Consider the following 57671-nt stretch of genomic DNA (forward strand, 5'->3'; position numbering starts at 1 on the left):
TCCTGATTAGCACCTTTAATCTGTATTTGATTTATAAATTACACCAAAAACTAGTGGCTGATGTTTTGGTAAGAAACTTAGCTTTTTTGATAGCAGCCTTCAATCCTACCTTTTTGGCTTATTCGCTTTATGTCTCCAACGACACCATGGCATTTTTGATGGGAACGGGCATTTTGTACTTGATTTATCTTTATGTCAACAATCCCACTAGCCAAACTGAGATTTTTCTGGCCATAGTGACAGGACTTGCATTGCTTACCAAAACCACTTTTTTGCCTTTTATTCCGTTGGTGGTATTAGTAGTGCTGCTTATGCGTTGGAAATCAAGCCCCGCCAAAGCCGACGTCGTGATTAGTTTAGTAGCCTTTGTCTCCATTGTTTTCTTTTTGGGGAGCTACAAATTCATCGAAAACAAACACTATGAGCACAAGTTTTTTCTTCATAATCTTGACTTTTTTCCGCTCAATCACCAAGCTACTTATAAAGGCATCGAAAATTTCATCAATTTCAATCTCTGGGATTTAATTACATTTCCGGGCGAATTCAACGACGACCATGCCACTCGATACGCCTATTTTCTGACGTTTTATGCTACTTTTTGGTATAAGCATATCGACTTCGAAAACAACCTCAACCTCGGCAACTACACGAGTTTCAAATACATAGGAAGTCTTATTTATATTTTTGGGTTATTGCCTACCCTCACTTTTTTTGGAGGTTTTTTCATCAAAATCAAAGATAGCATCCTCACCGTTTGGGATATGTTGTGGGGAAAGGGCTTTTCATCGACCGGTTTATATCAAGTTTTTTTGAACGCCGTTTTTACGCTCAGTTTCTTAGCTGTTTTCGGGGCAGGTATCAAGTACGATGGCTGGTCCTTTTTTCATGGGCGCTTTTTAGGGCACGTTATGGTCGCTTTGTTGTTTATCATGGCGGTTGGTTTTAGTTATCTCAAAAAACTCAGTACGCCTCTGTTCAATATTTCCGCTTATAGTTTAATCATTGCCTCGTCTTTACACGTCATTTACTTTGTGGTAGAGGCGGTATGGGAGGTGATTGGAGGTTAAAAAGATGATTACATTCCCTAATGCCAAAATCAATATTGGCTTACACATCACCGAAAAACGAGCCGACGGGTTCCACAATCTAGAGTCGTGTTTTTATCCCGTAGGATGGGCTGATGTATTGGAGGCGATTCCAGCAGCTGATTTTAGCTTTAGTTCTTCGGGAATTGCCATCCCTGGCGACCCTACCAAAAACCTATGTGTGAAGGCTTATCATCTTCTAAAACAAGATTTTGAGTTGCCTCCTTTGGCTACTCACTTGCTCAAAATCGTACCCATAGGAGCCGGCATGGGAGGAGGCTCTTCGGATGCGGCGTTTATGCTCAACATGCTTAACGAAATTGGCAACTGTAGCTTGTCAACAGCTCAATTAGAGCAATATGCCCGCCAACTCGGAAGTGATTGCGCTTTTTTTATTCAAAATCGGCCACAATATTGCTACGAAAAAGGCGACCAATTTGTAGATATTTCATTGAATCTGAAAGGCAAATCCATCGTACTGGTTTACCCCAATTTCGCTATTTCTACCGCTGAAGCTTATGCCGGTGTAAAGCCTCAATCGCCCGAAGTAAATTTGTTAGAAACATTGCAACGCCCAATGCAAGAATGGCGTCATAGTATAAAGAATGATTTTGAGGCTGGGCTTTTTCCAAAATATCCTATTTTAGCCCAAATCAAAGAAAAAATGTACGAATACGGAGCAATTTATGCAAGCATGACTGGTTCGGGTTCAACAATTTATGGTATTTTTGACAAACCAATACATTTACAGAACAATTTCCCTTCTTCCACTGTTTGGCAAGGAGAATGCCTGTAAATCAGTACACTTGAGAGGGCGATTACCTACCCAATTTGCTCATTCATCAACAAGCATATTTCATCAAGTGAATTAATTGTTTGCGTTCGCCCATTGAAAAGTAAGCGTAAGAAAAACTTCGATGAACACCGTAAAAAAACAAAATCCGCTCACAAAAAGGCGCGAACCTTTCAATTTTATGCTTTGGATAGGCATAGGCAGCAGTGTTTTGGTATTTACTATCCTTTTGGCAGCATATGTGGTTCGAAAAGCCAACGGAGCTTATTGGACTGATGTACCTTTGCCAAGGCTTTTTTGGGTGAGTACATTGGCTATCATGGTCAGTAGTTTTACTTTGCACTTGGCCAATCGAAGTTTCCACTCCGACCGCTATCCACAATTTCGATTATACCTAGGAGCTACTTTATCGCTTGGGTTATTATTTGTAATTCTACAGTTTTGGGGCTGGTACCAGCTCATTGAAGCAGGAATTTCGACTCTGCGTAATCCTTCTGTGGGTTTTATTTATTTGCTCTCAGGTCTTCATATTCTACACATTGCGCTAGGTATCACGACATTATGCTGGCTGGTATTTCACTCCCTCAAAAATATCACCTATGTAGACGCCTTTGTGTTTAGTGTAAATCCTCCCAATCAGCTCAAGTTTAAGCTCATCTCCATTTACTGGCATTTTGTGGATATTCTGTGGTTGTACTTGTTCGCCTTTTTGCTTTATCACCACGGATTTTAGCTGCTCATTTTACAAAGAAGCCCGTAACTTTAAGTAGAATGGCACGTGTACTTGCTCCTTCAAATTTTCTTGGATAAGTTGTGCTGTTTTTTGTCCCATAAGTTCAAAATCAGCCGATATAGTCGTAATCCCCTCCAAAATTATCTTCTTTAAGGGAGTTTCGTTGTATGAAATAATCCCGACGTCTTTACCTACCTTCAGAGAAGTAGCCAACAGTTTTTCTACCAAACCAATCAAATCATTTTCGGTGATACTGATATAGACTTCGCCTTCGCAGATAGGTTCATTGAGAATGTTGGGAATCACTTGCATTTCAAACGAATATTGCTGGCAAAAAAGCCGCAAGCCTTCCACTATCTCTTTGGGATGGTGCGAATCTTTAGGAAAAACAATTTTGATCGTATGATAATTGGAAAGGCGAGGAAGTGCTTCCTCTAACGCCTTATAAATATCCATTTTAAAATTCTGATACACAGCACCATATTGTCCTTTGAGGCCTACGATAGGCTTATCGACGATGATAAGCTTTTCGGCTGGAATACTGGCATTGATTACTTCGTGTGCCTTCTCTCCTCCTTCCATAAAATGAGGAATAATGACATAATGCGAATAATCGTGGCTATTGGTCTGAACGAGCTTTTTGAAGTAATTATAGTCGTTGTTGTAAACATAAAAATCAATCATCACTCGTTCGCCTAAGGAGGCTACCAACGAATCATAAATGATTTTTTTGTGAGCATTAATTTTGTTGACCAACAAAAAAATTTTTAGTTGAGAAGGGGTAGCAGTACTTTTTACAAAATACCCTTTCCCTGGCACGGAATCTAATATCCCGATTTTTTTGAGGTATTTATAGCCTTTTTCGGCAGTATCTCTGGATATATCCGACTCAAAACTCAGCTCATTGATAGAAGGGAGGATTTCATCTTTTTCCAATTCGCCCCGCCCAATAATCTCCATAATCGAATTGGCGATTTGGAGGTACTTAGGAGTTGCCGAATAGCAGTCAATTGAGATAAGCTGAACCAAGGATTTATTTTTCATAATAATGAACCGTTTCTTGCCATCCTTCATAATAAGACATCACTGCTCTATTATCTACGCATGGCACTATGGTTTCTACTTCTTTTTTTAGACTTTGGAGATGTGCAATGTTAGTAAATAGTCCACACGCCAATCCTGCCAAATACGCTGCCCCCAAGGCCGATACATCGGGCATATTTATCTTCACGACGGGTTTTCCCAGCAAATCGGCCAAAAATTGTAGCACAAAACCATTGGAAGTCATACCGCCATCTACCATCAATTCTTTCAATTCTAAGCCCGCGTCGGCCTCCATAGCCCCAATAATATCTTTGATTTGATAAGGGATGGATTCTAAAGCGGCTCTTACCAGATGATTTTTGGTAGCACCAAACGTAAGCCCCGTAATAGAAGCCTTTCGCTTCATGTCCCAATGTGGCGCACCTAAACCACTGAAAGCTGGCACTAGATAGACGCCATTGTTGTGCTCTACACTCCTTGCCATTGCTTCGGTATCTTTGCTGTCTTCAAAGATTCCCCATTCATTTTTGAGCCATTCGATCGTAGCTCCGCACGTCACAATCACCCCTTCTAAGGCATAATCGACGCGCTCGGCCGTACTCCAACAAATCGTAGAAACCATGCCATTGGCCGATGGTTTCCGCTTATTTCCTACATTCATCAAAATCGAACAGCCTGTACCTAAAGTAGCCTTAGCGGTTCCTTCTGCAAAACATCCCTCTCCAAAAGCGGCTGCGTGCGAATCGCCAATCATACCCATGATAGGGACGGGTTTTGGAAAAAGTCCTTCAAAATTTGACTCCCCAAAAGCATAGGAAGAAGGCTGAGGTTGAGGCAATTGGATACCCCTCAATCCAAACTCTCTCAGCAAATCGGCATCCCAATCCAAAGTAGAAAGATTGAAAAACAAGGTACGAGAAGCATTGGTGTAATCGGTCAAGTATTTTTCACCTTTTGTCAATCTATACAAAAGCCAAGTATCCACCGTCCCAAAATACGCCTTACCTGCTTGAATAGCCTCACGGATTTCGGGCTGATTTTGTTGAAGCCAAATGAGCTTAGAACCCGAAAAATAAGGGTCAATGAGCAAGCCCGTTTTTTCGTTGATGATAGCCCCTAAGCCTCTTTCACGGAGTTGGTCACATATCTTTACCGAGCGCTTACATTGCCAAATGACGGCGTTGTGCAAAGACTTGCCTTGCTCATCCCACAAGATGAAGGTTTCGCGTTGGTTAGAGATTCCTACGGCGGCGATGGAGGTCAACGAGTGCCCTTTGGCTTGAAAGTCAGCCAAACATTTTTTGACCGACGATATTACATTTTGGAAAATACCTTCGGGGTCTTGCTCAGCGAAGCCCTCTCCAAAATAGTGGGTTTTTAAGGGTTCAGAAGCCCGTGATACCACTTGCCCTTGTGCATCAAAAACGAGGGTTTTGGTACTACTTGTACCTTGGTCGATGGCTAAAATAAAAGACATTTAGAAATTTATGTGCGGTTGAGTGTAAGTACATTGTTAAGTAAAAAGTTTTGTTTTTACCCGCAGAAATCCGCTGAACAATACAAACGCAGATTTTCGCTAAAAAAGGGCTTTATACCGTCTCCTATCTGCGTTTTTCTGCAACTTTAAATTTGCGCCAATCGACGGAAAAAACTTAAAAAACTTAGCTAACAATGCAGTAAGTGCTTACGCACCGTTAATTTTTAATTACTGATAATCAGCAACTAACAAACAGTTATAAGCTAGTTTAACTTTGCGCATTTACTTTAAGTACTTGTGTTAAATAAGTCTTTTGCGTTAGAAAAAAACAGCCTAAAATCAGTGGTTTTTGGTATTGGCTTTGTCGATAACAACCGCTATCAAAATCACCAGTCCTTTGACTACTTGTTGCCAAAAAGGCGATACATTAAGCAATACCAAGCCATTGTTTAGCACTCCAATGATGATAGCCCCCAAGACGGTCCCGCCGATACTGCCCTTTCCTCCCGACAACGAAGTGCCACCAATCACCACTGCCGCAATAGAGTCAAGTTCGTAGCCTGTACCGGCGTTGGGCTGTGCAGAATCAAGACGCGAAGTTACCATCAAACCTCCTACTGCCGCCAACATACCCGCCAATGTGTACACAATCACTTTGACCCGATTGATATTAATTCCCGACAATCGCGCCGCATTTTCATTGCCTCCAATGGCATAGATATAACGCCCGATTTTGGTTTTGTTGGAAAGTAAAATCGCTAAACCCACCACTAAGGCACTTATCCAAACTGGCACAGGAACACCCAAAAACCAGCCTGTACCGAAAAAAGCAAAGTCTTTGCCCAATCCACTGATGGGAAATCCCTGTGTCCAGAGCATGGTCAGACCACGCGCCACGGTCAGCATGGCCAAAGTAGCTACAAAAGGAGGTACTTTGAAACGCGTAATAGCCATACCATTGAAAAATCCCAATAACCCACCTACTACGATGCCCGCTAAAATGCCTCCCAAAAGTGTGAAACCTACAAAAAGATTTTGGGTAGGAAACTCAATGCCTGATTTGTATAAACCAGCGGTGACCGCCCCACTCAATGCCAGTACTGACCCTACCGACAAATCAATCCCTGCCATAAGCACCACGAGGGTCATACCCGTTGAAATACAGATATTTACTGAAATCTGGCGTAGTACATTCCAGAAATTGGAAACGGTAAAAAATTTGTCAGATAGTAAGCCTATCACCAAACACAGCACAAAAAGGGCTATCAGAGGTTGAAGTTTAGACAAAAGTTTTTTTTGTGAATCAAGGGTTGTTTGCATTTCTTTTAAGTGCTAAAGCACAACGGGGCCACCCAGGGTTGTTTGTTTTCTCCGTTGTGGTTAAGTGTCCTGATTATGGTTCTTTCCGATTCAAATTATATAAATAATAGTCTCCTTCAATTCTATAAAACTTTGGGAATGGCGGCTTTCAATAATATATCTTCGGTGGCATTTTGGGTCAAAATCTCTAGTGTTAGCTTGCCTTCGGCCAATACCAGTACGCGGTCTGAAACCGCAAAAATTTCGGGTAATTCGGAAGAAACCATCATAATTCCCAAACCCGAGGCCGCCAATTTCAATATCAGTTTATAAATCTCACTTTTAGCATGAATATCTATTCCACGGGTAGGCTCGTCGAGCAGCAATACCTTGGGATGCGTGGCAAGCCATTTCCCCAAAATCACCTTTTGTTGATTTCCGCCGCTTAAATTTTTGATAAGTTGCTGCGCCGATGAGGTTTTTACGCCTAGTTCTTGAATGTATTTTTCGGCCAATTGGGATTCGGCTTGGTTACTCAAAAACCCATTTTTTTCGACCCGCTCCCCCAAAGAAGCCAAGCTTATATTTTGGCTCACGGTCATTCCAGGCACGATACCGTCCCTTTTTCTATCTTCGGGTACCAAGGCCAAACCTGCCTTCACTGCCTCTACGGATGATTTAAGATGAAGTGGCTCTCCGTTGAGATGTATCTGCCCCGTAGCCTGCGCGTGATGTAGCCCAAAAATCGTTTCGAGGAGTTCGGTACGGCCTGCCCCCATCAGCCCAAAGACTCCCAACACTTCGCCTTTTTTGAGATGAAAAGAAATATCTGATAAAATAAAACTCTCTTTATGATTAGGCTTTTTCAAAGATAAACCATTGATTTCCAGTACACTTTCTTGGTTATTCAAAATAATTTTTGGCGGTGGGATGAAGATTTCGCGACCTACCATTTTCTGAATCAATTGGTCATGAGTCATTCCCTGAATATTTCCTGATTCGATAGATTTACCATCGCGCAATACAATGTAGCGATCAGCAATGCGAAACAGTTCATCGAGTTTGTGGGAGATATACGCAATGGTCTTATTGTCAGCCCTTAGCTCTTCGATGATGCCAAAGAGGGTCTCGACCTCCTGGTCGGTAATGGCGGAGGTAGGCTCATCCATGATGATGACCTTTGGCTCTAATAGCAACGCTTTGGCAATCTCAACTAGCTGTTGCTGTCCTACTTTTAGTTCCTGAACAGGAGTAGCGGGGTCTATATCCAGCCTAAGTTTTTGGAGCAAAACCGTGGCTTGATCGCGCATTTTTTGTTTATGAAGCGTTCCCCATTTAGTCAGGATTTCTTGACCCAAAAAGATATTTTCCGTAATACTCAGGTAAGGTATCAGGTTGAGTTCTTGGTGAATGATAGCGATTCCAGCCTGTTGCGCCTCTTTGGGATTTTGAAAGCGGATAGGCTGAGCGTGCCACACAATCTGCCCTTCGTAATCATTATCTACTCCCGACAAGATTTTCATCAAGGTAGATTTGCCGGCCCCGTTTTCTCCCAAAATGGCATTTACTTTGCCTTCGTGGAGTTCGAGACACACACGGTCTAGCGCCGTAACACCCGAAAACTTTTTGGTTATGTTGTCTGCAACAAGCACAATGAGGTCGATTTTGGGAATAGAATACTACTGAATAGAAATAGGAATTACTTCGATATTATCAAGATTGAGGCGAGCGCTGTTTAGCTCCATCACTCCTGTAAAAGCCACCTTATCACCCACTTTGGCTTTTGCCCTGAAAGGAGGAATTACCTTGTTTTTTACAATTTTATTCAACTCAGCCGATACATTATTGATATCGGCAGTATTGGTAAAAGACGTAATGTCAAACAAACCTGTAACATCACGAATGGCATTGCCATAAATAAACTCCGTAGCCAAAGTCAGCGATTGATTGCCCATTTGAAGGCTTATTTCATCTTCGTTGATAGCGGTAATAATCCCCGTACCTTTCACTAAAAAGTATTTGATACTTCCTACTGCCGTAGCATAGGCATATTTTTCAAAAGCTTCGTCTTTAGAAATCGTCAATAGTTGAATCAACTCCTGAATCCCTGAGGCATTGGCAAGCTGTGGGGTGAGGGTTGAGGTAAAAAATTTCTGAGCATAGGCTGCCGCGTCAAACTTCTTATTGGCCGCACTTCTGACTTCATCCAATTTTTTGAAATAAACAGAATGATACCCCAAAAACAACACGGCACCCAGCCCTAGCAAATACTTTATGGTCAGATTATTCTTTTTTTCCGAATGCGGCATAATCTTCAATGTTTTCTTTGGTTACTAATTCGACGGCAACGGGCAGTTTTTGAGGAAAATCTTTTTTCCCTTTCAAATATTGGTCGGCATAAATAGCAGCTGTTTGAGCCATTACTTTGGGAAATTGCATACCGGTAGCGGCAATTTTTCCGTCTTTGATGGCATCTACCACGTCGGCAGCTCCGTCAAACCCAAAAACCTTGACCTTATCGGCCTTTCCTGCTGCTGCAAGTGCTTGGTAAGCACCCATAGCCATGGCATCGTTGCCACAAAAGACCGCATCAATATTGGGATGAGCTTGCATGATAGACTCCAAAACTTCCATGGCTTTGTTACGGTCAAAATCAGCACTTTGCTGTGCCACCATTTTTAGCCCCGTATAATTGTCCACCACACTATGAAATCCTTGTGAACGCGCCCAGGTGTTGTTGTCGCCCACCAATCCGAGGAGTTCTACATAATTGCCTTTTTTCTTCATTTGTTTCACAAAATACTTAGCCAACGACACACAGCCCGAATAGCTATCTGATAAGATTTGGGAAGTGGCGGCATCGACCGAATTGACTTCCCGATCCATACAAAATACGGGCACGCCCGCTGCTTTGGCTTTCTGAACATTTACTACCGAGCCTTCGGCGTCAGTTGGGTTAAAAAGAATAGCATTGTAACCCGATACCAACGCATTTTCAAAATGGTCAGATTCTAGAGCCGTGTTATTTTGTGAATCAAAAATTTTGGTTTCATAGCCAAGTTCTTTGGCTTTGGCGGCGGCATTATCGGCCAAAAACACGAACCAAGGGTTGTTGAGCGTCGAAATGATAATAGCCATTTTCTTCGGAGTCTCCGATGTATTTTTGTTTGAACAGCTCCCAAAAAACAAGAGACAAAAAGCAAGGCTAAAAACAATCCCGCTATTATTTTTCAATTGCCACAGATAATTAATCATTGTCGATACACTTTTAGGGAAAAACTGTCGCAATCACCCGCTGATAACGAGTCAAAGAAGGCGTACCATTGTCGGATACCGCCAACACTATGTGAATAGTCTCCGGCTGAGTTACTTTAGGCGCCACAAACCAAGCCTCAGCTTTGGTTTTATCATTGATTTGAATTCCGTTTTTATTGCCATAAGTACCAGGTTCGGCATAATATATCCAATCGTATTTGAGGATATTGCCGTCAGGGTCGGTGCTGCCTTTAGCACTCAGTTGTACTTTTTCGCCACTTTTTACTTTCAGAAGATGAGCATGAGAAAGTTTGGCAACGGGCGGGTGATTGGCCTCTTTGTAAGACTTTACACACCAATCCATCCTTGCGGCAAAATCGTGCTGAAATGCCTCACGCCAACGCCAAATCGTGGCTTTGTTGCTGGTTTGGTAGCTACCATCCATACCCATGACTTCATCTACGGCATCCGCCCAAAGAGGGCGGGTTTCGGGTTCATAAAACCACTTTTGAGTACGAGGTGTATAAAACTCATAACGCCCTCCCCAGCTTCCATAGTCAGGATGCTCAGAGTCGCCCAAGCCATTGGGAATGAGGTACAAAAAAGTAGGCGTATCTCCTTCCATCAAAAACTTCACGGCTGGATATTCTTCTCCCAACGGCCCGTGATTTTTGCGGATGTGTTGCTCTAGCCAAGGATTGTCAACGATACCGAAATTAGCACCCGAAAATCGTCCGTGAAACTTATCGCCACTGATCCCCGACCAAGTAGCATAATGATAGGCACCATTGGCATGAAAACCGGGACTTGCGATATAAAACAACTGTGGGAAATTTTTGCGAATCCAAGGGCCACTATCGTCTTGGTCTGAAATGGTATAAACCCGAAGTTTTGACACAAATCTTGCCACTTCATCAGGTGTACGGGTCATTTTGACTTTCCAAAGGGCTTGCGCCAAACAATTGGCCCCACCCCAAACTGGAATCCAAAGCGGTCGAGGGTCGTTTTTGTCGGCTTGTTTGATAATCCATTCGGAGCCTTCGGAATCTTTCCCTTCGCCTACGGCTTCCATACCGCATTTGGGATAACCCGATTTAATGATACCCAGCAAAAAAGCAGTTTCAGGAAAACCTTTTTCGTGTAATAATAAATTGCTCCGTACTTTGTCGTAGGCATTCACAATCTTCCGAATACTCTCTGGAGCAGTACGGTCGCGTTGGTGAATAGAAGTCGTAGCCACAATGCCCTCAATATCCCACTGATTGCTGTAAGTCAAAAACCGCACCATCGATTGGGTATCATCGGGTTCATTTTCGATGTCGGTCAGTATCAGTACCCGAAGTTTTTCGGAAGGTTGGGCGTATAAGTACCTAATGGAAAACAACAAAAAAACATAAACGAATAGCCTCATTGATTTTAGGAATAGTGGTTTAGGGAAAGGTATCTAATCATATTGAGGTGGATTAAACTCGCAATAATGCTAAAGCTCGATGAGCAATGCCTTCTTCGGAAATACCATAATGGTTAAAGATTTCGGTTTGGGAGCCCGTCACGGTGTATTCATCAGGAATACCCATAAGGTCAAAAGCTTTATGATATCTATTCTTTAAAAGCCATGCTGCACAAGCTTCTCCCAAGCCGCCATAGACGCTGTGTTCTTCTACGGTCAAAATGGCTTTACATTTTTGCGCCACTTGAGCCAGCAATTCCTCGTCCAAAGGTTTGATGGTGTGCATACTGATAACCGTCGCTTCCACATTGTATTCACTAGCCAACTTATGTGCTGCTTGCAGGGCTGGATAGACGGTCTCTCCCGTGGCAATAAGCGCTATATCATCGCCTTCTCTTACTACCCTACCCTTTCCGATTTCGAAAGGAATAGTATCCTCTATGTCGAGCAGAGGCATTGGTTTTTTACCAAAACGTAAATAAAAAGGTTGGGAAAGAGCCGCTACTTGTTTTACGGCTTGCGCTGTTTCGAAACCATCGGCTGGGGCAATGATTGTAATATTGTGAATGGCTCTTAGCACCGCAAAATCATGAAGACTATGGTGAGTCGAACCCAAAGCGCCATAACTTACTCCTGCGCTAATACCCACGAGTTTGACAGGGTTATTGGAATATGCCACATCATTTTTGATTTGTTCCAATGCCCTCGCCGTCAGAAAGCACGCAGGCGAAACCGCAAATACCTTTTTCCCGGTAGAAGCTAATCCTGCCGCCATTCCTACGAGGTTTTGCTCGGCTATTCCTACTTCTACTATTTGAGCAGGGTATTTTTTACCAAAGGGTACCAGTTTTCCCGAACCTCGCGAGTCGCTTGTTACTACTACGACCTGCTTGTCAAGCGCGGCCAAAGACTGAAGCGTTTCAGCAAATACCTCTTGATTGGCAATCGCCGTCCCTGCCAAGGGAACATCTATCATTTCGTTGCCCATTTTTATTTTAATTTCTTACTGAAAATCAAACATTTAACAAAATACTTGAACTAAAATTAAGTAGTAGATAATCATATCCCCCCTTCAGGGGCTAGAGGGCTTTCAAGCTCTGCCATTGCCAGTTTGTATTGCGCTTCGGTCGGGACGCCGTGGTGCCATTTCAATTCATTTTCCATAAAACTCACGCCTTTGCCTTTCACAGTATGTGCGATGATGACACTGGGCTTCTCCTTTTCAAAAGGCAAAGCCCCAAACGCCGCTCTCAATGCCTCAATATCATGACCATCTACGTGGCGTACGGCCCACCCAAAGCTTTCAAATTTTTTGTCGAGGGGTTCGGTATTACATACTTCGGTAGTAGGAGCGGTGATTTGGAGACCATTAAGGTCAACGATAGCACACAGATTATCTAACTTGTAATGCGCCGCCGACAACGCCGCCTCCCAATTGGAGCCTTCGGGCAGCTCACCATCGCCCAAAAGCGTAAAAACGCGATAAGACAAACTATCCATTTTGGCCGCCAAAGCCACGCCTGCACTGATAGGCAAGCCATGCCCCAATGCGCCGGTGTTTTGCTCCACGCCTTTGATTTTGCGCGTAGGGTGTCCGATATAATGCGACTGATATTGGCACAGTGTTTCTAAATCAGATTCAGGAAAAAAGCCTTTGTCGGCCAATACCACATATAACGCTTCCACACAGTGCCCCTTACTCTGGATATATCGGTCACGGTCGAAGGCATCCGCATTGGCAGGATTTACATTCAGTACTTCATTATAAAGCACATTTAGTATATCAATACACGACAACGACCCACCCGTATGCCCCGCCTTGGCCTTCAGAATATACTTCAGGATTTTGCGGCGGTATTCCCTAGATTTTAGTTCTAAATTCATCTTCTATATTTATTGGGCACTAATGGTGATATACTTCCCAACCCATGTAGTTTTCAAAGGCTTCTTTCAAAATATGGGCCGTTTTGGAAGCATTCATCACTACGTGGTGCTCAAAGCCATTGCGACACACATACTTCATTAATCCTTGTAAATCAGGAATTTTTGCCACCGCTCGATTTCCAAAAGTGCGAAGTTCGTCATCGGTCAACATTCCTTCACCTATGTAAGCTTTTATGATGCCTTTGGGGTCGTCGGTACTGATACGGCCATAGGTAAGCGGCATCGCAGGGGTACGCCCGGCCAATGCGCCGTAGGTATTTTCTTCTCCTACCGAAGTTCCTAAAATAGGCGCCGTACTGATTTCGATGTCGGGCAAAAACGACTTAGCCCAGTTACCACAGTGGAAGAGCACGCATTTTTCTTCGTCGTTGGCGTAGTTGTTGTTCCAATCGACCAAGGCACTCGGCGAACCCGATGCTAGCTGCATGGCATACATACTCAAGGTGCCCGTCACATCTACTTCACAAGCACTTGGTAGCATATTTTCGCTCATGATACTCATGCTAGTACATACATTACAGCCGTAGTTTTGCTGCAAACTAGTCCAGCACTGAATCGCCGTTGCATCCAAAGCAAACTCCTCCATAAAATCGGTGAGGGCAATGTCGAGTTTGGCCATCTGCAATAAGCGACTGTCGGGCGTGCGCCCTACTGAAGCATAACCACGGATTTTGTCGATACGCTGCTTGACCACCTCATCGGTATCTTTGAGGCGATTGGCATTTCCCAAAATCGCCGATAAATCGATAGTAGTAACCGAAATACCATTGCGTTGTAAAATTTTTTCGCTGTAACGCACCGTATTAAATGCCCCTGGACGCGCGCCCACAGCTCCGATACGTACATTGCGAAGACCACGCACTACCCTGCAAACAGCCACAAAATCTAGCAACTCTTTTTCAAAACTACTTTCGGTAAGACGAATGACGTGCTTTTCGGTAAGGGAGTATTTGATACCGTATTGGTAGAGATTATTACAAACCGAGATTTTGCCACACCACGCATCGCGGCGGCGCGCTACGTCGAGTTTGTCGAGGTCGTCGGGGTAGGCTTGAATCAAAACTGGCACATTAAGCCCCGACAATTTGAGGGTATCGGCTACGCCTTTTTCATCCCCAAAATTGGGTAACACCACCAAAACCCCCATGATTTCTTCGGCATGGGCTTTGAAGAGAGTGGCACATTTTTGAGCATCACCAAACGTCTCGACTCCCCCTAGCTTAGTGTCGGCATCGCTCAATAAAATAGGTTTGATGTTGAGCTTTTTACACAACTCAATGCAATCAATGCGAGCCTCTGCTACCAACTTATCTGGAAAGAAATCCCGGTTTCCGATAATAATTCCAATACTTGTCATATAGTCAAAAAATCAGGACTCAAGTCCCTTTATGTTCATGTTCTTTTGGTTGCGAGATTATTTAGCAATGATAACTTCGATGTCGTTTTGTTTAAACAATTGCAAGTGATTGTTTTCAATACCACTATCAGTAATCAAATAGCTGATAAGCGACAGTGCCCCCAAACTTGCGAAAGCACTTTTGCCGATTTTGGTAGAATCAGCCACGAGATAGGTAGTTTCGGCGGCATCAATCATTGCTTTTTTTACCACTAAGTCGCTGATACTCGGGTAAGTCAATCCTGCTTTGAGGGAAATACCTGCCGTCGCCAAAAACAATTTTTGTACGTGGATTCCTTTGAAAAAATCAGCTGCTTTTTGCCCTGTCAACGACAAGGTCGGTGGCTTAAACTCTCCACCCGTCAATATCACCTCAATGTTTTGTTCTGCTCCTAGCATCAACCCAATGTTCATGGCATTGGTGATGACCGTCAATCGACGATTACCTCTGATTTTTTTGGCAATTTCGGTGGTAGTACTACCCGAATCAAGGATGATAGTATCTCCGTTGTCGATGTAGTCCAAACACGTAGCGGCAATACTCTCTTTTTTGTCCATGTTTTCTTGATGTACCAACGAAAACGACTGTACTTGGTCTTTAACGCTTTTGAGATAGGCACCACCATGCTCGCGCACAAGTATTCCTTCTTTTTCTAATTTTTCTAAATCTTGCCGAATGGTTACTTCCGTAACTTTAAACAATAAGGCCAAGTCAGCTACTTTGGCCGACCCGTCTTCATGCAGCAGGTCTAGTATTTTTTCTCTTCTTTGATTAGGAAGCATTGGTTTTCTTTTTTGATATTTTAAAAGTCACATTCTCTTCAAAGAAAAGAAATAATAAGAAAACAAAAAAGGATGTTTTAGGCTCTTCAATCTATTTCTCCCTAATCTTTATTCTTAAGACTGATTCGTAATCCTCGACAGCTTTGTTGTTGATTCACAAGTTGCTATTGCAACTCTCTTTTGTTTAACCCTTTATTTATAACTGTTGTCTTTTTTGTAGGCTTTTACCAAAGCATCATTCAATTATGATTATCGAAACTAAATTTCAAACAAAAGAAACAAAAAGAAACAAAACAAAAAAATTTTACCTAAAATTATTCTTAAAAGCAAGGTAGCACCACAGAGTTCAAAATTAAACTATTTCAATATTTTGTATTATCATTTACTCACCCAAAAACGTCATAAGCGATATTTTTCAAAAAAAATAAAACTTTTACCTCAGATTATACAAATAACCAAAATTGAACATATCTAATATTTGGAATTTCGGAATTCGAAAATCATACTTTCGTTTACTTTCGTTTATCAGGACGGTTCAGGACAGCTATCAATAGGGCATTTTCTAGCTTTGCCTACCATAGTTCAGCATTTTTTAGCTAAAAACTTGTATTTTATCACGTCAAACTTACGCCCTATGAAACCCTTTCTACCACCCAAGTACTTGAAGTACTTTTGTTTTATTTTTCTTTCATTTTGTTTTGTTCAGGTTTTTGGTCAATCGAAAGTAATTTCTGTCAAAGGAAAAATACTAGATGAAGCAGGGAAACCTGTTCCGGGGGTATCAGTCGTACTCAAATCCACGACTACGGGTACTATTTCCAATCAAGATGGACTTTATAGCCTTCCTGCTCCAGAAGATGCCATTTTGGTATTTAGTTCGGTAAGCTACGAATCGCAAGAAATCGCAATCAATAAACGTTCGGTGATTGATGTGACCCTGATGCCCTCCAACAAAATTCTTAATGAAGTAGTGGTCGTAGGGTATGGTACTCAAAGCAAAAGAGCGGTGACGGGGGCAGTAGCGTCTATCAACAATAAGCAATTTCAAGACCGTTCTTTCAGCAATGTGGCACAGTCGCTAGCGGGGCAAGTAGCAGGTGTAAATATTTCGCAAGCGCAAGGTGCCCCAGGGTCTTCCCCTTTTATCAAGATTCGGGGTGTGAGCTCTATCACCGCTGGCACAAACCCTCTTCTGGTAGTAGATGGCGTTCCGTTGGAAAACTTCAACCTAAATATGATTAACCCTCAGGACATTGAGTCGGTAGAAGTATTAAAAGATGCTTCATCAGCGGCGATTTATGGGTCAAGAGGTTCGAGTGGGGTTATCATTGTTACTACCAAATTAGGAAAAGCAGGCAAAACCAACGTCAGCGCCAACTTTGAATATGGTTCACAAAAAGTGACTCGCCAAATCAAGATGATGGACGCGCAACAATTTATCCGAACCTACATCGACGCCAAAAACAACGCGTGGATTGATGCAGGTGGTAAAGCCACCGATGGCAACGCCCTTCGTCCTACGTTGCTCAAAATCCCCGAAGATTTTCTGACCAATCCTCAGCAGTTTGGCACAGGTACCAACTGGCAAGATGTAATGTTTAGAGGCGCACCTTCTTACAATGGTCAAATCTCTGTGTCAGGTGGTACCGAGAAAACCCAGTATATGTTTTCGGGGGCGTATTTAGACCAAACTGCCGTGCTAGACATGAATTACTACAAACGATTGGCGCTACGCTCAAATATCAAAACTGCCGTAACCGACCGCCTTACAGTAGGACTTAATTTGGGAGTAACGACGATTTTTGACCGCACTGAAGGAACCAAAGGAAAAAGTGACGTGATTAGCCTTGGCCTTCAAAGCAACCCTCATTTTCCAGTTTATAACGAAAATGGCAACCTCGGCTACCGTGACCCCAACTCTACTTGGTTTCGTTTTACGGCCTTTGGCGATATGAACCTTTGGCATCCGTACTCATTGACCCGCGAAGTAGACAAAGGCACCAAATCATTCAATACCTTAGGCTCGGCTTATTTGGAATACAATATTTTGAAGAATCTAAAATTCCGCACTAGTCTGAGTGCCAATCTCTTCAATACTCGCAATCATTTTTATTGGAATGATAAACAAAAATACGGCTACTCGGCAGTGCTCGCGGCTCAAGCCAACGCAGGCAACAGCTACATGCTCAATTGGCTGAGTGAAAACACTTTGACTTACGACAAACAAATCGGTGACCACTCCTTTACGGGACTTGTAGGCTATACTTCGCAAAAACAACGCGACGAAACGATGTACGTAGCCGCCAACAATTTCCCGAATGATTTGGTACATACCCTGAACGCCGGAACCGTCACAGCTGGTAACACCACCGCTAGCGAATGGTCTTTGCTATCTTATATTGCTCGTTTGCAATACAACTACAATAGCCGTTATTTTTTGACTGCAGCTATTCGTCGCGATGGTATGTCGCGCTTCGGCGACAACAACAAATGGGGGTATTTTCCTTCGGTATCAGCAGGTTGGCTCATTTCGGATGAAGCTTTTATGAGCAACATCAAGAGCATCAATAACTTGAAATTAAGAGTAAGCTACGGCGTAACAGGCAACAACCAAATCCCCAACTATGGTGCGATTAGCCTTTTGGCAGCCTCCAATTATGTGTACGGCAGCACCATGTCAAATGGCCTAAGAGTCAGCAACATTGCCAATCCTAACTTAAAATGGGAAAAAACCAATATGTTCAATATCGGTCTGGATTTGGGGGTACTCAACAACCGCCTTTCTGGTTCAATCGAGTACTACAACTCTCTGACCCGCGACATGCTATTGTTTGTGCCTGTACCCGACATCACCGGCTTTTCGTCGCAGTTGACCAATATCGGGCAAATGCGCAACCGTGGTATTGAACTTAATATTACTTCCAAAAACGTAGTTGGAAATTTCAACTGGACAACAGACTTCAACTTCTCTCGCAATAGCAACAAAGTATTGCAGTTGGGTCCCGGCAATGCCCCTATCCAATACGTGGATAATGTCGTGACCGTCAGAACCGAAGTAGGGCAACCCGTGTCTAATTTTTATGGCTATATCTTCGACGGTGTGTTTAAAAACCAAGCCGAAATCGATGCCTATCCTCACCACGCAAGCACTACCCCCGGCGACCCTAAAGTAAGAGATGTAAATGGCGATGGAAAAATCACCGACGCCGACCGTACCATCATCGGAAACAATCAGCCCGATTTCATCGCAGGTATGACCAACACCCTGTCTTACAAAGGTTTTGAGTTTTCGTTTATGCTACAAGGCTCTTACGGTGGCGAAATCGCCAACAACAATATTCGCTATTTAGGCACTTGGGACAATGGCCGTAATTTTTATGCGAGTATGTACAACTACTGGCGCTCAGAAAGTGACCCCGGCGATGGGATTCATTTCAAACCCAATGTCAGCTACAAAGGTTTGCAAAAGCAATTTTCGTCCTATTGGGTAGAAGATGCCTCTTTCTTACGTATGAAAAACATCCGCTTGTCGTACGCGATTCCGAGCAAATTATTAAACAAAATTGCTTGCAAATCGGCGCGGGTATATGTCAATGCCGAAAACGTATTTATCCTAACCAAATACAAAGACGGCTACGACCCCGAAAATACCACCTACGGCACCACTACTTACAGCAGCAGCATGGAGACTTCTGGCTCTTATACAAGTGGAAATGCTCCCGTGCCGGGTGCGTTTCAGGGGGTAGATTATGGTTCATATCCACTGCCTCGCGTGATTACGGTAGGTATCAAAGCTGATTTTTAATCAAATAAAACCAACAAAGCAATGAAGAAGTTTAAACATATACTGGCCGCCTGCCTCACTGGTGTAGTGATGAGCAGCTGTAGCGATTCTTTTCTCAAACTTGCCCCTGTTTCCAATCCAAATGCTGAGACATTTTTCAAAACCAAAGCTGATTTTGACTTGGCATCCAATGCCGCCTACGCTACGCTTTATACCATTTACAATCCCGAAGGACCTATCTCATACATGGGCGAACTCATGGGCGATAACGTGACGATTCTGAATATTTCGGGAAATATGGCCGATAAGTGGCAATTCAGGGATTATACCCTTGCGCCTGCCAATACCATGGTGTATCAGTTTTGGCAAGATTTTTATCGGTCACTTTACAATATCAACATCGTGATTAGTAAAGTAGAAACAAGCGAATTAGACGCGGCTAGCAAAGACAAAATCAAAGGAGAAATGATGTTTTTACGGGCACTTTATTACTTCAATATGGTGCAGATTTGGGGAGATTTGCCGCTCGTAACTACTCCTATTACCGCCGCCGAAAGTTACGGTGTATTGCGTTCACCAGCCTCTGAAGTATATGCTCAGATTGTCAAAGATTTACAGTTTGCAGCTGATAAACTCCCCCTAGCTTCCGCAGCTGGCGTAGGAAAAGCTTCCAAAGGAGCGGCTCAATCGCTGCTCGGAAAAGTCTATTTGACCATGGGCGATAAAACCAACGCCGCCAATACCCTCAAAGAAGTAGTCAATAGTGGGCAGTACCAATTGCTTCCCAACTATGCTTCGCTTTGGGATCCTAAAAACAAAAACACCAAAGAGTCTATCTTCGAAATTCAGTTTTTAGGCGGCTCTTCTACGGCTCCTTTCAGTGATTATTATTTGGGCTTTTTTCCCAACTCCAACGCGCTTGGCTTCTACGGAAGTGGTATGAATCAAGTAGTGGATGATGTTTGGACCGAATATGAGACAGGAGATAGCCGCCGCGTAGCCTCTATTGATACAGGCTTTACGGATGCAAAAGGCGTATTTACCAAAGTCAAATTTCCTAAAAAATGGCAAGACAAAACCGCCCCCATCATTGGGCAACGCATCGCCGCCAACAACAACTTTATGGTACTACGCTATGCCGATGTGTTGTTGATGTTGACCGAAGCAACTGGCGATGCTCAATACTTAAATCTAGTGCGCAAAAGGATAGGTTTGCCTGAATACGGTACCGCTGCCTACCCTTCCAAATACAATAGCATTGAGCTAGCCACCGAACACGAACGCCGCGTTGAATTGGCTTTTGAATTTCACCGTTGGTTTGACCTAAAAAGAACCAATCGCGCACTTACTGTATTGCCGAGCAAAGGTAAAGCCGTGACACAAGCTAAATTGCTGATTCCTATCCCCAATGTAGTAAGAGATCAAAATAGCAAAATCACTCAAAACGCAGGCTACTAGATGAAGACTATCCAAGTTTGATAACGAAATAAAAACAAACTTGGATAGTCTAAACCTAAAACAACGCGTCAAACTTTAGAGACTTTCCAAGTTGCTTAAATCGTTGATAACAAACTTGGAAAGTCTACCATGAAATAGTAGAATTAGCGCGAAATAAGATTATTAGAACAGTTTAGTGTTCGCACTTTAGTATTCAACCAAAATGAATCATCCCGACTGATTTTCAGCGAATGGAAAGAATTATTGCTACCTATTTTATAGAAACGCCATTTGATGTTGAAAAAGCGGCACAAGTGCTTGCGGGTGAACAATCCAGCGGCACTTTTGTGGCAATTCCGGGCGAAACTGAGGCTTTGAAAGCGCGTTTTGCCGCCAAAGTAGAGGCCATAAATTTACTTGAGCCTGCCTATCATCCTTCCTTGCCCGGTGCAGAAGGTTATCCTGTGTACCACCGTGCCGAAATCAAAGTCTCTTGGTCGGTCGAAAACTTTGGGTATAATCTGCCCGTTATGATTTCGACTTTACAAGGCAATTTATACGAGTTGACCCAATTTACAGGGCTCAAACTCATGGATATTGATATTCCTGACTCTTTTGCTCGGCATTTTGTAGGCCCACGTTTTGGCATAGAAGGTTGTCGGAATCTCACTCATGTGTATCAGCGACCTCTCATAGGCACCATTATCAAACCTAGCATTGGGCTTTCTCCCAACGATACCGCCGCACTTGTCAAAATCCTAGCAGAGGCGGGGATTGATTTTATCAAGGATGATGAACTCCAATCTGCATCGGCCAATTCTTCTTTTGAAGCCCGCGTAGATGCAGTTATGGAAATCATCAATCGCCATGCCGATGCCACGGGCAAAAAAGTAATGTATGCTTTCAACCTCAGCGAGGAAATAGATAGTATGCTTCGCCGCTACGAATATTTGATAGAAGCAGGAGCGACTTGTGCTATGGTGAGCATCAATAGCGTAGGTTTGGCGGGTACCAAGAAAATCTGCGACCAAGGCGTATTGCCTATTCATGCCCACCGCAATGGCTGGGGAATGATGACCCGTCATCCGCTTTTGGGAATAGACTTTAGGGCTTACCAAAAGCTATGGCGTTTGGTGGGAGTAGATCAGCTCCATGTCAATGGTATCCAAAACAAATTTTGGGAAAGCGACGACTCCGTGGTACGCTCCATCGAAGCTTGTCGTCAGCCCCTACTTGGTGGCTACGAAGTACTGCCCGTAGTATCGTCGGGACAATGGGGCGGGCAAGCTCCCGAAACCTACCGCCGTACCCAAACTGTGGATTTGCTATACATGGCTGGCGGCGGTATTATGGCGCATCCTGACGGCCCCAAAGGAGGAGTGATTGCCATCAATCAAGCGTGGGAAGGAGCAGTCAAGGGCTTATCAATACAACAAACTGCTGCACTTTATCCTGAGTTTGCTAAGTCTGTTGCCAAATTTGGAAAGTCACTTTCGTTTATGTCAAATTGATTTTAGCATTTGTCTCGTTTATCACCAACCAAACCCTCAAGCGAATCGCCTTGGTGATTTGTGTATTTTCTTAAATGTCATTGACAAACAGCTCTTTATTATTGGCCTATTACGGAGATGATTTCACGGGTTCGACCGACGCCCTAGAATTCATGAGCCGCGCAGGAGCACGTACGGTGCTTTTTATCGAACCTCCTACGCTTGCTCAACTCGCCCAATACGAAGATTTACAGGCTATTGGAGTAGCGGGGTTGTCGCGCTCGCTGTCACCCCAAGCAATGGAGCAACAACTACGCCCCGTGTTTGAAGCACTACAAAAACTTAATTCCCGACACATTCATTACAAAGTATGTTCTACTTTCGATTCTTCGCCTACGATTGGTAGCATCGGAAAAGCCTTAGAAATAGGAGCCGAAGTTTTTGAAAGTGAATGGGTTCCGATTCTGGTAGCGGCACCTTCGTTGGGGCGTTATTGTACTTTCGGAAATCTTTTTGCTCGTATGGGTATTGGTAGCCAAGGCGTCATTCATCGCCTCGACCGCCACCCTTCCATGCGTGTTCATCCCGTGACTCCCGCTACCGAAAGTGATTTAAGATTGCATTTGGCCCAACAAACCACCCGAAAAACGGGCTTATTGGATATTCTTCAAATCGCCCAAGCAAATGCCGTCGAGAAGCTAGCACAACTCCTCCAACAAGGCTATGATAATGTACTATTTGATGCCCTTTACGAACAACATTTACCAATCATTGGTCAATTGATAGACCAATGTCAAAAATCTAAAAATCAAGCGTTATTCTCAGTAGGTTCTTCGGGAATTGAAATGGCATTGGGGAGTTATTGGCAAACAGAAGGTATTTTAAGCAAGCGTACGCAGTGGAATAAATTAGAACCTCAGGCAGCAATTTTGGTGATTTCGGGCAGTTGCTCTCCCGTCTCTGCCCAGCAAATTGCGTGGGCCGAACGCCACGGGTTTGTGAGTATTGGCTTAGATACTACAACTATTGCGGCGCATCCCAACGACGATTCGGTTTTAAACACTACCATTGAACAAGCACTTACTTACGCCCAAGCAGGTCGCAGTATCATCATTCATTCGAGCAGTAGCAATCTCGACCCTCGTATCAAAGAAGCAAACGATATTTTTATACAACAAGGTTTTAGCCCCACTCAAATTCAATCCCGTACAGGTCAGCTTTTTGGCAGGGCTTTGGGTATAATAGCCAAAGAAATTCTGGCTTCCTCAGCCATTGAGCGTATCGTTGTAGCAGGAGGTGACACGTCTAGCTATGCTGCACGCGCTATGGAAATCGAAGCAGTAGAAATGATAGCGCCACTTACGCCCGGCGCACCTGTATGCGTAGCCCATGCGCCTCACTCTGCGTTGCATCAAAAACAAATCATTTTTAAAGGGGGTCAGGTGGGTCCAGAAAACTATTATGAATTGGTTAGAGGAGTCGGTTAAACATCATATAAACTATTTTATTATTCATGAAAAAAACACTTGGATTAGTTCATACATCAGCCACTTTAGTTCCTGTTTTTCAGCAGCTTTGTGCACAATACTTACCTCATATCAATGTCTTTAATATTGTGGATGATAGTCTTATCAAACAAGTCATCACGCGGGGAGAATTACAACCCGATACAGCCCGTCGCGTGGTCAATTACGCAAATTCGGCTGAAAGTGCAGGTGCCGATTTCATCATGTTTACTTGCTCCTCCATTGGCGCGGCCGTCGAAACTGCCGCTACCTTGACCCAAGTTCCAGTGCTTCGCGTAGACCAACCGATGGCTGACAAAGCCGTATCAATAGGCAAAAAAATAGGCGTAATTGCAACCCTTCCTACCACCCTTGCGCCTACTTCTGACCTAGTAAAACGTCGTGCGGCGGTGGCTGGTAAATCTATTGAAATTAAATCAGTTTTGTGCGAAGGAGCCTTTGACGCACTCATGGGCGGCAACCCTACCCTACACGACCAAATGGTCGCGGCGGCACTGAAAGAATTGAGCAATGAAGTAGATGTAATTGTACTAGCTCAAGCCTCAATGGCACGAGTGGTAGATACGCTCTCTGACACAGAAAAGAAAGTACCTATTTTGGCAAGCCCTCCCATTGCGATGGAATATCTAGCGACTTTGTTATGAAAAAATTATCAAAAATAGCTTTATACGGTAGTGCTGTAGCTTTGGTAATCCTTTTATGGGGAATCTTCACTTCTACGCCTTCTTTGTGGCAGCCTTCGGCCCTGGGGCTAGCGGTGTGTATTGCGTTGGGCTTGGGGGCAATCCCCGCTCTCAAAGGCTATCAATATACCGCATGGATTATGGCGGCGGTAGTGGCTGGGATGATTTATCCAGCGGCTTTTACCAAATGGGGAGACTTTGATTTACGCAACAAATGGCTCATTCTCATCATCATACAAACAGTAATGTTTGGGATGGGCATCCACATGAGTGTGCGCGATTTTTCGAGTTTGGCTACCACAGGCAAAGGCGTGGTGATTGGGCTTTTATGCCATTTTTCGGTCATGCCTCTGATGGGTTTGCTTCTTACCAAAGTCTTTGATTTTGAACCAGAAATCGCCGCTGGCATTATCCTGATTGGTTCATGTTCGAGCGGATTAGCTTCCAATGTGATGGTCTATTTGGCCAAAGCCAATTTGGTATTGTCAGTAATCGTAACAGCAATGGCTACGCTAGTGGCTCCTTTTCTTACACCTCTGCTGATGAAATTGCTGGCCGGAACATTGATTGAAGTTCATTTTGTGGATATGATGATGGAAATCATCAAGATAATCATTGTCCCTATCGGGGCAGCCTTGTTATACGATTTTCTTACCACGGCCACACGTCCCCAATGGTACAAGGTAACACGCGTTGCTTTGATTTCTGGGCTTTGGCTTTTGGCGCTGCCCGTCGGGCTGTGGGATTTTTTCAAAGCCCATATCACTTCCCAAGCAGCATTACAGTCACTCGAAATTTTAGGATTTTTTGCGGGGGCATTTCTGGTCGGGATGGGCTATTATTTTCTAAGCCGTCGTTTTTCCAAGCTAGATGATTTGATGCCTTATTTTTCGATGTTTGGTATTATTTATTTTACCACAGTGACCACAGCCGCTGGTCGCGAAAACCTCCTTAAAGTAGGCTTTTTGCTCTTTATTTGTTCGGTGATTCACAATGCCGCAGGTTATTTTTTTGGTTATTGGCTGAGTCGTTTATTTGGATTGGATGTTAATTCTTCGCGCACTGTTGCTTTTGAAGTAGGACTTCAAAACGGAGGCATGGCATCAGGATTGGCCGGAAGTATGGGCAAACTCGGTACGGTAGGGCTACCTGCCACGGTTTTTAGCCCGTGGATGAATATTTCGGGTTCTATTCTGGCCAATTATTGGCGCCGCCATCCCGTAGAAGAAGTCAAAGACACATTTTCAAATTAACGCATTATCCTCATGTTTTATCGTAAGTTTTTATTTCTAGTGTTCATTATTTGTACGGGCAAAATATGGTCTCAAAACCCTACCGTCTCTCCCCAAAAAATGCAAGAAGTATACGATGAAATAAAAACCCCGCATAAGTACGGCTTGGTAATGATTCCCTCTGACAATTCAAAAAAACTAGATTGCCCCACGGTATTTCGCAAAAACAAACAATGGTTCATGACTTATTTGGTGTTTGATGGGCGAGGTTATGAAACTTGGCTTGCCAAAAGCAAAAACCTGCTTGATTGGGAAACACTCGGCAAAATCATGTCTTTTTCGGCTGATACTCTACAATGGGATAACAACCAAAAAGCGGGTTATGTAGCCCTTCAAAACACCAAATGGGGAGGAAAGTACAATCTCCTAAAATACCAAGGTAAGTATTGGATGCCATATTGTGGGGGTAATAGCCGAGGCTATGAGGCAGGCAAACTCTCCATTGGAATGGCTTACAGCGACCAAAACCCGACCAAATTGGTAGAATGGCAACGACTCCCCAAAGCAGTACTTTCTCCCTACGATACCGATGTAAGGTGGTGGGAAAACAAAAAACAATACAAAAGCACGGTAGTCTGGGATAAGAAAAAGACGACGGGTTATCCTTTTGTGATGTACTACAATGCCAACGGCGACAGTAGCAACAACAACCCCAAATATCGGGAAATTGAGCGCATCGGCATGGCTGTTTCCAACGATATGAAGACATGGAAACGTTTCCAATCTGAGACTGTACTGAATCATCACTCGGGCATCACGGGTGATGGTGTACTCCAAAAAATGGGCGATTTATGGGTGATGTTTTATTTTGGAGCATTCTGGAATGAGCGCAAAGACGCTTACAATCGTTTTGCTTGTTCGTATGACATGGTAAACTGGACTGATTGGGACGGCCCCGACCTTATCAATCCTTCCGAACCTTACGACAGTATGTATGCCCATAAATCGTACGTCATCAAGCACAAAGGAGTGGTTTATCATTTTTATTGTGCGGTCAATAAAGACGACCAACGAGGCATAGCCGTTGCCACTTCCAAAGAAATAGGAAAAAGTACGCTCGCTTTTGTACCGCCACCACCCAAGAAAACCAAACAGACATCCAAATAGCAACTTACACTTTTATTTATCTGATTATCAAAAATTTAAATAGACACTATCCCACCCATAAAATAGCATTGACATGACAAAAAACATTTTAATCGTTTTCCTTTTTTGGGTTTTTACATTTTTTGTAGAAGCTCAAAACAAAGGGTTGGTCAATACCAGCCAAAGTCCCTACGCCAAACTTTACACCCCCAACCTCGCCGATGTGCGTTGGACGGGAGGCTTCTGGGCCGACCGTTTTCGGGTTTGTAAAGAAACCATGGTTCCCCAACTTTGGAAAACCTACACCGACCCTAACATCAGTCATTCGTTTCGAAATTTCGAGATTGCAGCAGGTCTCGAACAAGGCAATTTCAAAGGACCCTCTTTCCACGATGGCGACTTTTATAAAACCTTTGAAGCCGTAGCAAGCTTATACGCCACCACCAAAGCCCCCGAACTAGACGCTATTATGGACAAAGCCATCGAAGTAATGGCCAAAGCCCAACGCGAAGATGGCTACGTTTATACCAAAGCTATCATCGAACAAAAAAAATCGGGGCAAACAAAGATGTTTGACGACAAGCTCAGTTTTGAAGCTTATAATTTTGGACATTTGATGACCGCCGCTTGCGTGCATCACCGTGCTACGGGCAAAACCTCCCTGCTCAACGTAGCAAAAAAAGCCGCTGATTTTCTTATTGGATTTTATAAAGTTGCCACGCCAGAGCAAGCCCGCAACGCCATATGCCCCTCCCACTACATGGGTTTGACTGAGTTGTATCGCACTACCAACGAAAAACGCTACCTTGATTTGGTAAAATACCTTGTCAACATCAAAGGTACTACCGAAGGTACCGACGACAATCAAGACCGCATTCCATTTCGTCAACAAACAGTGGCGATGGGTCATGCTGTACGGGCCACCTACCTTTATGCAGGAGTAGCTGATGTATATGCCGAAACAGGCGAAGATTCTCTCATGCGCTCGCTCAATCTGATATGGGACAATCTCACCCAGCGCAAAATGTATGTCACAGGCGCTTGTGGTGCCCTTTTCGACGGAGTTTCGCCTTACGGGACTTCTTATAAGCCCAACGACGTCCAAAAAACCCACCAAGCTTTTGGACGCGATTATCAATTGCCCAACGTCAGTGCCCACAACGAAACCTGTGCCAATATCGGCAATGTCCTTTTCAATTGGCGGATGTTTGCGCTTACAGGCGATGCTCGCTATACCGATGTCGTAGAGTTGGCTTTATACAATAGCGTATTGTCTGGCATAAGTTTGTCGGGAAATAAATTTTTTTACACCAATCCCCTGGCCGCTTCCAACGATTTCCCCTATCAACTCCGCTGGATGGGCGGGCGAATTCCTTATATCCGAATCTCTAACTGCTGCCCTCCCAATACCGTCCGTACTATCACCGAAGTAAGTGACTATGCTTATAGCCTCAGCGATAATGCCGTCTGGTGTAATCTTTTTGGGAGCAGTCATTTACAAACAACCCTCAAAAATGGGCAAGCTGTAAGCCTGCAACAAGAAAGCAACTACCCTTGGGATGGTAATGTCAAAATTACGGTAGAGCAACTGCCTGCTGACGATTTTTCGCTCCGGCTTCGCCTGCCAAGCTGGTGCTCAGAAGCCAAGCTATTTATCAATGGTAAAGCTACTGCTTATACCACCGACAAAGGCTATGTCAATATCAATCGTAAATGGAAAAAAGGCGATATCATCACTTGGAATATGGCCATGCCGACTGAGCTCTTGGAATCTAATCCTCTTGTAGAAGAAACCCGCAATCAAGTGGCTGTCAAACGAGGCCCGATGGTTTATTGTTTAGAATCAAACGATATGCCCTCAGGAGCGCGTGTTTTTGACGTAGCGATTCCAAGTACTGCTACCTTCAAACCTACTCCTACCACTTTAGACAATGCGCCTATTACTGCTTTAGAAACAACGGGAGTGCGTATCAACGACCAACAATGGGACAAAACGCTGTATCGCCCTCTTTCCAAACAAAAGAAAACCATCCCACTTAAACTCATCCCCTACTATGCTTGGAGCAATCGAGGCCCGTCTGAAATGACGATTTGGGTACCGCTAGTGCGGTGATTGCTTCGACTTACTCAAATACCGTTTTTTCTTCTAAATGCTGCTCAGCTTCTTTTCGACTAAACCAAATAGACCGCATTTTCTTTTCGGATAAAAGCGGTAACTGATCGGTTTGATGTTTGGAATCAGGCTGGGTAGCATTGCCATAGCTGGTAAGGATTTTGGCTTTTAAGGGCTTTGAAAACTCAATAGCTGCGACGTAAGTATCTCCATGTACGGGCACAAATTTGCCATCCGTAGTAGGCCCTAAAGTCATAGTTCGAAATACTCCCATAGGCCCTGGGCCCCCATTACCTGGCAAATCCACATCATTGATTCTAAATCTGAACACCTCTCCCCATGCAACATCTAAGCGTCCATGAGTGGCTTTTACTTCTTTGGCGGCGTCCAAAAGTGCCGTAAGTGCTGCTTTAGCGTCAGCGATTCCGCTGGGGGTACCATAAGGTTGATTCAAATCCCAAGGCTTAGCAAACAAAGTAGAGGCCGTACCGAGCGAATTAAGCTTTTCATTTCCTCCTACCCATTTTCGTACAAAGCGGTCAAACAAAAATGCGCCTTTGCTTTCATTGTCGGTACGGTGATCCCACGCCGCCAATACTGCTACCACTTCTTTGGCTTCGGTGCTACCCTCCGCTTGTGCCAAAGCCACCAAATCCCCCACAATACGGTCGGCAAGTTCCATTTTGGTAGAGAGTTTCATTTCCACAAAATCATCTAAGGTAATCTTAGAAGCCGTCGAAAGCATTCTGACCGAGCTTTGCGTCCTAAATGACATTTGCGGCGGCGGTGCCATATAAGCCGGAAAATCTTTGTAATTGTTGACCATCGGCACGGTAGCTGTCCACGGCGGCTCATTGGTATTTTGAAGCCAACCTGTAGGGGGATTTTTTACTTTTGGCAAATCTTGATAGGGATGCGTTTGGGTCCAAAGTGTACTGGAGGTGTCTCCCCTTACTACTCCTGACCAATACTTCCAATCACCCACGGGGCGCTTAGGTACTTCAGCATTAAAAAGATTGAAAATATTGCCTTTATTGTCAGCAAACATCAAAGTGTACATCGGAATCTGTAACCTACTCACCACCGCCTCAAACTCCTCCAAATCTTTGGCCTTGGCCATGTCCCAGTATTGTTCTATCATTCCAGATTGTTGAAGTCCTGCTACCCTCATCGCAATCGCCTTCCCTCCTTTTTCGCTCACTACTGGCCCATGAATCGAATGCTTTACTGCTATTTTTTCTTCTTTCAAACGTCCGTCAGTTTGTCGGATTTTTAAGCTTTTTTCTTTTGTCTCAAAAGCCTTCACTTTGCCATCCCAGCGATACCCCCCTTCGGCAAGCGTGAGTTCATAAAAATCTTGCCCGTCGTTGGTATTGACCGTTTGGGCATAGCCTCCAGTGGCATTGAATGCCATAGTTAGTACTGGAAATCCCATTCGGCTAATGCCGTAAGTATTGACCCCCGGTGCCACCAATTGCGCCTCAAAATACATATACAAATCTCGCCAAGGAAGGTGAGGGTTGGTCAATAAAAGGGTATTGCCCGTTGCTGATTTAGAAGGACCTACGGCCCAAGCATTTGAGCCGTTTTTATCACCTTGCACTCTTTCGGCAGCGGCCAATCGTGCATCCGAAGCCAAAAATACAAAGTGAGTGACCCGATGAGAGTGCGCAATCAAATCTACGGCATCAATCGGAAGTACACGCTTGGCTTCCTCGCTGATTTTATCAGGATTTTGGGTAGCATAGTCGTTGACACCTTGGGCAAAAGCGTCAAGATTTTTGCGCATGGCAGGTTTTTGGGCCTTGTACCATTCTTGAGCTCTTTCATATACACTATTTAAAATCACCCAACGGTCAGCCGAAACATACTTTTCTCCCCAGTATTCCGCGCCTTTTCCTCGTCCTTGGCCATAGAGCTGTAAAATAAGATTTCCGTGATTTTTGGACTGCGCCCAGCCATAAGCATAAAAAAGGCTCTCGTGGTTTTTGGCATAAATATGAGGTACGCCCCAAGTATCCCACAATATTTCGGCTTGTTTGTAAGAAGGTTTTCGTTGGGCGTGAGTTTCGGTAATTTGTAAAAGCAGCCCTAACACAACAATAATGTGGATAGATTTTCTGAACATAGGCTTCAGCAATTAGGGTTCAAAAAGAAGAATAGAATGTTGAGAAGTGATATTTTATTATTATGCAAAATACACGATTACCAATTAAAATTTTAACAATGAGTTATTTTTAAAACTATTCTTTTATAAAATCCAAAAAATACCAACAATAGTGATACCCAGCGTCAAAGCTTCTTTTAATGCCTCACCCTTAATCATTACCAAAAACAAATTATTTAGGTTTAATTGAGGTCAATTTTGCTAAAGCTATGGCCTCCTTTTTCACCGTTGAGCTCTCAGATCCACGTTTTGAACGCGATTATTTACGGCTCATCACCGTCAAAAGCAATGCCCTCCAAAAACGCGCCGACATCAGTGTTTTTGTGCCCCCTGTTCCCTTTTCAGAACTAAAAGGCATGGTCATTCTCTTGCACGGCGTCTATGGCAGTCATTGGGCTTGGACACTCAAAGGCGGCGTACATCATACAGCGCTACAACTTATCAAAGAAGACAAAATCCCTCCCATGATTCTAGTCATGCCTTCTGATGGGCTTTTTGGCGATGGAAGTGGCTATGTACCACATCTAAGCGAAGACTATGAAAAGTGGATTGTAGAAGATGTCCCCAAAATAGTGGAAGAAGAAATAGTAGGCCGCACGCTGCCTTTATTCGTCACGGGTCTATCAATGGGAGGATACGGGGCATTGCGCTTAGGCGCTAAATATTCAAATCTGTTTCGGGCTTTTTCAGGGCACTCTTCCATTACTGAATTCAACCAACTCCAACATTTTGTCAAAGATTTTGACGGGCTTCAGACCTCCGCCACAATCACTGATTCGGTGCTAGATACTATTTTAGCGCATCGCCATCACTTATCTCCCTTTCAGTTTGATTGTGGACACAGCGACGTCCTGCTCGACGCTAATCGCGTCCTTCATCAAGCCCTACAAACGCATCAGATTTCGCATCAATATTACGAGTTTGAGGGAGGCCACGAATGGCCTTATTGGGAAAAACACATTGCCGATTCTCTTCTTTTTTTCAGCCAATTTTGTAATACTATTTAAGCAAAAAGCATGAACGACCATTCAATTTCTTCCATTCCTTCGGTAGTTTCGGCGATTGACGCAGACGCCACCCAACACAATTTTGGACAGCCCTCCGACAACCTCACGGGTGCACTACTGCGTACTCTCGTAGCAAGCAAGCCCAATGGTCACTTTCTCGAAATCGGAACAGGGGCTGGCCGCGCCACGGCTTGGCTCTTAGAAGGTATGGATGAAAATTCGACGCTTATTTCGGTGGAGTTTGATGCGCAACTTATCGAAATCGCCACCCGTCATTTGGGACATGATACACGCTTGCAGTTGATTTGTCGGCCCGGAGAAGAGGTTCTTACCACTCTCCCACCCAATCATTTCGATTTGGTATTTGCCGACACTTGGCCGGGCAAATACAACCATTTAGAAGAAGCACTTTTGTTGGTAAAAAAAGGCGGTTTTTATATCATTGACGATATGCTTCCCCAGCCCAATTGGCCCGAAGGCCACGCCGATAAAGTAACCACCCTCCTCCAAACCCTTGATAATGACACGCGATTTCAGCTAGTCAAGCTCTCATGGGCGTCGGGAGTGGTGGTGATGGTGCGGAAATAGGAAACCCTCCATCAGAGGATTTCTGATGGAGGATAAATTCAGTACGAAGGATCAAATATTATCAGAAGTATCATATATGCTATCCTGTAAGGTATTTCCTATTTTACCATTTCTTGGCCCTCAATCTACTGAGGGTTTCGGGGCTAATCCCCAAGTAAGAAGCGATATACTTGAGGGGTACGCGATTGCTTATATCGGGAAAAGCAGCGAGGAGGTTTCTATAACGCTCATCGGCCGTTTTTTTCCTTAGGCTTTGGGTACGCTGTTCGCTCAGTACATAATACTTCTCGGTCAGCAACCTTCCTACCAAATTGAAGGCGGGATATTGAAGATAAAGACGCTCAAGATTTTGGCGCGAAATAGCCCATAGCAAGCTCTCTTCTAAAGTTTCGATGATTTCTTCGGAAGGTAATTTGGTATAAAAACTAACGATAGAAATCACAAAGTCACCTTCTTTCATAAACCAAGAATTCACCTCTTGCCCTTCTTTCAGATAATACCCTCTCACGCAGCCTTTTTCAATAAAATACATTTTGTGCGCCACTTGGCCTTCTTTTAAAACGAGCTGTTTTTTAGGTAACTCTTCTCTCACCAAAACCTGCCGCAAAGAATATTCAAAATCAGCGGTGACTTCAGGCCACAGCAGCCGAATAAGTCCGATTAGCTTTTCCATAATATTCAGACATTTAGCCTCCTAAAACGCAAATGAGGCTACCAAGTGTTTGGTAGCCTCATTTGCAAAAATAAGCTTTGTCAACTAATCTTGGCTCAAGCTCTTCACAATCTCCTGAAACTGGTCTACATCGATGGTTTTGGCATCAAGTGTCAACTGCCCTTTGAGTACCTCAAAAATGCGGTCGTCAAACACCAAGTTATACATCTTAGAGTAGTTATTTTCTTTTTCGGAAGTCAAATAGTTCATCGCGATTTTGCGGATGGTATCGTTCATTTCGGCACCCATGTCATTGCCATAGAAACCAAACTGCTCACGTACCATATCTTCGGCACGAGCAACAACCTCCTCAGAATCAACTTTAACGTCGATTTGCTCGGCGATTTTATTTTTAATCAACGACAATTTCAACGATTTAGTAAATTGAGGATAATCGGCGTCAATTTGCTCAGACGTAAATTTGCCTTCGTTTACTTTGAAAAGCCAATCTTTCAAAAATGCTTCTGGAAGATCAATGTTGATATTATCCAACAACGCTTGGTCGATATCACGACGCAACAGGGCATCTGCTTCACGGGCGTAGTTGCGTTGGATAATTTCAGCTACTTGGCTACGGAAGGCGTCTTCCGAATCTGCTTTGCCTACTCCCAATACTTTATCAAAAAACTCTTGGTTGATTTCGGAAGGTGCTTGGCGAGTAATGTCCTCAATCGTGAATTCGAAATCTCCGCTTAATTCGGCAGCAGCTTCGTCTTTCAAACCTGTAAGATGCGCCACAGCTTTGTCATCCACAAAAGTATCACGAATATCAAACGTAATCACATCACCTTTGGCAAGGCCTACAAATTTTGCCTGCGCTTCTTCTTTGATTTGTTTAGAAGGGATGGCTGTTTTGGTCGAAAAATCTCCCTGCTTTAATTCTCCATAAAGCATATCTCCTTCTTCTGAAGTTTCGGGATTGATTTGTCCGGCAAACTGAGTACGAAGGTTTTCGATTGTATCATTCAATTCTTTCTCACCTGCCTCGATGGTATAAGTTGATACCGCAGGAAGATTCGATAGGCTTACTTCAAAATCCGAAGCTAAACCCAATTCATACGCAAATTCAAATTCACTTTGAGCATCCCAATCAATCGTAGCTGTCTTAGCTTGGTCGATTTGAGGATCTCCTACCACTTGAAGTTTGTTGTCACGGATATAGTCGTTGACCGTATCACTGAGAAGCTGATTCACTTCATCAATAACGATGCTTTTTCCATACATCCTTTTGATGACCTGCGTAGGCACTTTGCCTGGACGGAAGCCCTTCAAATTGACACGTTTGCTATAATCTTTGAGTGTTTTTTCTACTTTGGGTTGATAATCTTCCTTCGCCAATTTTACGGTTAGGGTGGCGTTGGTAGGCGTACTTTTTTCTAACAGAACCTCCATTGTTGCAGTTATTAATAATCTGTGATAATATCAAACAGATGATTTGTGAGTGGTTAATTATTAAAAAAACCCTCAAACTATGACGAGTTTGAGGGTTTAGCTTTTTGACATTTCTCTATTAAAGAGATCAGTCAGCAAAGGTACGGGCGGAGGGACTCGAACCCCCATGCCTTGCGGCGCCAGATCCTAAGTCTGGTATGTCTACCAATTCCACCACGCCCGCAGCGTGTATTTAGGCATTTCCGAAATGTGGCTTTTTGATACTATTTTTACCACTTATTTCGGGCTGCAAAATTATACACAATTTTATAAAAGCCAAAAAAAATTTTAACTTTTCATACTTTCTTTAAATTGGAATGTATCCACGCTCTGCTATACCTTATTGTATATCAAACACTTGCCCCCTTATATGCTTTTTTTTTCATGTCCTATAATCATTAAAAAATTGTAAAATTTATTATCTTTACCTACTTTAGTCGTATTGAGTACAGCAAATTCGGCAGACCGAAACAACAAAAATATGCCCATCGAAGTAGAGATTGATTTGGAGCTTGAGCGGTCAGAAATATTGAAAAGATACCGCAGATTGCTCCGCGCGGCCAAACCCTTTTTGAAAGACAATGATGCAAAACTCATTAAAAAAGCTTTCAATCTGTCAGTAGAAGCCCACAAAGACATGCGCCGCAAATCCGGCGAACCTTACATTTACCACCCGATTGCCGTTGCGCAGATTTGCGTAGAAGAAATTGGACTTGGCACTACCTCCATTATTTGTGCCCTCCTACATGATGTAGTAGAAGACACGGATTTTACCCTGCAAGACATCGAACGTCAATTTGGTCCTAAAGTGGCACAAATCATCGATGGTCTTACCAAAATTTCAGGACAGTTTGAATTTGGAACGTCGCAGCAAGCCGAAAACTTTCGGAAAATGTTGCTGACACTTTCTGACGACATCAGGGTCATCATGATTAAGCTCGCCGACCGCCTGCACAACATGCGCACCCTCGATAGTATGGCTCGCGACAAGCAGCTCAAAATCGCATCCGAGACGATTTTTATTTATGCACCTTTGGCTCACCGTTTGGGGCTTCATTCTATCAAGACGGACCTTGAAGACCTATACCTCAAATATACCGAACCTGAAGGTTACGAAGAAATCAAGCATAAACTGCGGGCTACCAAAACAGCACGTGACAGGTTTATTGCGAAGTTTATTGAACCAATCGAAGATGATTTGAGAGAGCAAGGTTATGATTTTGCCATCAAAGGCCGTCCCAAATCTATCTACTCCATTTGGAATAAAATGCGTAAGCAAAAGAAGCCATTTGAAGAGATTTATGATTTGTTTGCGGTGCGGGTCATTATGAATTCAAAAGATGATCCCAAAGAAGAGAAATCGGACTGTTGGCATGCTTACTCTATCGTTACTGACCACTATACTCCCAATATCGACCGCCTCAAAGATTGGCTTGCTACGCCACGCGCCAACGGCTACGAATCACTGCACATTACTGTAATGTACCGCCCCGAAGGTACCGACAAAGGACAGTGGGTAGAAGTACAAATCCGTTCTAAACGAATGGATGAAATTGCCGAAAAAGGCGTAGCAGCTCACTGGAAATACAAAGGTAACGATACCAAAACTGGCCAAGGGATTGACCAATGGATCAATCAAGTACGCGAAATGCTGGAAGCTACCAAAGATAATAAAACGGCGGCTTTGGAGTTTTTGGACGATTTTCGTAGCAACCTTTTTGCTGAGGAGGTCTTTGTGTTTACTCCCAAAGGCGAGCTTCGCGTATTGCAGCGCGGTGCCACGGCCCTTGACTTTGCTTTTGATATTCACTCTGAAGTAGGGGCACGCTGTATCGCTGCCAAAGTCAACAATTCGCTTGTACCTATCAGTCAGCCTCTCAATAATGGAGACCAAGTCGAAATTATCACGGCCAAGCGTCAAAAACCAAGCGAAGATTGGCTCAAATTTGTGGTGACTTCCAAAGCAAAAGCCCGTATCAAAGAGCTTATTAAGGAAGAAAACAAACAATATGTAACCGATGGCCGCAACATCATTGAGAAAAAATGTAAGATTCTTCACCTTGATGTTACTCATGAGCTTATCAATCAGCTCAGGGCTTATTTTAATTGCAAAACTCCCAGCGATTTGTATTATCGCTTTGGAAAGGGCTATATCAATGCCGACGAAATCAAGAAGTTTAAAAATGAGAAAGAGGCCAAAATCAATATTCAGGCCAAAATCAATACTGATCAACTTCAAGACGGCAAGCAGTTCACAAAAGAACTCAAAAAGATGCACGGCGAACGCGCCGACGCGGATGCATTGCTGATTGGGGAAGACATGGACAAAATCGACTACATCCTCGCCAAATGCTGTAACCCTATTCCGGGCGACGATGTATTCGGGTTTGTGACCGTCAACGAAGGGATTAAAATTCACCGAACTACATGCCCCAATGCGCCCGAATTGCTATCTAATCACGGCAACCGAGTCATCAAAGCAAAATGGACTTCTCAACAAAAGTTAGCGTTTTTGGCAGGTTTGCGCATCGAAGGCACCGACCGTGTAGGGCTTGTCAATGACCTCACGCGCATTATTTCGAATGAGCTCCATATCAACATCCGTTCGATTGCGGTGGAGACCGAGGAAGGCATTTTTGAGGCTATCATCAAGCTCTATGTATATGATACACGCCACCTCGAACAACTCATGCAAAAATTAGAAAAAGTAGATGGCGTGTTTAAAGTCGCGCGATTTGATTGAAAATTAGTACTTTTGTAGAAGTTAATCGCGATTTTTCGCCACCGTTAATTGTTATGAGTCAATAGGTACTTTTAAGGATAAAATTTAGCTTTTTATACCCTCATTACCTTATGACTCTTGACTTTTAACTTTTAACTCAAAAAGCAATGCCCCAAGCCAAACACGAAAATTTAGAAGCGGCCAAGCGTATCCTCACGGCTTATTTGGAGCGTAAAGGTCTTCGCAAAACACCCGAACGTTTTGCTATATTGGAAGAAATATACACTCGCGAAGACCACTTCGATGTAGATGAGTTGTATATATCAATGAAAAACAAAAAGTATCGCGTCAGTAGAGCTACTGTTTATAACACGCTTGATGTGTTGGTAGATTGCGACTTGGTAACAAAACACCAATTTGGCAAAAACCTAGCACAGTACGAAAAAGCCTATGGATACCGTCAGCACGACCACCTCATTTGTATGGATTGCCATCAAGTGATGGAGTTTTGTGACCCGCGTGTCCAAAATATCCAAAATATGGTAGGTGATTTATTGAAATTCAACGTTTTGCACCATTCTCTTATTTTTTACGGCAATTGTACCCGTGAAAACTGCGAAAATAAAACCAAAGCAGCGCTAGAAAGACCTAAAAGAGTAGAAATAGAATAATTCCCTATTTGTTCTCGTTACCTCATACTCATACGTGCCTATGTACCGAAACCCCACGGCACGTCTTTCACCAAATCATAAACTCCCCCAAGGGGTTGGGGGCTTACAAGTTCTAATGAAAGTTGACGTACTACTCGGCCTCCAATGGGGCGACGAAGGAAAAGGGAAAATTGTGGATGTATTAGCACCACAATACCAAGTGGTTGCAAGATTTCAGGGCGGCCCTAATGCAGGTCATACACTCGAATTTGATGGTTTCAAACACGTACTCCACCAGATTCCTTCTGGTATTTTTAGGCCAGAAATCAAAAATATCATCGGCAATGGTCTTGTACTTGACCCTATTGTTTTGAAAAAAGAAATCGACGGATTGGCTAAATATAATCTTCCACTCCAGCAGAATCTTTTTATCTCCAAAAAAGCAGCGATCATTATCCCCACTCACCGCTTGCTTGATGCTGCCTACGAACAATCGAAAGGTGATGCTAAAATAGGCTCTACTTTGCGCGGAATTGGCCCTGCTTACCAAGATAAAGTAGCACGCCAAGGCCTACGCATGGGCGATATCGTATCGCCTGGATTCAAAGAAAAATATGAGCGTCTTGTCAATCAACACAAAGTTGTTTTGGATTTCTATAAATACGACTATGAAGCGGCCTTAGCAGAAGCAGAATCAACGTTTTTTGAAGCTACCGAATTTTTGAAACAATACAATTTTGTAGACACCGAATACCTCGTCAATGAATCTTTAGAAGCAGGAGAAACAGTGCTAGCCGAAGGTGCACAAGGCTCATTACTAGATATCGATTTCGGTTCTTATCCATTCGTGACAAGTTCCAATACCACCACTGCGGGTGCGTGTACAGGCTTGGGGCTTTCTCCGCGTCGCATTGGCGAAGTCTATGGTATTTTCAAAGCTTACTGTACACGCGTAGGTAGTGGTCCTTTTCCTACAGAGCTTTTTGACGAAGAAGGCGAGCGTATGCGCCAAGAAGGTCGGGAGTTTGGCTCTACTACGGGTCGGCCTCGCCGCTGCGGATGGCTGGATTTGCCTGCCCTTAAATACGCTATCATGATCAATGGTGTTACGCAGCTCGTGATGATGAAGGTCGATGTCTTGAATATTTTTGATGAAATCAAGATTTGTACTCATTATCAAATGCCCGACGGAACGCTCACTGACCGCTTCCCTTATGACCTTTGTCACAATGATGTAACGCCTATCTATAAAACCATGAAAGGCTGGGCTACTTCGCTCGAAAACTTACATACATATGACGAACTGCCTACTGAGTTGGCTGCTTATATTAACTTTTTGGAAGCAGAGCTCCAATTGCCAATCAGTTTTATTTCGACAGGCCCTGATCGTGAAGCAATCATCCACCGTGAGGCTCAAATCGTCTAAAATCAGTATTATAGTAGTCATATTATTAAGAGGCTGTCCAAAAAGTAACAGGTCGCAAAATATTCTTTGGTTTTAACCTCATCCCAACCCTTCCGCTCAGGCGGCCCTGTCCTTCCATGAGAAGGGCTTAAAAAGTCCCCATCTCCAGAAAGGAGAGGGGGATTTAGGGGGTGAGGTTGAACAGACGCCGAAGATAATTTGGTGATACCAGACTTTTTGGACAGCCTCTTTTTTTGTACCATTCTACCTCACTTCTTGGCCTCTATTTATATAGTCCCCACCTGATTTTACTTCGTACTAAATACAAATTAGGGGCAAATAAATTGATATTGGTCAATTTATTGAAAATACCTTTTGGAGATTTTTGGGTAAACAAAACCCCTCATCTCCATGATATTATCTATTATTTTTGCAGTTTTTGGAATATGTTTTATCATCGAAAAACTCATTCCGGGATGGAAGCTCCCTCAAGTCCCTACGTGGACTATCCGGGTATTAGCAATTAATTTTGTTCAATTACTCGTAGTACTGATAGCGGGTTGGACTTGGGAAAAATGGTTATCCGCTTTTTCAGTATTTCATTTATCTACTTATGTGGGCAACATCTTTGGAGGAATCATAGCCTACTTCATTGCTACTTTCGTTTTCTATTGGTGGCATCGTTGGAGACATACCGTCGATTTTTTATGGAAACATTTTCACCAAATCCATCATAGCCCCCAAAGAATTGAAGTCATTACGTCATTTTACAAGCATCCACTCGAAATGACCGTCAATTCTATCATCGGGAGCTTGTTAGTCTATTCTCTGTTAGGGCTTAATGTAGAAGCGGGCGGTATTTATACCTTGTGTACCGCGTTAGGGGAGTTTTTTTATCATACCAATGTCAAAACACCCCAATGGGTAGGCTATATTTTTCAGCGCCCCGAAATGCACCGCATTCACCATGAATACAACAAACATACTCACAATTACGGCGATATCGTATGGTGGGATATGTTATTTGGAACCTATCATAATCCCAAAGAATTTACGACTTCTTGCGGCTTTGATCCTGACAAAGAAGAACGCCTTAAAGATATGCTGCTCTTCAAAGATGTACATTTGGAATAATTGGAGAAGGTTGGAAGGCTTTTTTTATATTTCTAAAAAACGTAATTTACCTTTCCATCACCTTCAACTTTTTGGTCTATGATTTCTAGCCATACCGTGAGAATATGCTTATTGCTAAGTATTTTATTTCATCACCATAAGGTGCTTAGTCAGCCTCATACGCTCAAAGTTTTGTTTATAGGCAATAGCCTTACTTACACCAACGACCTACCTCAGATAGTGCAAGAGCTAGCCAAATATGACGGTGTGCAGCTACAATACACCACTTTTTTATATCCTAATTATTCGTTAGAAGACCATTGGAAAGAAGGCAAAGTGCAGAGAGCTATTGAGAGCCAAACTTTCGATTTTGTAGTAGCACAGCAGGGGCCTTCCGCCTTACCCGAATCACAGGTTTTATTGACAGATTATGCTATTCGATTGGCCGAAATTTGCAAAAAAAACAACGTCAAAATGGCTTTGTATATGGTCTGGCCTTCTTTAGCACGTTCTTTTGACTTAGAAAACGTCATTCAGTCTTATACGCAAGCTGCCCAAAAGATAAATTTATTGCTCTGTCCGGCGGGGTTGGCTTGGAAATATGCGTGGCAACTCGAACCTCAACTCTCACTTTACGGGCAGGATAATTTCCACCCTAGTTTGAAAGGAAGCCTTTTGGCCTCACTTACCATCTATGGTACACTTGCTCGTAAAACTAATTTTGATTTTCTACCTACCGATACAGCAACTTGGATACGAGAAATCAATACCCATGACTTTGATACTCTCAAAAAAGCCGCTATGAAAGCCCTTGAAAACAAATGAGTTTTCCGAAAAATTACGATTTTAATTAGGTATTTTCTTACAGAAGTGGTCTTATAAACCATAAGTCCGCAAAACCATGAAACCATACCTCCCATTTCTAGGCACCATCGTTGTATTGTTGTTAATAGGCTTGATTTACGGCTGTGTGCTGCCTTACAATCCTCCCGAAATCAAACAAGCTCAAAGCTACTTAGTAGTAGAAGGTTCTTTGAATCTATCGCCTTCGGCCATAAGTGAAATTCAACTAAGTAGAACCCAAAACATAGGAGAAAAAGAGGCACCCAACATGGAGCAACGTGCCATTGTTAGGGTGGAAGGGGACAAAGGTAGTAGCTTCAATTTTAGGGAATATCAGCCCGGAAAATACCAATTAGGAGCCGCATCTTATGCTCCCAACGAACAGTTTAGGCTTTTTATCAAAACTACGAATGGCAAAGAATACCGTTCTGCCTATGTACCCGTGATTAAAACACCCGCAATCGACAGTATCACGTACCGTTTATTAACTAATAATGAAGGCGTTAAGATTAACATAAACACCCACGACCCCTCGAATAATACCCGTTTTTATCGTTGGAATTTTGAAGAAACTTGGGAATATCGCGCACCGTTGTTCTCGGGTTATGAAATCATAAACAATGAAATCATACCTCGGTCTGAACAAATTGAGCTTTGTTGGCCCACTCGAAAGTCAACCAAAATTACGCTGGGCTCGTCTATTAATCTCTCACAGGATGTGATACAGGACGTCCCGATTACGGAAGTAACGGCCCTCAGTGGCAAGCTCGCCCGCAAATACAGTATTTTGGTAACTCAATACGGGCTTTCACAGGAAGAATTTGAATATTGGACCGCTATCGCCAAAACCAACGAATCGACTGGAGGGCTTTTTGACCCTCAACCCTCCCAAGTTACGGGCAACATTACCTGCCTTACTGATTCGGAGGAAATAGTTTTTGGTTTTTTCAACGCCACTACTCCCACTCAACAACGGATTTTTATTACCGAAAACTTGGGACGTAACACCCTAGCAGACCAAGCCTGTGCGCCTCTTGACACCCTTCCCACGCACGAAATCATCAAACAGGCCAAGGAAGCTCCTTTTTTGGTTTTGATTGAATTTCCAGTACCTGGTTCGGTGATTCCGTGGTACACCACTGGAAGTATTGCCTGCTCAGATTGCCGCCATATAGGCGCTACTAATAAAAGGCCAAGCTATTGGAGATAGCTCTTTGCTTTTACCTCTTTTTTAAAACTTTGTTCTTACTTCTCAGTTTGTAATTACAAACCGTTTTAAAAAAAGTAAATAAATGCCTTCTTGTATTGTTATTGGGGCAGGAATGACGGGACTTACCGCCGCCACCCTACTCCACCGCCACGCTTGGCAAGTTACCGTGCTCGACAAAGGCCGTGGCGTAGGCGGTAGGCTTGCTACGCGCCGTCTGTCTTCTTCTCGTGCCGACCACGGTGCTCAATATTTTACGGCCCGTACTCCCGAATTTCAACAGCATATTGCCGATTGGCAACAAGCTGGAATCGTCAAAGAATGGAATTTAATCAGTACACCAACCACAGATATTACCTTTCAGCACCCTCGCTACATAGGGATTGAAGGCATGAATAGCATTGCCAAATACATGGCTCAGAACTTGAGCGTTTTGACCAACGAAAAAGTGATAAGATTGACAAAAAGTGAAGCAGAGTGGATAGTAAATACCGAAAATGGAAACACTTATACCGCCAATCGTATTATTTTAACCATGCCAGTTCCTCAAGCTCTCGACTTACTTGCTCATAGTGATATTGCTCTTTCACCAGAGCACCATTTGGCTTTAGCCTCTATTCAATATGCACCTTGCATTGCGGTAATGGCTTCACTGTACAACAATAGCTCGATTCCCAGTCCAGGTGTGTTGAAATTTGACGGAGGTGCCATAGCTTGGGTAGCCGACAATTTTCAAAAAGGGATCACTTCGCACCCTTCTATTACGATTCATGCAAGTCCTGATTTTAGTCGACAAAATCTCGAAGCAGACTTAGACAACGTAGGTAAAGAATTGATAGCTATGCTAGAGCAGTGGATTGCGCCATCTTTTATAGAAACAATACAAGTACACCGCTGGAGGTATAGTTTGGCCGAAAAGCGATACGCAGCACCCTATTTGGCGCTAGATATTTCGGGCTCGCTTTTGATTGGCGGGGATTCCTTTGGAATGGGAAATGTAGAAGGAGCTTTCCAATCAGGATTTCAGATGGCTCAATTTCTTTTCAAAAAATAAATTTTACTCCCCACAAAAATCTCTTAAACTAAAAATTTTGTGAGATTTCTGTGGAAATATAGGTTTAGATTCCTGCTATTAAGTCAGCTACCTGCCGCCCAGTAGCCATTGCAGCATTGAGGGAAGGATACGCCACGTGATCACCGCATTCGTAGAGATTTTCGCTCAATCTTAAACTGGTTTTTGAGGCATCGACCGTAAATTTCATGAGCGCTTGGGGTATATGATATGTTCGTAAATGCCGCCAACCCTCCACTTCGTCGCCAAACCATTCGGTTAGCTCTGCTCTAATTTGGGCAGTGAGTTTTTTTTCGTCAAACAAATCTAAACCCTGCGTGCTTACCGAAATCAAAGATTTACCGACAGGCGCATAGCTGGGAGAGATATCGCTAGGCACACACATATGGTGTACTACTGACAGTCGATTGGGGTTGAGAGCCAGCATTTTTTCTTTCAGGGGAGAAGTATTTGCCTCAAAATACGTGCAAGTGGTGACATTGTATTCACGACAGATACTTCGACTGAGAAGCTTATCGGCTTGGCATACATCAGTAGCTACTACTATATGGTTGGCAGTCAGTGATTCTCCACTGACAAGATGAACCGTTTTTTTGTCAATGCTCGCCACTTTGCTGTTAAGTCTTATGGCTTCTTTTGGCAATTTGTTGGCGATTTGCTGAGGAATAGCCTGAATCCCGAGCGAAGGCAGCACAGCCGATCCTGTGTAAAATTGTTTGAAAATAAACCGAAAAAAATTGCTTGCCGTTTCTAACTTGTTTTCCAAAAAAACACCTCCAAAAAAAGGTTTAAAAAAATTGGTAATCATGGTTTCGCTCCACCCATATTGCCTCAAATAAGACAAGGTATCAGTAGCGATTTCTTCAAAAAAAGCATCCGTTGGTTCTTTACTCACTTCATTGGATAGCTGGAGTACTTTGAGCTTATCGCCAAAAGTGCCCACTGGTGCAAACAATGTTTTGAACAATTGAAGCGGTTCTTTGAAAGGATCGCTCATGACTTCAAAACTATGGTTGAGACGAATCTGTGCCCCCGACCGAAATGCTTGCAGACGAAGAGCCTCATAGTCAAGGATTCGTTGGGCTTCGGGGTAGGCTGTCAACAGAATTTGGAAACCTCGATCTAACAAAAATCCGTCTACAGAGTCTGTTTTTACTCTTCCCCCTACGGCATCCGAGGCTTCTAAAACCAGCGACTGGATTCCGTAATCTTTCAAATACTTGGCGCAGGTCAGACCCGATACACCGGCGCCGATGATAATAACTTCGTGATTTGCCATATCAAGGGAACTGTTTTGTACAAAAATAGTTTTTGGACTTGGGCAAAAAAATAATAAAAATCATCCTTTGCAAAGGCATTTAAAGTAAGCTTTGCTTCAATAAATCAGAAGCCCTACCTTTGCCGAACTAAGTAAATCAAGATTTGGTTATTTGATTCATTAATCAATTAATAAGAAAAACAATCAAACTATTTGGAATATGCTTAAAGCAGAAATGATTACCGAAAAAGGGACTATGCTGATTGAATTTTACGAAAAGGATGCCCCTAACACCGTCGCCAATTTTGTCAATTTATCAAAAAGCGGCTTCTACGACGGCCTTACTTTTCACCGCGTTATTCCTGATTTCGTAATTCAAGGAGGCTGCCCTCAAGGTACTGGCCGTGGTGGCCCAGGCTATCATATCAAGTGTGAACTTACCGGCGGTAATCAATACCACGACCGTGGTGTACTTTCGATGGCTCACGCCGGCCGTGATACTGGGGGTTCTCAGTTTTTTATCTGCCATAGCCGCAACAATACCGCCCATCTCGACCGCAAACATACCTGCTTTGGTAAAGTAGTAGAAGGCTTGGAGGTGATTGATGCGATTCGTCAGGGCAACAAAATCCTCAAAATCAACATCATCGAAGAACAAGAAGCTTAAAATATGAAAGTAGAACTAGTGCGCGTAGATGATGGGTTTCATTTCGAAGCCCGAGGCTCCTCTGAGGCCATTGTACACACGGATGCTTCTCCCAATATAGGTGGACAAAACGCAGGTGTACGCCCAATGGAACTGCTACTGATGGGCTTGGGAAGTTGCTCGGCGATTGATGTAGTGCTGGTTTTGAAAAAACAACGTCAAGAAATCCTTGATTTTCGCATATCGGTAGAAGGCGAACGTGTCAAAGAAGACGACACTGAGCGCTCGCCCTTTCGTAAGGTCAAAATCCATTATTTTTTCAAAGGAAATTTGGACCCTGCCAAAGTAGAAAGAGCCGTGAAGCTTTCGATGGAAAAATACTGCTCCGCTACGGCGCAGTTTGAGCCACTGGCTCAGATTACCCACGAAATCACGATTGAAGCCTAAAGCAAATCCCCCTTACTTTTGAAGATAAGGGGGATTTGCTTTATTAGTACTTTAACTAGACCATTACCACCAACGGTAAAACAAGCCTGCACGAACATTAAACGATGAAGCATCTTTGATTCCTTCGCTAGCTACCTCAAAAGGTAAATGCTGATAGGTAGCTCCCGCTTCTAAACCAAATTTTCCATTTTTATTAAACAAGGCCCTGATACCAGCCCCTGCTTGTGCCACAAACCTAAAGCCATTGTCGCCAGTCGGGATAGTACCATAATAATTTGCTAATTCAGCAAATGCCCCGCCTACTCCCACTTGCACATAAGGGCGAATGGGCGCATTAACTTTGCCAATATGATAGCTTCCCGTCACTACCAGCGGAATGGCCGACAAAGTACGGGTTTGTACCGCCGATACGTCCTGGCTATCAAAATTATACACCTGCCGAGGTAGGCGATTTTTGAAGTATTGTGACCCTAGCGAAACGCCTACGGATAGATTGTTTTTAGGAAAAACGAAATCCATCAAAATAGAATAATTCCGTAAAGTAGATTTTTCCATATAATCCCCAAAGCTCCCCATAGGAAGTCCTAGTCCGCCTGTCACCGAAATTCGATAAGTAGTATAGCGTTCATAGGGCGACTCGCGCTTATAGAGCTGGTCGCGGGTGATTACTTGTTGCGCAGAGGCCTCGATAAAGAAACCTGCCGCTATAATCAAACAAAATATTTTCCTCATTTTTTAGAATGCTGTTTTAGCGAGTGTGGTTAATCAAAAAATCAATTGCGTTTTATATAAGTCGATTGGGCAAAGATGCTATCTATAATCGAAAATAGGGCATTTTCGTCAAATATACCATTGCCTCTAATCTGCCCATTCCAGATTACGGTCGCTTGTTGGCTCGTCCCTGCATTTTTAAGATCAATGATTTCGACATACCAATAGGTCTCCGTAGATTGGTAGTAAGAATAGGTAGGTGGATAATAAAAACCTCCCCCATATCCCCAATAGCTGTTCCAAGGGTTGTAGTTGGCCACAAGCCCCGTCTGCGTTTCGCTAATGCGCATCACATTGACACCCAAATCTGGTTTGGCATCTTTCAAAATACGATTGTAGCCCCGCTTGGTCATATTTTCGGCCACTCTACTCAATACCCTAAAATCAAAAGCAGAGGTAGATACGCCCGAACGGTCGTTTTGAATTACAAATACGCTGTCAGCCAAGCTAAAAGTAGCATAATTGTTAAACTTGGCATTTTTGTCGTAGTTCGTAATAAAAACTTGCGAATCTTCTAGGCTCAAATCTTGCAAGGGGTCGGGCGTGCAAGAAAAACTCAATATGGCTACTACTAGCCCTAAAAAAAGGTTCAAAAACTTAACTTTCATCGTCTTCAAGTGTTAATTAAAATGTGTGTTTTACTATAACGAAATTTCCCTCAAAATCATTTTATTGTTTTCATGCTCAAAATCGCCTACGCTCCTTTATATTGTCATCCTCTTCCCAAAGGTCCTAATGGCGAACCACACCGCTTTCCGATGCTCAAATACGAACTCATTCCCGAACAGCTTATGTATGAAGGAACTTGTAGTAAAGAACATTTTTTTGAGCCTGCTGATTTGGACGAACGCTGGATTTTGGGAGTTCACACACAAACATACTGGGAAGACTTAAAGTATCTAAGGATTTCTGATAAAATGATTCGTCGGATTGGATTTCCGCTTTCGTCGGAGCTTATCAAACGCGAAACGCGCATCGCTCAAGGTACTATCAAGTGTACACATTTTGCCCAAAAATACGGAATTTCGATGAATGTAGCTGGCGGGACTCACCATGCTTTTGCCGATCGAGGAGAAGGTTTTTGCTTACTCAATGATGTAGCTATCGCCGCTCATTATTTGTTAGAAACCAAACAAGCTCGAAAGATTTTAGTGATTGATTTGGACGTGCATCAAGGCAATGGCACGGCGGCTATTTTCCAAAACGAGGAGCGTGTGTTTACTTTTTCGATGCACGGCAAAGACAATTATCCTTTGCACAAAGAAACCTCTGACCTTGATATTGAATTGCTGACCGGCACCGACGACCAAACTTACTTAGACCTATTAACCACTACTTTACCGAACCTATTTGACCAACAAAACCCAGATTTTGCTTTTTATATTTCAGGAGTTGACATTTTAGAGACTGATAAATTGGGACATCTTAAGGTCTCTATCAATGGCTGTCGCCAACGCGACCAATTTGTATTTGAGCAATGTCGCCAACGCAACGTCCCCGTGGTGGTTTCGATGGGGGGCGGTTATTCACCACGTTTGGCCGACATTGTAGAAGCCCATTGCAATACTTATCGAGTAGCTCAGGAGATTTATTTTTAAAATAAAAATGTACGAGGGATAGACCTTCTCTTCCTATCCAAGAGCGGAGCCCAAGATTGATAGTACAAGAGATAGACGTAAAGTACAAGGGATAGACGTAAAGTATGGGGGATAGACATAAAGCCTATCCCTACGGGCGCTTTAACTCAGTAGTTGATACGTCAAAAATGCCAACCCGTACGCTAAAACTGTCATATATGCCAACTGAATGAGGGGCCATTTCCAGCCATGCGTTTCGCGATATACCGTAGCAATCGTACTCATGCACATCATGGCAAATACGTAAAAAATCAACAGCGAAAAAGCCAAGGCAGGAGTGTACATCGGCTTACCAGTTTTAGGATTAATCTCGGCCCGCATTCGGGCTTTGATGGTGCCGTTGTCTTCATCGGCCTCACTCCCAATGCTATAAATAGTACTCATCGTCCCCACAAACACCTCACGTGCCGCAAAAGAAGCCAGTAAAGCGATACCTATTTTCCAGTCATATCCAAGAGGCGCTATGGCGGGTTCGATAAATTTCCCAAAATGCCCAGCATAGGAGTTTTCAAGTTTTTGAGCCGCAATCGCATTGTCCAATTCCGTTCCTTGCAGCATTGGATTTTCTTGTTTTACTTGCTCTTCTGCTTTTTCTATGCTATCGCCAGGGCCATAAGTAGCCAATACCCACAAGATAATCGAAATAGCTACGATGATTTTTCCGGCCTCTGTCACAAATGATTTTACACTATCCCACACTGCCAAGCCTACATGATACCAACGTGGTACTTTATAAGTGGGCATTTCCATCACAAAATATCCTTTCTCGGTATTGGCAACCCAGCCTTTAATAACCCACGCCGACAATAAAGCACTCAACAACCCCAACAAATACAAACCCATCAATGTAAGACCTTGTAGCGTAAAAAAGCCCAAAACTGGCGTAGCAGGTACGACCAAGGCTATCAAAATGGTAAAAATAGGTAAACGCGCCGAACAGCTCATCAAAGGCGTGACCAAAATGGTAAGCAAACGCTCTTTACGATTACCGATACTGCGGGCCGACATAATGGCCGGAACCGCACACGCCACGCCCGAAATCAGCGGCACAACACTTTTGCCATTCAGCCCAAAACGCCTCATGAGTTTATCCATGATCACCATCACTCTTGCCATATAGCCCGACTCTTCTAAAAGAGCTACCAACAAAAACAAAAAGGCGATTTGAGGAATAAAAATCACGACGCCTCCAATTCCCGCCACGAGGCCATCCGTAAGCAAATCAGTAAAAAGACCCGGTGGTAAGGTTTCTTTGAGCCAATCATTGAAGGAAGCTATTCCGGCATCAATCATATCCATTGGATACGAAGCCAGCGTAAATACGGCTTGAAAAATCGTTAACAACACCAAAAAAAAGACGGCGTATCCCCAAAATGGATGTAGCAATATATTATCTAATCTTTGGGTCCATAGGGGTTTTACCAGAAAATTGTCGGTCGTTTTTACAGACTCTTTGACCAATCCATCAATCACAGCATAGCGATGCATGGTTTCGGCGGCTTGAAAGCCACTTTCTTTGAAATCATACTTCTCTATCAATTTGTCGAATCCGACACGTTTTTCGGTTGATAAAAATGAAAAAATATCGTGTTGTTGTACATAATGAAGCGCCAAATAATTATTGGCTAATTGGCTGCTTTTCTTTACTTCTTTAATCAACTCAGGAAACTGCTCTGCGGGATCAAAATAATATTTCTGAAAACTCGTAGGTTTTTCTAAGGTTTGGACAATGGCCTTTTTGAGATTATCAAGCCCTTCGCCTACGCGGGCGTTGATTCTTACTACGGGTACGTTTAGCTTCATTGCCAACTTTACGGCATTGACTTGCAGGTTTTTATCTTCTGCTACGTCTAGCATATTCAACGCCAATACTACTGGCAGCCCCAGATCAGCTACCTGCGTAAAAATCAGCAAGTTGCGCTTGAGGTTTGATGCATCAGCTACTACTACCACTACATCAGGATAGTCTTCGTGGTGGGGATTAGCCAAAATATCAATCACTACTTGCTCATCAAGGGCTTTAGGATAAAGGCTATATAGTCCGGGTAAGTCAACAACCGTGGCTTCGGTTTGTCCTTCCAGCATCAACGGCCCCGATTTTTTCTCGACCGTTACACTTGGGAAATTCCCTACTTTTTGGCGTAAGCCAGTAAGCTGATTAAATAACGAAGATTTGCCACTATTGGGATTCCCAATAAGGGCAATGATAGGTGTCTTTTTCAAAATAGTCAGATGCTTTCTTCTACCAAAACCGTTGCTGCTTCTTCTTTACGCATGGCCAAACAATAGCCATTAACTTGGATACCAAGAGGGTCGCCCAAGGGAGCAATAAAATCAAGCATTACTTCACTTCCTGGCAAACATCCCATCTCAAGTAATTTCAACGACAAATCGACCTGTTGAAATTCTTTCACAAAAGCCTTCTCTCCTATCTTTAAATCAGCAATGGTTTTCATAAGTTATTAGGTATTTCTTCTCGATAGGTTTATTATTCCAGTATATCCTAAAAATAATTTCTACTGGAAAACCCAAACTATTTAGATTGAGTTTAAATAAAACACTTACAAAGTAACATCTCTAAGACTACAATTTCAAATGATAGGTATCATCCTTTTAAAATAAAAAAAGTAAGTATCTATATTTCAAACAGTTAATCTAACCATTATCTATTCTAATTCTAAATTTTGCCAAAGCCGAACCAATTTTGAGGATTGTTGGTATGATTCAATGTATTTTTGATTGATAACTTCATTCTTCCATGAAAGTTTTGGTGGCATACTGTTTGGCGTGTATCGTGCTGGTGCAAAGTCTCCTTCCTCGGACGGCGACCGACCTCCTGCATTCTCCCGAAGTATGGGCCCACTTCAAAGAGCACAAGCAAGACACCCCTACGCCGCTCAGTTTTTGGGAGTTTTTGTGGATGCATTACTCTGCCGACTCCACACATACCAAACAAACCAAACATCATCTTCCTAGCATGGATGTTAATGGCATGGCGGGCCTTTTTGTTCTTCCTATGGCTATCTTATCTTTTGAAAGTAATCTTCCCGTTTTCTTTTCTAAAGAAACCAACTTTCAGTGGCTTAATTCTTACGCCTTTCTCTCTTTCAAGGCGCTTATTTGTCCACCCCGAGCTTAGTCTCTTTTTCTTCATGGGATAAGTGTGCCCATCTGATGCTTCTTGCGGCGGCATCTTCTTATTGATATTCCTTCTTTTCTCATTTTATTTATCCAAAATCAATCATGATTGATTCATTGATTCATTATAGTATCAAAAACAAACTAATTATTGGGTTGGCGATACTTACGCTCATCATTTGGGGTGGTTATTCTTTATCACGTTTACCGATAGATGCCGTACCCGACATTACCACCAATCAAGTGCAAATCCTCACCCTGACGCCCACTTTGGCGGCCCAAGAAGTAGAGCAATTTGTGACCACGCCTATTGAGCTATCGCTGGCCAATATCCCGGATGTAACCGAAATTCGTTCCGTTTCTAAATTAGGGCTTTCGGTAGTGACGGTTGTTTTCAAAGATGACATTGACATTGTAAGAGGCAAGCAATGGGTATCTGAGCAACTCAAAATGGTAGAAGCCGAAATCCCCACGGAGTTTGGCAAACCAATGATTGCCCCTCTCACGACGGGCCTCGGCGAAATCTATCAATATACGCTTGCTACCAAAGAAGGCTTTCATGAGCGCTACGACCTTACCGAGCTAAGGACTATCCAGGATTGGATTGTAAAACGCCAATTAGCTGGTATAGAAGGCGTTATTGAAATCAGTAGTTTTGGCGGCTTTGTCAAACAATACGAAGTAAGTGTCAACCCCGAACGTCTTCGCGCTCACAATACCACGCTACCAGAACTTTATACCGCTCTTCAAAACAACAACGCCAATACGGGAGGCAGCTACATTGAGCGGGTCGGGCAGGCTCAATTTATCAGAGGCGAAGGCGTAGTAAAAAGCCTAACCGATATTGAGCAAATTGTGGTTAAGAACAACAATGGAATTCCATTACTGGTACGCGATGTTGCCTCAGTGAGCTTTGGCCATGCCAATCGATTTGGGGCTCTCGTCAGAAATGGGGAAGGCGAGGCCGTAGGCGGTATCGTGCTGATGCTCAAAGGTGCCAACTCAGCCAATACTGTCAATGCCGTCAAAGAACGAGTAGCACGTATTCAAAAAACCCTGCCCGAAGGCATTGAGATTGTGCCGTTTATCGAACGTACCAAACTCATCAACAAGACCATCACTACCGTCACGGAAAACCTACTCCTTGGCGGGCTTATCGTGATTGTAGTTTTGGTGATGCTCATGGGAAGCTTACGGGCGGGTTTAGTAGCGGCTTCGGTGATTCCGCTAGCGATGCTGTTTACCATCGGAATGATGAATACCTTCGACATATCTGCCAATCTGATGTCGCTAGGAGCCATTGATTTTGGGGTGATTGTGGATGGAGCGGTGATTATTGTAGAAGCTATTGTACACCGTTTTCAGGTATGGTACGAAGAAAACAAACAAAATAATGTAGATGACCCCGCCGAACGTGACAATATGGTGTACGAAACTGCCAAGCGCATTCGGACCTCAGCAGCTTTTGGCGAAATCATCATTTTGATGGTGTATTTACCCATTTTATCGCTCGTAGGTATCGAAGGAAAAATGTTTAAGCCTATGGCGCTGACGGTTGGTTTTGCCATTTTAGGTGCTTTTATTTTGTCATTGACTTACGTACCAATGATGTCATCGTTGGTAATGGGTCGAAATCTGCACAAGCATTGGACTTTTTCGGAACGAGTACTGCACTGGCTTTATCGCCGCTACGAGCCCATGATTCGTTGGTCGCTGCATTGGAAAAAAACTACCTTAGGAATCACCGGAGCTCTTTTTGCCATTGCCCTTTTGGTGTTTTCTCAGCTCGGTGGGGAGTTTGTACCTACGCTCGATGAAGGAGACCTTGCCATTGACTTCCGCACGGCCTCGGGCACTTCACTCACCGAAACCATACACGCGGCCAATAAAGCTCATCAAATTTTGAAAAAACACTTTCCCGAAATCCAGCAGATTGTAGGACGAGTGGGTGCTTCTGAAATCCCCACCGACCCCATGCCCATCGAAATGGTAGATCAGATGATAAACATGAAAGATATTTCGGAATGGAAAAATGCGAAGAATCGCCAAGAAATGTCCGAAAAGATGGCAGATGTATTGGCCAAAGAGCTTCCCGGTACTAGCGTCGAAATGACACAGCCTATTCAGATGCGCTTCAATGAGATGATTACGGGAGTGCGGTCGGATGTGGTCGTCAAATTGTTTGGAAATGATTTGGAAGTGCTATACGAACGCGCCAATGCCGCCGCCAAAATCATCGAAAAAGTGGAAGGAGTAGCGAGTGTACGCGTCGAGCAAATCGTAGGTTTGCCGCAAATCAGTATCGCTTACAACCGCGCCAAAATCGCCCAATATGGTCTCAATATTGCTGATCTTAATCGACTCATCAGAGCAGGCTTTGCGGGCGAAACCACGGGTACAGTATATGAAGAAGAACGCCGTTTCGATCTCGTGGTACGCTTGGATTCGCTTCATCGAAAAGACATCGAAAACGTACGACAATTGCTTGTACCCCTCCCTTCAGGCGGAACGGTGCCTTTGGCAGAGGTAGCTTTGATAGATTTTCGTAAAGCACCAGCGCAGATTTCGCACGAGGAAACCCGCCGCCGTATTACCATTGGTATAGGTGTACTCAATCGGGATGTTGAAAGTGTAGTCAAGGATGTAAAACTTCAAATTGAGAAAAAAGTGGCTTTACCATCGGGTTATTTTTACACTTACGGTGGAGCCTTCGAAAACCTTCAACGTGCCAAAGATCGCCTTAGTTTTGCGGTACCTTTGGCCTTATTTTTAATTTTTGCTTTACTGTATTTTACCTTCCATTCCCTCAAAGAGTCGTTGCTTATTTTCACGGCCGTACCGATGTCGGCCATTGGAGGCATTTTTGCACTTTGGCTACGCGATATGCCCTTTAGTATCTCGGCAGGCGTAGGATTTATTGCTTTGTTTGGCGTGGCGGTATTGAATGGGATTGTATTGATAAGTTATCTAAATGATTTAGAGAAGCAGGGTATTACTGATGTATATGACCGAATCATCAAAACCGTAGAAGTACGTTTTCGGCCTGTACTTATTACCGCTACCGTGGCATCGTTGGGCTTCTTGCCGATGGCTATTTCCAACTCAGGCGGAGCCGAAGTTCAGCGCCCGTTGGCCACGGTAGTGATAGGTGGTATCTTGTCAGCCACCTTACTTACTTTGGTAGTATTGCCGGTATTATATGCATTGTTTTCGGTAAAAAAAGATAGTTCCTCTCCCAAAATAGGGCTTACGATAGTGGTATTGTTGGTAACAATAGGAATCGCCAACGCCCAAACATCCCCACCCCTTTCGCTCAACCAAGTGATAGAACGGGCCACTCAACAAAACCTCTCCCTCAAAACCGCTCAACTCAATTTAGAATCGCAACAGGCCCTGGTAGGCTCCGCATGGGCCATTCCTAAGGTATCGGTTGATTTACTCGCTGGTCAAGTTCAAGCACGTCCCTTTGATTATACCCTCAATGCGGTTCAGAGTTTTGAACCTTTTGGGGTGTATCGAAGCCGTGAAAAAGTTTTGAATCAACAAGTAAATGTTGTAAAAAAACAGCAACAAATTCAGCGTAACGAGCTTATTTTCAACATCAAACAACAATACTATCAACTACTGTATTTGTATCGTCTCCAACATCTTTTACAGGCGCAAGATAGTCTTTATCAAAAAGCCGTAGAAGCTACGAATGTAAGATACCAGACAGGCGAAGGAAGCCAATTAGAAAAAGTAGCGTCTCTTACCAATCTACGAGAAGTTCAAAATCGGGAGGTCATTTTAAAACAAGAACTTCAAACTTCTTACCTCAATCTACAAGCGTGGGTTTACTCAGATGAACCCTTACAAATAGACACTACTTTGAGTTTGCAACGCTATGCTTCGGTGGTGGAAGGGAATAATCTTTACGTAGCCTTGGCCGAAGCTGAAAGCCAGCTAAGCCGTAATTATATCGATCTCGAACGCGCCCAGCTCAAGCCCGATTGGCGCATGGGAGTAGCCAACCAATCCATCGAGGGGAGGTTAGGATTTAGTTATGTGTCGGGAGGTATTGGCATTCCTCTCTATACCAAACCTCAAAAAGCACGCATAGAAGCTGCTCATCTCAATGAGCAAGCCTCTCAAAATCAACTCAAAGCGATCACTTTTCAGACAGAAACGCAAATCAAAGTGCTACGACAAGTGCTCAATCAAATTCAAAACACCCTCCAATATTATGAACAATCGGCTTTGCCACAAGCTGATTTGCTGATACAAACAGCCTACAAACAATTTCGACTAGGAGATATTGAATACATCGAATTTTTTCAGAATACCCGACAAGCATGGCAAATCCGTGAAGCGTACTTAAACGAACAGCTTCGTTTAAGCCAAAAGCTCATTGAACTGGAAAAATGGCTCGGAATAGAGTGAGTTTTCTCCTAAAAGTATGATTCAACTTAAGAAATGATTTAATATAAAAATACCATGAAAATTTCCTCTCAATTCATACCCTCTCCTAAAATGATTTGGGCAAGCACCAAAAATACGCTCCTACCTATCTTCATTTGTCTTTTGGGACTAAGCTGTACCAAACCCGACACTAGCCAAACTGAAGAACCTTCTGCCAATAGTTCAGAACTTCGTCTTACGCCTGAGCAAGAAAAAAGTTTTGGGATTACATTAGGAAGTTCTCAAATCCGTACGGTATATGATGCTATCGTACTCAACGGAGTCGTCGAAGTCCCCCCTCAGCAGGCCGCCTCGGTGAGTTTCCCATTGATGGGAACTGTACGTAGCATTCATGTTTTAGCAGGAAGTCAAGTCACAAAAGGTAGTACACTTGCGACCATTGAAAGCCTCGAACTTATTCAATTACAGGAAGATTATTGGAAAACTGTAGGACAACTTCTATTTGCCGAACAAGAACGCCAACGCCAAACGACCCTCACTCAAGAAGATGTAGGAGCCAAACGAAAACTTCAACAAGCCGAATCTGAGGTACGAGTATTGGAAGCAAGCAAACAAGGTTTAGAGGCCAAGCTACAACTTATTGGCCTTGACCCACATAGCCTCAAAACCAACCAAATCGTTCGCAGCATCGCGTTACGTTCTCCGATAAATGGTGTCGTAAAACTAACCAAAGTTAACATAGGAGCATCAGTCGGAGCAGGAGAAGCACTTTTTGAAATTGCAAATCAAGTGAATGCTCGCCTTGTACTGAAAGTATTCGAAAAAGACTTTCCCCAAATCAAGATAGGGCAAAAAATCGTGTTTCAGGGTGGTTCGGGAACGATTACTTCTATAGGCAATTACTTTGACCCTACAAGCCGTACCGTAGATGTGTATGCTACCATACAAGGGGGGCGTGTTATTTCTGGGCAATATATCAATGCCCAGTTGGAATCTTCGCCCCGCCAAGCGGATACAGTACCTGAGATGGCCTTGGTACGTACTGGCGAGACGGCCCATGTTTTCATCAAGACTGCGCAGGGCATTTACAAACCTATAGAAGTAAAAGCGGGAGTTTCACAAGATGGATTTGTAGAAGTCATTTTTTCGTCAAAGCCTAATGCCCCTATTGTGCTTAGTGGTGCACAAACCCTTCAAGCAGAGCTTACCAAAGGCGCAGGTGAAGAAGAATAGTCTATTTTGATTTAAATATGTTTTTACTATTTTTGACAACTTCATCTTGTTAGAAAAACCCTATGCATAAAACTCTTTTATTGCTCGCCCTTGCTGCTGTACTTGTTAGCTCAAACTACAAAGAAAAAACCTATGCTGTAGGTCAAATCAAAACCAACATGGGCGAGATTCTCTTTTGGCTCTATGACGAAACTCCCAATCACAAAGCTAGCTTCATTAAGCTCGCTAAACAAAACTATTGGGACACCCTGACTTTCAATCGGGTCATCAACAATTTTGTGGCACAAGGAGGCTGCCCCGATACCCCTGCCGGATTTTCGGATTCGCCTTATTTACTAAAACCCGAATTCCGTAAAAATATCCGCCACATATACGGAGCCGTAGGCGCAGGCCGCGACAACAACCCCGAAATGCTTTCGGCGGGATGTCAGTTTTACATAGTTCAAAACAAAAATGGCTTATCAAGACTAGATGATAAATTTACCGTATTTGGGCAAGTATTTAAAGGAATGGACGTAGTAGATGCCATAGTAGCGGTCAAAACTGATTCTACAGA

46 protein-coding genes and 1 tRNA gene (2 of these 47 running past the window's edge) are annotated in these 57671 nt (G+C 43.4%); 27 read left to right on the plus strand and 20 right to left on the minus strand.

Features of this window, described 5'->3' with window-relative positions:
* The 3 genes from P1X15_RS09125 to P1X15_RS09135 form a co-directional block, all read left to right on the plus strand.
* On the plus strand, nt 1-1067 hold the 3' portion of the coding sequence (locus P1X15_RS09125) for a glycosyltransferase family 39 protein (RefSeq protein ID WP_277337839.1). Its footprint begins 265 nt before the window's first position; the window shows 1067 of its 1332 coding nt (coding positions 266-1332); its start codon lies beyond the left edge, outside the window; it ends in the stop codon at nt 1065-1067.
* 4 nt (nt 1068-1071) lie between these two features.
* Nucleotides 1072-1881 carry a 4-(cytidine 5'-diphospho)-2-C-methyl-D-erythritol kinase gene (ispE, locus tag P1X15_RS09130; protein ID WP_277337840.1) on the plus strand — a complete coding sequence of 270 codons (810 nt, stop codon included), beginning with the start codon at nt 1072-1074 and terminating at the stop codon, nt 1879-1881.
* Between the two features lie 121 nt (nt 1882-2002).
* A complete protein-coding gene (locus tag P1X15_RS09135; protein ID WP_277337841.1) occupies nt 2003-2611 on the plus strand; it encodes a heme-copper oxidase subunit III in 609 nt (202 codons plus the stop codon).
* 9 nt (nt 2612-2620) lie between these two features.
* Here the strand turns inward: P1X15_RS09135 and P1X15_RS09140 are convergent, their stop codons facing one another.
* The 11 genes from P1X15_RS09140 to P1X15_RS09190 form a co-directional block, all read right to left on the minus strand.
* The gene (locus P1X15_RS09140) at nt 2621-3655 is read right to left on the minus strand and encodes a GntR family transcriptional regulator (RefSeq protein ID WP_277337842.1); all 1035 of its coding nucleotides are present in this window, start codon (nt 3653-3655) and stop codon (nt 2621-2623) included.
* Nucleotides 3645-5132 (minus strand): glycerol kinase GlpK, encoded by a 1488-nt coding sequence (locus P1X15_RS09145; RefSeq protein ID WP_277337843.1) that lies wholly within the window; start codon nt 5130-5132, stop codon nt 3645-3647. Before P1X15_RS09145 ends, P1X15_RS09140 begins: the two co-directional genes overlap by 11 nt.
* Nucleotides 5133-5471: 339 nt before the next feature.
* Nucleotides 5472-6452 carry an ABC transporter permease gene (locus P1X15_RS09150; protein WP_277337844.1) on the minus strand — a complete coding sequence of 327 codons (981 nt, stop codon included), beginning with the start codon at nt 6450-6452 and terminating at the stop codon, nt 5472-5474.
* 122 nt (nt 6453-6574) lie between these two features.
* Nucleotides 6575-8083 carry a sugar ABC transporter ATP-binding protein gene (locus P1X15_RS09155; protein WP_277337845.1) on the minus strand — a complete coding sequence of 503 codons (1509 nt, stop codon included), beginning with the start codon at nt 8081-8083 and terminating at the stop codon, nt 6575-6577.
* Nucleotides 8084-8110: 27 nt separating this feature from the next.
* On the minus strand, nt 8111-8740 hold the full coding sequence (locus tag P1X15_RS09160; RefSeq protein ID WP_277337846.1) for a DUF2291 domain-containing protein: 630 nt from the start codon (nt 8738-8740) through the stop codon (nt 8111-8113).
* Nucleotides 8715-9569 carry a D-ribose ABC transporter substrate-binding protein gene (locus P1X15_RS09165; RefSeq protein WP_277337847.1) on the minus strand — a complete coding sequence of 285 codons (855 nt, stop codon included), beginning with the start codon at nt 9567-9569 and terminating at the stop codon, nt 8715-8717. Before P1X15_RS09165 ends, P1X15_RS09160 begins: the two co-directional genes overlap by 26 nt.
* A 130-nt stretch (nt 9570-9699) precedes the next feature.
* Complete coding sequence (locus tag P1X15_RS09170; protein ID WP_277337848.1) at nt 9700-11097, minus strand: DUF1593 domain-containing protein; 1398 nt, start codon at nt 11095-11097, stop codon at nt 9700-9702.
* A 52-nt stretch (nt 11098-11149) separates the two neighbouring features.
* Complete coding sequence (locus P1X15_RS09175) at nt 11150-12112, minus strand: transketolase family protein (RefSeq protein WP_277337849.1); 963 nt, start codon at nt 12110-12112, stop codon at nt 11150-11152.
* A gap of 83 nt (nt 12113-12195) precedes the next feature.
* Nucleotides 12196-13020 carry a transketolase gene (locus P1X15_RS09180; protein ID WP_277337850.1) on the minus strand — a complete coding sequence of 275 codons (825 nt, stop codon included), beginning with the start codon at nt 13018-13020 and terminating at the stop codon, nt 12196-12198.
* A 19-nt stretch (nt 13021-13039) separates the two neighbouring features.
* Complete coding sequence (locus P1X15_RS09185; protein ID WP_277337851.1) at nt 13040-14437, minus strand: L-fucose/L-arabinose isomerase family protein; 1398 nt, start codon at nt 14435-14437, stop codon at nt 13040-13042.
* Between the two features lie 57 nt (nt 14438-14494).
* Complete coding sequence (locus P1X15_RS09190; protein ID WP_028666839.1) at nt 14495-15259, minus strand: DeoR/GlpR family DNA-binding transcription regulator; 765 nt, start codon at nt 15257-15259, stop codon at nt 14495-14497.
* A 634-nt stretch (nt 15260-15893) separates the two neighbouring features.
* On the opposite strand from P1X15_RS09190, the gene P1X15_RS09195 reads away from it, so the two are divergent.
* The 8 genes from P1X15_RS09195 (at nt 15894) to P1X15_RS09230 (ending at nt 28670) form a co-directional block, all read left to right on the plus strand.
* Complete coding sequence (locus tag P1X15_RS09195; RefSeq protein WP_277337852.1) at nt 15894-19064, plus strand: TonB-dependent receptor; 3171 nt, start codon at nt 15894-15896, stop codon at nt 19062-19064.
* A gap of 21 nt (nt 19065-19085) precedes the next feature.
* Nucleotides 19086-20501, plus strand: coding sequence for a RagB/SusD family nutrient uptake outer membrane protein (locus P1X15_RS09200; RefSeq protein WP_277337853.1), 1416 nt, complete (start codon nt 19086-19088; stop codon nt 20499-20501).
* A gap of 230 nt (nt 20502-20731) precedes the next feature.
* Nucleotides 20732-21991: a ribulose-bisphosphate carboxylase large subunit family protein gene (locus P1X15_RS09205; protein WP_277337854.1), complete on the plus strand. Its 1260-nt coding sequence runs from the start codon at nt 20732-20734 to the stop codon at nt 21989-21991.
* A 74-nt stretch (nt 21992-22065) separates the two neighbouring features.
* Nucleotides 22066-23457, plus strand: coding sequence for a four-carbon acid sugar kinase family protein (locus P1X15_RS09210; RefSeq protein WP_277337855.1), 1392 nt, complete (start codon nt 22066-22068; stop codon nt 23455-23457).
* A gap of 26 nt (nt 23458-23483) precedes the next feature.
* Entirely contained in the window at nt 23484-24140 is a 657-nt protein-coding gene (locus tag P1X15_RS09215; RefSeq protein WP_277337856.1) for an aspartate/glutamate racemase family protein, read from the plus strand.
* A complete protein-coding gene (locus tag P1X15_RS09220; protein ID WP_277337857.1) occupies nt 24137-25432 on the plus strand; it encodes a bile acid:sodium symporter family protein in 1296 nt (431 codons plus the stop codon). The genes P1X15_RS09215 and P1X15_RS09220 overlap by 4 nt, the downstream gene beginning before the upstream one ends.
* A gap of 99 nt (nt 25433-25531) precedes the next feature.
* Nucleotides 25532-26578, plus strand: coding sequence for a glycosylase (locus P1X15_RS09225; protein ID WP_277337858.1), 1047 nt, complete (start codon nt 25532-25534; stop codon nt 26576-26578).
* A 73-nt stretch (nt 26579-26651) separates the two neighbouring features.
* On the plus strand, nt 26652-28670 hold the full coding sequence (locus P1X15_RS09230) for a glycoside hydrolase family 127 protein (RefSeq protein WP_277337859.1): 2019 nt from the start codon (nt 26652-26654) through the stop codon (nt 28668-28670).
* 10 nt (nt 28671-28680) lie between these two features.
* Here P1X15_RS09230 and P1X15_RS09235 read toward each other — a convergent pair whose 3' ends face one another.
* Entirely contained in the window at nt 28681-30798 is a 2118-nt protein-coding gene (locus tag P1X15_RS09235; protein ID WP_277337860.1) for an acylase, read from the minus strand.
* Nucleotides 30799-31046: 248 nt separating this feature from the next.
* Between P1X15_RS09235 and P1X15_RS09240 the strand changes: the two genes are divergently transcribed.
* Together P1X15_RS09240 and P1X15_RS09245 are read left to right on the plus strand one after the other, a co-directional pair.
* Nucleotides 31047-31844, plus strand: a complete 798-nt coding sequence (locus tag P1X15_RS09240) for an alpha/beta hydrolase family protein (protein ID WP_277337861.1) — start codon at nt 31047-31049, stop codon at nt 31842-31844.
* A 9-nt stretch (nt 31845-31853) separates the two neighbouring features.
* Entirely contained in the window at nt 31854-32432 is a 579-nt protein-coding gene (locus P1X15_RS09245) for an O-methyltransferase (protein WP_277337862.1), read from the plus strand.
* 103 nt (nt 32433-32535) lie between these two features.
* Here the strand turns inward: P1X15_RS09245 and P1X15_RS09250 are convergent, their stop codons facing one another.
* The 3 genes from P1X15_RS09250 to P1X15_RS09260 form a co-directional block, all read right to left on the minus strand.
* Complete coding sequence (locus P1X15_RS09250; RefSeq protein WP_277337863.1) at nt 32536-33105, minus strand: Crp/Fnr family transcriptional regulator; 570 nt, start codon at nt 33103-33105, stop codon at nt 32536-32538.
* Between the two features lie 84 nt (nt 33106-33189).
* The gene (tig, locus tag P1X15_RS09255) at nt 33190-34536 is read right to left on the minus strand and encodes a trigger factor (protein WP_277337864.1); all 1347 of its coding nucleotides are present in this window, start codon (nt 34534-34536) and stop codon (nt 33190-33192) included.
* Between the two features lie 141 nt (nt 34537-34677).
* Nucleotides 34678-34759 (minus strand) — tRNA-Leu (locus P1X15_RS09260).
* 297 nt (nt 34760-35056) lie between these two features.
* Between P1X15_RS09260 and P1X15_RS09265 the strand changes: the two genes are divergently transcribed.
* The 7 genes from P1X15_RS09265 (at nt 35057) to P1X15_RS09295 (ending at nt 43569) form a co-directional block, all read left to right on the plus strand.
* Complete coding sequence (locus tag P1X15_RS09265; protein ID WP_277337865.1) at nt 35057-37318, plus strand: bifunctional (p)ppGpp synthetase/guanosine-3',5'-bis(diphosphate) 3'-pyrophosphohydrolase; 2262 nt, start codon at nt 35057-35059, stop codon at nt 37316-37318.
* Nucleotides 37319-37464: 146 nt separating this feature from the next.
* Entirely contained in the window at nt 37465-37968 is a 504-nt protein-coding gene (locus P1X15_RS09270; protein WP_277337866.1) for a Fur family transcriptional regulator, read from the plus strand.
* A gap of 115 nt (nt 37969-38083) precedes the next feature.
* Nucleotides 38084-39373 (plus strand): adenylosuccinate synthase, encoded by a 1290-nt coding sequence (locus P1X15_RS09275; protein ID WP_277337867.1) that lies wholly within the window; start codon nt 38084-38086, stop codon nt 39371-39373.
* 390 nt (nt 39374-39763) lie between these two features.
* Nucleotides 39764-40486 carry a sterol desaturase family protein gene (locus P1X15_RS09280; RefSeq protein WP_277337868.1) on the plus strand — a complete coding sequence of 241 codons (723 nt, stop codon included), beginning with the start codon at nt 39764-39766 and terminating at the stop codon, nt 40484-40486.
* A gap of 78 nt (nt 40487-40564) precedes the next feature.
* The gene (locus P1X15_RS09285) at nt 40565-41290 is read left to right on the plus strand and encodes an SGNH/GDSL hydrolase family protein (protein ID WP_277337869.1); all 726 of its coding nucleotides are present in this window, start codon (nt 40565-40567) and stop codon (nt 41288-41290) included.
* A gap of 76 nt (nt 41291-41366) precedes the next feature.
* Nucleotides 41367-42518: a DUF4249 domain-containing protein gene (locus tag P1X15_RS09290; RefSeq protein ID WP_277337870.1), complete on the plus strand. Its 1152-nt coding sequence runs from the start codon at nt 41367-41369 to the stop codon at nt 42516-42518.
* Between the two features lie 82 nt (nt 42519-42600).
* Entirely contained in the window at nt 42601-43569 is a 969-nt protein-coding gene (locus P1X15_RS09295; protein WP_277337871.1) for an NAD(P)/FAD-dependent oxidoreductase, read from the plus strand.
* Between the two features lie 64 nt (nt 43570-43633).
* Here P1X15_RS09295 and P1X15_RS09300 read toward each other — a convergent pair whose 3' ends face one another.
* The gene (locus P1X15_RS09300; protein WP_277337872.1) at nt 43634-44866 is read right to left on the minus strand and encodes an NAD(P)/FAD-dependent oxidoreductase; all 1233 of its coding nucleotides are present in this window, start codon (nt 44864-44866) and stop codon (nt 43634-43636) included.
* 199 nt (nt 44867-45065) lie between these two features.
* On the opposite strand from P1X15_RS09300, the gene P1X15_RS09305 reads away from it, so the two are divergent.
* The gene (locus P1X15_RS09305) at nt 45066-45512 is read left to right on the plus strand and encodes a peptidylprolyl isomerase (protein ID WP_277337873.1); all 447 of its coding nucleotides are present in this window, start codon (nt 45066-45068) and stop codon (nt 45510-45512) included.
* Nucleotides 45513-45515: 3 nt separating this feature from the next.
* Nucleotides 45516-45938: an OsmC family protein gene (locus P1X15_RS09310; protein ID WP_277337874.1), complete on the plus strand. Its 423-nt coding sequence runs from the start codon at nt 45516-45518 to the stop codon at nt 45936-45938.
* 63 nt (nt 45939-46001) lie between these two features.
* Here P1X15_RS09310 and P1X15_RS09315 read toward each other — a convergent pair whose 3' ends face one another.
* Complete coding sequence (locus tag P1X15_RS09315) at nt 46002-46670, minus strand: OmpW family outer membrane protein (protein WP_277337875.1); 669 nt, start codon at nt 46668-46670, stop codon at nt 46002-46004.
* Between the two features lie 41 nt (nt 46671-46711).
* The gene (locus P1X15_RS09320; protein WP_277337876.1) at nt 46712-47317 is read right to left on the minus strand and encodes a DUF4136 domain-containing protein; all 606 of its coding nucleotides are present in this window, start codon (nt 47315-47317) and stop codon (nt 46712-46714) included.
* Nucleotides 47318-47389: 72 nt separating this feature from the next.
* Between P1X15_RS09320 and P1X15_RS09325 the strand changes: the two genes are divergently transcribed.
* Nucleotides 47390-48307 (plus strand): histone deacetylase, encoded by a 918-nt coding sequence (locus P1X15_RS09325; protein ID WP_277337877.1) that lies wholly within the window; start codon nt 47390-47392, stop codon nt 48305-48307.
* Nucleotides 48308-48448: 141 nt separating this feature from the next.
* Here the strand turns inward: P1X15_RS09325 and feoB are convergent, their stop codons facing one another.
* Nucleotides 48449-50569, minus strand: coding sequence for a ferrous iron transport protein B (gene feoB, locus P1X15_RS09330; protein WP_277337878.1), 2121 nt, complete (start codon nt 50567-50569; stop codon nt 48449-48451).
* A gap of 5 nt (nt 50570-50574) precedes the next feature.
* Nucleotides 50575-50802, minus strand: a complete 228-nt coding sequence (locus P1X15_RS09335; RefSeq protein WP_277337879.1) for a FeoA family protein — start codon at nt 50800-50802, stop codon at nt 50575-50577.
* A gap of 302 nt (nt 50803-51104) precedes the next feature.
* Between P1X15_RS09335 and P1X15_RS09340 the strand changes: the two genes are divergently transcribed.
* From P1X15_RS09340 to P1X15_RS09355, 4 genes are all read left to right on the plus strand, one after another.
* On the plus strand, nt 51105-51485 hold the full coding sequence (locus P1X15_RS09340) for a hypothetical protein (RefSeq protein ID WP_277337880.1): 381 nt from the start codon (nt 51105-51107) through the stop codon (nt 51483-51485).
* A gap of 104 nt (nt 51486-51589) precedes the next feature.
* A complete protein-coding gene (locus P1X15_RS09345) occupies nt 51590-55903 on the plus strand; it encodes a CusA/CzcA family heavy metal efflux RND transporter (protein WP_277337881.1) in 4314 nt (1437 codons plus the stop codon).
* Between the two features lie 54 nt (nt 55904-55957).
* Nucleotides 55958-57115 carry an efflux RND transporter periplasmic adaptor subunit gene (locus P1X15_RS09350; RefSeq protein WP_277337882.1) on the plus strand — a complete coding sequence of 386 codons (1158 nt, stop codon included), beginning with the start codon at nt 55958-55960 and terminating at the stop codon, nt 57113-57115.
* Between the two features lie 62 nt (nt 57116-57177).
* A protein-coding gene (locus P1X15_RS09355; protein ID WP_277337883.1) for a peptidylprolyl isomerase crosses the window boundary here: on the plus strand, nt 57178-57671 show its 5' portion. 88 nt of this gene lie beyond the right edge of the window; only the first 494 of its 582 coding nucleotides appear in the window; its start codon is at nt 57178-57180; its stop codon lies off the right edge, out of view.

Source organism: Runella sp. MFBS21 (genome assembly GCF_029433105.1).
Taxonomy (GTDB): domain Bacteria; phylum Bacteroidota; class Bacteroidia; order Cytophagales; family Spirosomataceae; genus Runella.

Excerpts from the sequence above, each read along its gene's own strand:
- P1X15_RS09165 (WP_277337847.1), bottom strand. The coding sequence starts at position 9,569 with ATGGCTATTATCATTTCGACGCTCAACAACCCTTGGTTCGTGTTTTTG.
- P1X15_RS09350 (WP_277337882.1), top strand. The coding sequence starts at position 55,958 with ATGAAAATTTCCTCTCAATTCATACCCTCTCCTAAAATGATTTGGGCA.
- P1X15_RS09345 (WP_277337881.1), top strand. The coding sequence starts at position 51,590 with ATGATTGATTCATTGATTCATTATAGTATCAAAAACAAACTAATTATT.
- P1X15_RS09265 (WP_277337865.1), top strand. The coding sequence starts at position 35,057 with ATGCCCATCGAAGTAGAGATTGATTTGGAGCTTGAGCGGTCAGAAATA.
- P1X15_RS09305 (WP_277337873.1), top strand. The coding sequence starts at position 45,066 with ATGCTTAAAGCAGAAATGATTACCGAAAAAGGGACTATGCTGATTGAA.
- P1X15_RS09280 (WP_277337868.1), top strand. The coding sequence starts at position 39,764 with ATGATATTATCTATTATTTTTGCAGTTTTTGGAATATGTTTTATCATC.
- P1X15_RS09200 (WP_277337853.1), top strand. The coding sequence starts at position 19,086 with ATGAAGAAGTTTAAACATATACTGGCCGCCTGCCTCACTGGTGTAGTG.
- tig (WP_277337864.1), bottom strand. The coding sequence starts at position 34,536 with ATGGAGGTTCTGTTAGAAAAAAGTACGCCTACCAACGCCACCCTAACC.
- P1X15_RS09275 (WP_277337867.1), top strand. The coding sequence starts at position 38,084 with ATGAAAGTTGACGTACTACTCGGCCTCCAATGGGGCGACGAAGGAAAA.
- P1X15_RS09225 (WP_277337858.1), top strand. The coding sequence starts at position 25,532 with ATGCAAGAAGTATACGATGAAATAAAAACCCCGCATAAGTACGGCTTG.
- P1X15_RS09195 (WP_277337852.1), top strand. The coding sequence starts at position 15,894 with ATGAAACCCTTTCTACCACCCAAGTACTTGAAGTACTTTTGTTTTATT.
- P1X15_RS09230 (WP_277337859.1), top strand. The coding sequence starts at position 26,652 with ATGACAAAAAACATTTTAATCGTTTTCCTTTTTTGGGTTTTTACATTT.
- P1X15_RS09340 (WP_277337880.1), top strand. The coding sequence starts at position 51,105 with ATGAAAGTTTTGGTGGCATACTGTTTGGCGTGTATCGTGCTGGTGCAA.
- P1X15_RS09140 (WP_277337842.1), bottom strand. The coding sequence starts at position 3,655 with ATGAAAAATAAATCCTTGGTTCAGCTTATCTCAATTGACTGCTATTCG.
- P1X15_RS09250 (WP_277337863.1), bottom strand. The coding sequence starts at position 33,105 with ATGGAAAAGCTAATCGGACTTATTCGGCTGCTGTGGCCTGAAGTCACC.
- P1X15_RS09175 (WP_277337849.1), bottom strand. The coding sequence starts at position 12,112 with ATGATAGATGTTCCCTTGGCAGGGACGGCGATTGCCAATCAAGAGGTA.
- P1X15_RS09145 (WP_277337843.1), bottom strand. The coding sequence starts at position 5,132 with ATGTCTTTTATTTTAGCCATCGACCAAGGTACAAGTAGTACCAAAACC.
- P1X15_RS09300 (WP_277337872.1), bottom strand. The coding sequence starts at position 44,866 with ATGGCAAATCACGAAGTTATTATCATCGGCGCCGGTGTATCGGGTCTG.
- P1X15_RS09205 (WP_277337854.1), top strand. The coding sequence starts at position 20,732 with ATGGAAAGAATTATTGCTACCTATTTTATAGAAACGCCATTTGATGTT.
- P1X15_RS09150 (WP_277337844.1), bottom strand. The coding sequence starts at position 6,452 with ATGCAAACAACCCTTGATTCACAAAAAAAACTTTTGTCTAAACTTCAA.
- P1X15_RS09220 (WP_277337857.1), top strand. The coding sequence starts at position 24,137 with ATGAAAAAATTATCAAAAATAGCTTTATACGGTAGTGCTGTAGCTTTG.
- P1X15_RS09135 (WP_277337841.1), top strand. The coding sequence starts at position 2,003 with ATGAACACCGTAAAAAAACAAAATCCGCTCACAAAAAGGCGCGAACCT.
- P1X15_RS09325 (WP_277337877.1), top strand. The coding sequence starts at position 47,390 with ATGCTCAAAATCGCCTACGCTCCTTTATATTGTCATCCTCTTCCCAAA.
- P1X15_RS09290 (WP_277337870.1), top strand. The coding sequence starts at position 41,367 with ATGAAACCATACCTCCCATTTCTAGGCACCATCGTTGTATTGTTGTTA.
- P1X15_RS09160 (WP_277337846.1), bottom strand. The coding sequence starts at position 8,740 with ATGCCGCATTCGGAAAAAAAGAATAATCTGACCATAAAGTATTTGCTA.
- P1X15_RS09180 (WP_277337850.1), bottom strand. The coding sequence starts at position 13,020 with ATGAATTTAGAACTAAAATCTAGGGAATACCGCCGCAAAATCCTGAAG.
- P1X15_RS09235 (WP_277337860.1), bottom strand. The coding sequence starts at position 30,798 with ATGTTCAGAAAATCTATCCACATTATTGTTGTGTTAGGGCTGCTTTTA.
- P1X15_RS09245 (WP_277337862.1), top strand. The coding sequence starts at position 31,854 with ATGAACGACCATTCAATTTCTTCCATTCCTTCGGTAGTTTCGGCGATT.
- P1X15_RS09315 (WP_277337875.1), bottom strand. The coding sequence starts at position 46,670 with ATGAGGAAAATATTTTGTTTGATTATAGCGGCAGGTTTCTTTATCGAG.
- P1X15_RS09270 (WP_277337866.1), top strand. The coding sequence starts at position 37,465 with ATGCCCCAAGCCAAACACGAAAATTTAGAAGCGGCCAAGCGTATCCTC.
- P1X15_RS09170 (WP_277337848.1), bottom strand. The coding sequence starts at position 11,097 with ATGAGGCTATTCGTTTATGTTTTTTTGTTGTTTTCCATTAGGTACTTA.
- P1X15_RS09320 (WP_277337876.1), bottom strand. The coding sequence starts at position 47,317 with ATGAAAGTTAAGTTTTTGAACCTTTTTTTAGGGCTAGTAGTAGCCATA.
- P1X15_RS09295 (WP_277337871.1), top strand. The coding sequence starts at position 42,601 with ATGCCTTCTTGTATTGTTATTGGGGCAGGAATGACGGGACTTACCGCC.
- P1X15_RS09190 (WP_028666839.1), bottom strand. The coding sequence starts at position 15,259 with ATGCTTCCTAATCAAAGAAGAGAAAAAATACTAGACCTGCTGCATGAA.
- ispE (WP_277337840.1), top strand. The coding sequence starts at position 1,072 with ATGATTACATTCCCTAATGCCAAAATCAATATTGGCTTACACATCACC.
- P1X15_RS09185 (WP_277337851.1), bottom strand. The coding sequence starts at position 14,437 with ATGACAAGTATTGGAATTATTATCGGAAACCGGGATTTCTTTCCAGAT.
- P1X15_RS09210 (WP_277337855.1), top strand. The coding sequence starts at position 22,066 with ATGTCATTGACAAACAGCTCTTTATTATTGGCCTATTACGGAGATGAT.
- P1X15_RS09285 (WP_277337869.1), top strand. The coding sequence starts at position 40,565 with ATGATTTCTAGCCATACCGTGAGAATATGCTTATTGCTAAGTATTTTA.
- P1X15_RS09240 (WP_277337861.1), top strand. The coding sequence starts at position 31,047 with ATGGCCTCCTTTTTCACCGTTGAGCTCTCAGATCCACGTTTTGAACGC.
- P1X15_RS09310 (WP_277337874.1), top strand. The coding sequence starts at position 45,516 with ATGAAAGTAGAACTAGTGCGCGTAGATGATGGGTTTCATTTCGAAGCC.
- P1X15_RS09335 (WP_277337879.1), bottom strand. The coding sequence starts at position 50,802 with ATGAAAACCATTGCTGATTTAAAGATAGGAGAGAAGGCTTTTGTGAAA.
- P1X15_RS09215 (WP_277337856.1), top strand. The coding sequence starts at position 23,484 with ATGAAAAAAACACTTGGATTAGTTCATACATCAGCCACTTTAGTTCCT.